Below are 49,500 nucleotides of genomic sequence, written 5' to 3'. Positions count from 1 at the left end.
CATTAGTGGACGCGGTAAGTCAGTGTATTGTATTACCGACTATAACAAAAGTGCAGATAATTTCATTGATTAACTTAGCTAAAGCAAATCTAATTATAGAAGTCAGGCATAGAGGCAGTATTAGCCTGCCAGATTAAATCCAGTGATAAGATGCCAGCCAAACACTAACTGGCATACCTCACTAACCCTTAACCAACCAAATACGTCAGCACCTGCTGCTGCGGCATCAACACAAAACTTCCATGAAATTGCGAGCCAGCCTGATATTCATCAGATAACGTTTTCAGCAATTTGATGCTCACTGTGCGATGACTGCAATCAATGGCTGTAATTTCAGCGGCATGAAAATCAAAAAAACGTTTTACATGGGGATAGAGCGCCTTGAAAAGGCTCTCTTTGATGGAAAAGGTAAGAGTAAATGCTTGAGCGAAAGAGAGTGTACATTCTTTCAGTAATTCGGCTTCGGTTTCATTAATGACAGTGCGTGAAACACTATCGATAGTATCCTGTTTAATTTCTTGTTCGATATCCACCCCAATTATCTGATATGTCTCGCGGGAAGCGGCAAAAACAATGGCGCAGTTGGCGGAGTGCGACAGGGAGCCGCAAATCTTATCAGGCCAGACAGGAGAGCGATCTGGCGCATTTATGACCTGAAATTCAGGATAGTCCATGCTATTTAAGATCTGTTGAGTGCAGTAGCGAGCCGCCAGATATTCAGCTTTCCGCTTGTTTACTGCGTTCTGTAGCCTTGCTGGATAGGTAATACCGTACTTATCAAATAAAATATCCTGATAGCAAGCCTGATCATAATAAGTTTGCATTACCTGAATATCAGGGTATTTGGGTAAGTTGCCTCTCTGAATGACGGTGAAGAAGGGATCATCGATGGCAGTGGTTTTAACTGGGGTAAAAGTAATTTCTTTCATGATCAATAGAATATTATGGGTGAGTTATTATCTATTAATTTTGCCATACTTTAGCGCTTGTTCACTAACTTACTGACTCTTTTTATACTCTTTCTTGTTATCATTTTTATTGTGTGAAACAGTGACACTAACAGAAACTGGCACGCGGAAGAATGTGATATCGTGTTTATTGGATCTTTGTATGAGTCAATCAGATTGAAAAAGAGGTTAATGTGGAAATATTAGTGACAGGTGGAATGGGATATATCGGCAGTCATACTTGTGTTCAGATGATGGAAGCGGGAATGACGCCGATCATTATCGATAACCTGTGCAATGCCAATCGCGAAGTATTGGCGCGCATTGCGGCATTGACGGGTGTGATGCCCCTGTTTTATGAAGGGGATATTCGTGATGAATCATTCCTCGATACTATTTTTTCCCGCCATCAAATTCAGTCGGTGATTCATTTTGCAGGTTTGAAGGCGGTTGGGGAATCCGTCGCTAAACCTATTGAATACTATGATAACAATGTCAATGGCACGCTGGTGCTGATGCGCAGCATGCATAAAGCGGGCGTAAAAAGCATTATTTTCAGTTCATCAGCAACGGTGTATGGCGATCCGGAGATCGTTCCAATTACAGAGCAATCCGCCGTAGGGAATACCACTAACCCTTATGGCACCAGCAAGTATATGGTTGAGCGCTGTCTGTCTGATCTTCATCACGCCGAAAGTGATTGGTCGGTAGTATTGTTACGTTACTTTAATCCGGTTGGTGCACATCCTTCTGGCACTATGGGCGAAGATCCGCAGGGCATTCCTAATAATTTGCTGCCATACATTGCTCAAGTGGCAGTAGGCCGCAGAGAAAAGCTGTCCGTTTATGGCAGTGATTACTCAACGCATGACGGTACAGGCGTTCGCGATTATATCCATGTTATGGATTTGGCTGATGGGCATATTGCGGCACTGAATGCCGTTGGCAAGAAATCAGGTCTGCACATCTACAATCTGGGAACCGGAAAAGGGACTAGCGTATTGGAAATGGTCACGGCATTTAGCCACGCTTGTGGCAAACCTGTTCCTTATGAAATTTGTCCGCGTCGTCCGGGTGATATCGCCGAATGTTGGTCAAGCCCAGAAAAAGCGGAACGTGAGCTGGGCTGGAAAGCCAGCCGCACTCTTGTTGAAATGACGGCTGATGCATGGCGCTGGCAATCTCAAAACCCTAATGGTTATACCCAATAGGCTTCAAAAGGGAATCCCTCTCCTGAGTCACGTCAGCGTGAAGGTGGGGGAGGATGGTTAAACAGATACTGTGAATTTCTGCATTATTACCTATTTCTTTACCGACTGTTGTTATCCATCGCAATAAGAGGAGTGTGGTCATGAGTTCTAACCCGCAGCAAGAAACTAACCCGCAGCAGTGGACTGCCGTTGATCATTATCTCAAAAAAAGTTTATTAAAATCGGCACCGCATCTCGAAAAGACACTCGAATATAATGTCAGCCAAGAATTGCCTGCCATTGATGTTTCCCCGCTTATGGGGCAGTTTTTAAGGATGATGGTGCAGATCAGCGGAGCAAAACGTATTCTCGAAATCGGTACGTTGGGCGGTTACAGTTCCCAATGTATGGCTAAGGAATTACCGGATGACGGGCTACTTGTCACATTGGAAAAAGAACCCAGAATGGCTCAAGTTGCGCAGCATAATATCGACCAGGCGCAGCTTGCACACAAAATAAAGATTATTGTGGGAGATGCTCGTGAAACCTTGCCGACGCTGGTCACTGAGCCATTTTTTGATCTGATTTTTATTGATGCGGATAAGCAAAGCAGTGAATTGTATCTCGATTGGGCCATTAAGCTGGGACATCCGGGAAGTATTATCATCATGGACAATGTTGTTCGTGCCGGGGCTATTTTGCATCAGCAGCGTGATGAGCAGGTTGAAGGTATGCGTAAGTCGTTGGATACCATGCTTAACCGTCCTGAAATCACAGTAACGGCTTTACAGACAGTCGGTGAAAAAGGTTGGGATGGCTTTGCGTTATTACGGATAAACACGGAAAATCATTAAGCTGTAATGCCCTCGATTTTTCGGATAGTTATCTGTGCATAAACATTGAAGATGAGTATTAAGGTTTACAAAAAGGATGGCTTATTTAAATCATAAACCATCCTTTAAAATAATAAATGAGCATGGAGTCTTTAATAAGACTGATAATTAATCGATAGTTTCTAAAGAACAACTCATTAAATAAAACGTAATATTATTGTTTTTTGACCGCAATTTTTTCAGATTTTCTAGCTAACTGACAGGCTTTACGTTCATCAGGCTCTCGGTCTTTAATCACTTTTGCTGTTTCATCCACGGTAGGGAGGGCAAAACCCATATCATCATAAGCACCAAAACCAATCAGGCGATAGCCACTTAGTTGGGTATTTACGGGAATGCGGAATTCTTTTTTCTCTCCCGGTGCCAGTGATTCAAATGATTGTACTGTCGGAGCCTGAGGTTCACATTTGGTATTCAGAGGTAAAACCGCCAGATAGCCTCCTGCTACTGGTTTATCGCCTTTATTTTCCAGCATGCCCCCTACAAAGAATTTGCCATTGGCTCCCAACCCCATGTGGAACAACAGGTGCGCTTCGCCTTTCGCCCATAAGGCAGAGCTAAACAGGCTACCCGCCAGTAACATCGCACCGTATGTGTAACTACGCCATTTCATTTTTATTCTCCTATTGAGTGAATTCCTAACATGAAATAGGTATTGCAGTGGTTAGAAAAAAAATCAAGTTAATCTGGCTGATATCAATTTGTATATCGGGTTATTTATTCATATTTACACAATGACGACTAGCTGCGCCATTACCTGTTGTAACTCGTGTGAATTCATCTGGATCTAATATAGCAATGTAGCTGGTTAAATAGTGGTTGCAACCTATGCTGTCAGCTATGCTCAGGGCCTCCGGAGAATTAAGGAGGGTGATCTTAGGTAGTGATTTATATTCGTAGTCCCATTGCTGAGAAATATCAAGTCCCTGAAAATCAGGCGGTAAATTGGGAACGATATCTTTTGCATAGTTGAATACTTCATAGTGGCTAAAATTATTATCAACATATTCAACAAATTCATTATTTCCGGGTCTCGGGCAAGCAAACAAACAGGCAGAATGATTGGGTGCTAAAAAAGCGATATCACACATCAAATAAGAAGCGATGGCGGCTCCAAGACTATGAGCGAGTATTGTGAATTGGCCGTTTATGCCTATGATTTGAGTAATCGCATCGGCCAGTTTTAGTTGGCTATAATCGCAATCACATTCAGAATTAAACGCAATGAGTTTCAGTGAGTCGTAAACGCTATAAAAACCGCGGCTTACTTTCCGTTCTGGGGCACTAGACCAAGGCGATGTAAAAATGGCAATGATATCATGGAGATCCTCCAGAAGGTTTGTGTCATCCGTTCCTCGGAATATAATGACATACTTTCCCGGTGCGTCCTTCTTCTCTGCAATATATCCGTAACAGATACTCTTCGGCAATGTGAACAACATTTTTTTTTCTACTGAGAAAGAGGTGTCATCTCCGGAAATATAAGCGATAAGATTCCATCCATCCTCTTTGATACGTGGATCAGCAGGGGGAGTGGGATTATTGTAATATTTTTCATTCATATCATATGCGTACATGATTAATGATGCCAATTTTGCTGCTTCAGTGTGCGTATACATAACATATCTCCTCTGTATTATAGAAAAAGTCGAAAGATGATATTTCATCTTGAAGAAATTGTAGGGAATTTGGGCGTGTAGTGTAGAATTTTAGAGCGCCATTGATGATCTATTGATGTTAAAGAAATACCCTTTTCATCGGGTTGGCCAGGTATTTAGTAAAAATAACGACCTATCTATTAATATAGAATTAATCACATTTTGTTATATATAGTTTTTATTTGTTCTTTTAAATTCATTGCCATGCAGCGTTATTCTTTACCAATCTGAAAGTTTTAGTTTGCAAATATCACTGATTATCAAGAGGCTAATATGGCTGTACCACGTTCGGTTCTTGAACTGATTGGGAATACTCCGCTACTGGAGCTGACCCATCTGGATACTGGCCTATGCCAGTTGTTTATCAAGTTGGAGAACCAAAATCCGGGTGGCTCTATTAAAGACCGAGTAGCTCTTTCAATGATTGAAAAGGCTGAAAAGCAGGGATTGTTGCAGCCAGGTGGAACCATCATTGAAGCGACAGCCGGTAATACCGGTATCGGGCTGGCGCTGGTCGCTGCCATGAAAGGCTATAAACTGATTCTGGTTGTGCCTGATAAGATGAGCCGAGAAAAAATTTATCACTTGCGGGCATTGGGAACGGATGTGCGTCTGACCCGTTCTGATGTTGGCAAGGGGCATCCTGAGTATTATCAGGACTACGCGCTGCGTTTGTCGAAGCAAATCAGTGGCGCCTATTATATCGATCAGTTCAACAATTCCTCGAATTCACTGGCTCATGCGACGACGACAGGCCCCGAAATCTGGCAACAGATGGAGCATAACGTGGATGCTGTGGTGGTTGGTGTGGGTTCTGGCGGTACGCTTGGCGGTTTGAGCCAATACTTCAGGGAAGTCTCCCCCGATACGGAATTTGTTCTCGCTGATCCGAAAGGGTCAATTCTGGCAGATTATGTTGAGCACGGCCGTTACGATGAAGCCGGAAGTTGGTTTGTTGAAGGTATTGGCGAAGATTTTATCCCGCCGCTCGGGGATTTTTCTCAAGTTCAGAATGCCTATCGGATTACTGATTCAGAAGCCTTTTCCAGCGCCAGAGATTTGCTCCTGCAAGAGGGCATTCTGGCGGGTTCATCTTCAGGAACTTTACTGGCCGCCGCTCTACGTTATTGCCGCGCCCAGAAGACGCCAAAACGGGTGGTGACGTTAGCCTGTGACAGCGGTAACAAATATCTGTCGAAGATGTTTAATGATTACTGGTTATTGGAGCAAGGGTTACGTTCACAGCCACAAGAGAACGATTTGACTGATTACGTCACTTATCGTTATCGGGATGGTGCAACAGTTTCAGTTTCGCCGCAGGATACTCTGCAAATCGCTCATGGCCGAATGCGCCTGTATGACATTTCGCAGTTACCTGTGCTCGAAAATGAACAGGTTGTGGGCATCATTGATGAATGGGATTTAATGCATGCCATTCACTCAGATTCTAATAATTTCTCTTTGCCAGTCAGCAAGGCAATGACGGGTCAAGTTAATACCCTCAATAAAAAGGCTCCACTGGAGCAGTTGACTGCAACTTTTGATGCGGGTCATGTGGCTTTGATTGTGGATGATAACAATCGTTTTCTGGGTCTGGTTACCCGTACTGACGTGCTGAATGCATGGCGCCAACAACTCAATTGATTTCTCAGGAATAATTTAATGACTACAACTAAGTTTGATACAAAAAGCGTTCATGCAGGCTATGTCCCCGATCATACCGGCGCCGTCATGCCCGCTATTTATGCCACTTCCACTTATGCACAACCTGCTCCCGGCCAGCATACAGGCTATGAGTACTCTCGCAGTGGTAACCCAACCCGCGATGCTCTGGAACGTGCAATTGCTGAATTGGAGAACGGTACTCGTGGCTATGCTTTTGGTTCAGGGCTGGCCGCCAGTTCTACCATTTTGGAGCTACTGGATAAAGACAGTCACATTATTGCCGTAGATGATCTGTATGGCGGGACTTACCGATTATTGGAAAAAGTCCGTCGCCGGACGGCTGGCCTGCGTGTTACGTATGTTGAAGCGGGGAATACCGCAGCGCTGGAAGCCGCCATTGAGCCTGATACAAAAATGATTTGGGTGGAGACACCAACCAATCCACTGCTGAAACTGGCTGATCTGGCTGCCATTGCCCAGATCGCCCAGCGCCATAAGATTATCAGCGTGGCGGATAATACTTTTGCATCTCCCTATATCCAGCGTCCTCTTGATTTAGGTTTTGACATTGTTGTTCATTCAGCAACCAAATACCTGAATGGCCATTCCGATGTTGTCGCGGGTCTTGCCGTGGTGGGGAACAATGCTGAACTGGCGGAACAGGTTGCTTTTCTGCAAAATTCCATTGGTGGCATTCTCGATCCTTTCAGCAGTTTCCTTGTCCTGCGTGGAATACGGACGCTGGCGCTGCGTATGGAGCGGCATATCGATAATGCAGAGAAGATGGCACATTGGCTGGAGCAGCAACCTCAAATAGAGAAAGTGTTTTATCCGGGTCTGGCTTCCCATCCTCAGCATGAATTGGCGAAACGTCAGATGCAGGGTTTTGGTGGCATGATTTCCGTGGTGTTGAAAGGCGATGATGACTATATACGCCGAGTGATTAAGGAACTGAAATTATTTACGTTGGCAGAAAGTCTGGGTGGAGTAGAAAGTTTGATTGGCCAGCCATTTACGATGACCCATGCCTCGATTCCACTGGAAAAGCGTCTGGCATCAGGTATCACACCCAGATTGATCCGTATTTCAGTCGGTATTGAAAATTCAGAAGATTTGATTGCTGATTTTGCTCAGGCGTTAGAAAAAGCCAGCCTGTAACAAAAATAAGATAATGAAAAACAGAATGCCAGCCGTTCTTCCTCGGTTGGCATTTTTGTGCTGCTCTTTTTTAGCGATTGTCTTATTGCCTTCTGCTGTAAATTATCCCTAAATATCTACTTGAGGATAAGGTATTATTCCTGCTGAATAAGGCAAAAAACTGACGTCAGATACCCAGTGAAAAGAGGATGATGTGTTATGGCAATTTTAAATATACTCACGATCCCTGATGAAAGATTGAGACAAAAATGTGTTGATGTCACGCATGTTGATGAAATACAAACATTGATTGATGACATGCTGGATACAATGTATGACACAGATAATGGCATTGGTTTGGCTGCACCGCAGGTTGGCCGAAAAGAAGCGGTTCTGATCATTGATATCTCACCCAATCGGGATCAGCCGATGGTGTTAGTCAATCCCAAGATTGTTGAAAAAGAGCGTCGGGTCGTGAATCAAGAAGGATGTCTGTCTATACCGGGATATTACGCGGATGTAGAAAGATTTGAAAAAGTGAAAGTGGAAGCACTGGATCGTCATGGCAAGTCTATTACGGTGGAAAGTGAAGATTTTCTATCGATTGTTATGCAACATGAAATTGATCATTTGAATGGCATTATTTTTATTGATTATTTGTCACCCTTGAAAAGGCAGATGGCGCTGAAAAAAGTAAAGAAATTTTTGAGTAATAAGGCAAGTTAGCTATATAACGGGAAAGAAAAATATCACCATTCGTTTCATGGTAATATTATTCCTTCACTCAATATTTTAATTTTATATATCAGAGTTATTTAAATTATTAATGATAAATAAAAATAAAAAAGATACAAATTTATTTATAAATAATAATTATGCGGATTTAAGTACGGAATTTTGTGCTGTTTTAAATTATAGTGGGCAATGTTTATCTACCTGAATTTTAATAAAATTATAGTTAATGATATAAAAGAGGGAATGATTGTGGCTGGAAAAAATGATATTACATTTTATCAACAACCCAATTTTACTATCAGCTTGAGTTTGATAGATACAACTGATGCTAAGATTGGCGCCTATTTGATGATACTTGATGCTGAAGGAATCAATAACGCGCAGGTTTTCTCGATTAAAAGTGGAAGTGAAATGGAATATGTTCACATTCCATCAACAGCCAGCAGTAACCAACTTACATGCTCCATTTATATCAAAAAAGTGGACAATGGCAGTTATCCGCTGGTTGGCACTTTCTATCTTCGCTATCATCCAGCATCTGGGATTGTTGATATTACCGAAGTGAAAATATCGCCGGGAGCCCTGTTGAATTTGGAAGTAGACAAAGTCGATAACACTAAATTTCACTTTAAACTGCAAGCGAAGCAATGCAATCAGGCTATTACGTCAATATAATGAATTAGGCAATGGATGAATGTCCATCAAAAACGGACGCGATATACGCATTGTTTTCATAAGAAAAAATAACGAGCCAGCAAGGGGGCTGTGAAGTTTTTTTTCAAATAAAAACCGCGGGGAAGTGTCATGATGGGTTGACCAAATTCTCCAATCGCTTCTGTCAACGCTCGGCTATTGGCGGCTTTTGGACGTAATTGCAACACTTCTCCGTGACGTGCGGTGATATTCTCAACTTTGCCCAATACGATCAAATCCATTAATTCTTCCCAATCACGTCGCAATAGCTCTTCTTCAATCGGATCGGGGCTCCAGAGCAGTGGTGAACCGACACGGCGTTCGGCAAGTGGGATTTCCCTTTCCCCTTCAACAGGTATCCACAGGACACGCGATAATTTACGCTTGACGTGGCAATTTTCCCATCTAATGCCACTATTGCCCGTTAAAGGTGCAACGCAGACAAAGGTTGTTTCCAGTGGTGAACCTTTCTTATCTACAGGGATGGTTTTTAGTTCAATGCCAATATGTTCGAAATCTTGTTCTGGTTTACTGCCTGCACTTGCGCCCAAATAATACTCAAGCAACATGCCAACCCAACCTTTATCCCGTTTTAGATCGGGAGGAATGGGCAGATTGGCCTGCGCAGCTAGCTCACCCATTGACAAACCCGCCAGAGAATTAGCTCGTTCGAGTAGTTGTTGTTCATTTTCAGGTGGACTGGGCGGTGTAAAGTACATGTTTATCGCATATATTTTTGATGGTTAAAAAATGTTCAGTATGATTATGGGAAATCATTATGAACTTATCATTATGATGATTGCCTTGATAATAGCATGATATGCAAGATTTTTTAATTGGTGTTCACCGTATTAAAAATAGTCTTGTTATGATTGTTCACCTATTCCCAGCGATAATAAACAGGATCTTACACTATGTTATCCACAGATTTCTGGGATAAGTGATAAAAATTGAGATCACTGGTTTGATTTACAGCTCTGTTAACCCTTGTTTTCTACAAAAATAGACGATTTTTGCTTAACTAAAAGGCATATCCTGTGGATAAAATCATCATTGATTGATATTTGCTCAGTGTGAACAGAATAGGAAATTATGATGACTGATATCGCTTGTGAAAAAGAGAATAAAATGCATTAAGATAATGAAAAATAATAAATATTTATTTAAGTTTATGACGCGTTATAAAATATGAAAGAAAAATATACCCGTCTTACCCCTGTCTTTTTCACATACATATCCACAGAAAAAGTGAATAAAATAGTGGCCGTCAGACTAAAAATGTTTATAACTTTAGCTTTTTCTGTGAATTATCCTTGCGGCGGTGTAAACCACGCAGATTTAAAGTCAAACCATCCGAACGTGTTCATTTTTACTCCCCTCATGCTACGCTGCACCTGAATTTTTTTAACAAAGGTATTTTATAGTAGGATGAAATGATGGCACCTCATCCTACTCGATATAGGTAGGTAGTGTCTGCTTTCAACGCAGAAATGCAGGTTGATGCTGTAATGCCTGTCCGATGTTATCGAATCTATTTACCATGCAGTGGCGCAAAGTGTTGGCACCTTAAATTTCTTCTGCAATATAACGTGCAATGATATCGCCCATTTCATCGGTACTGACTGCTTTGTCATTACCTGCTAAATCTGTTGTGCGATAACCTTGCTCCAGTGCATGGTTAATGGCTTGCTCAATGGCGTCTGCGGCATCATCACGCTCAAAACTGTAACGCAGTAACAGCGCGATAGATAAAATCTGAGCGATGGGGTTGGCAATGTTTTTGCCTGCAATGTCAGGTGCTGATCCGCCCGCTGGCTCATATAAGCCAAACCCTTTTTCATTCAGGCTGGCGGAAGGTAGCATCCCCATTGAACCCGTGATCATGGCGCATTCGTCGGATAAAATATCACCAAAAATATTGGAGCATAGCAGAACATCGAACTGAGCCGGATTTTTGATCAATTGCATGGTGGCGTTGTCGATATACATGTGCTGGATTTCAACATCAGGGTAAGCTTTCGCGACTTCGCTGACGACTTCACGCCACAGTATAGAACTCTGCAAAACGTTCGCTTTATCAATGGATGTAACTTTATGACGACGTTTGCGGGCGGATTCAAAAGCGATACGGGCGATCCGTTCTATCTCGAAACGATGGTAGATTTCGGTATCAAAAGCCCGCTCATATTTTCCTTTTCCTTCCCGTCCCTTGGGTTGACCAAAATAGATGCCACCCGTCAGTTCACGAACACATAAAATGTCAAAACCTCTCTCCGCGATATCTTGGCGAAGTGGGCAAAAAGATTCCAAACCCGCATATAAGCGCGCCGGGCGTAAATTGCTGAACAGTTTGAAGTGCTTGCGCAGTGGCAGCAACGCACCACGCTCCGGCTGTTCTGCGGGGGGCAAATGTTCCCATTTGGGGCCGCCAACGGAACCAAATAGAAGTGCGTCGGCTTTTTCGCAACCGGCGATGGTTGTTTCAGGCAACGGGCAACCATGATGATCAATCGCAATGCCCCCTATGTCATATTCGCTGGTTGTAATGTGGAGGTTAAAGCGCCGGCGGATTGCATCCAACACTTTATAGGCTTGTTTCATGACTTCGGGGCCAATACCGTCACCAGGCAAAACCGCAATGTGATAACTGCCAGACTTTTGTTTGTGTGTAGTAGGGTGGTTTGACATTGTTATGCAGTTTCCTTTGTATTGTTATTGGGGAAATTGTTTTGGGAGGTATTGCTTTGTATGCGCTGTTTTTCTTTTTCGACTTGTTCTGCCTGCCAGATGCTATTCAGAATGGGGATCATGGCTTTGGCGGAGGATTCAATGATATCTGTTTCCAATCCCATGCCGTGGAAACGGCGCCCAGAATGTTCCACGATAATATTGACCTGACCGAGAGCATCTTTCCCATGTCCTTTGCCAGTCAACTGGTAGGAGATAAGTTCGAGTGAATATCCGGTAATGCGGTTGATGGCTTGATAGATCGCATCAACAGTCCCATTGCCTGTAGCGGCTTCAGATTTGATTTCATCCCCGCAGGCCAGACGCACGGTCGCCGTTGGAACGATGTTGGTGCCGGACTGGGTGCTGAAATAATCCAGACGGTAATGTTCATTCTCTTGTTGTTGTTGATTGATGAACACCAGTGCTTCCAGATCGTAATCAAACACCTGGCCTTTTTTGTCTGCCAGACGCAGGAAAGCTTTATACAGGGTATCCAGATTATAATCCTGCTCCTGATAGCCCATTTCAGACATCCGGTGTTTCACGGCGGCACGGCCAGAGCGGGAAGTCAGGTTCAATTGGGTATCTTTCAGCCCGATGGATTCCGGCGTCATGATTTCGTAGGTTTCGCGGTTTTTCAGGACGCCATCCTGATGAATGCCTGATGAGTGAGCAAAGGCATTACTGCCGACAATCGCTTTATTGGCCGGAATCGGGGTATTACAGATTTGGCTGACCAATTGGCTGGTGCGGTAAATTTCTTTGTGGTTGATATTAGTGTGAACACCTAATATTTGTTGGCGAGTTTTGATTGCCATGATCACTTCTTCCAGCGAACAGTTCCCCGCGCGTTCTCCTAAGCCGTTGATGGTGCCTTCAATCTGACGGGCTCCGGCCTGAACCGCTGTAATCGAGTTCGCCACGGACATGCCTAAATCATCATGGCAATGGACAGAAATAATCGCTTTATCAATATTGGGTACTCGATCAAATAAATTTTGGATAATGCCGCCAAATTGATAAGGCGTGGTATAGCCAACGGTATCGGGAATATTAATTGTGGTTGCGCCCGCTTTGATTGCCTGTTCAACAATGTGACATAAGTTGTCGATATTCGAACGGCCGGCATCTTCGCAGGAAAATTCAATATCGTCGGTGTACTTGCGAGCACGCTTGATGGAACGAACGGCCATTTCGACAACATCGTCAAATTCTTTTTTCAATTTATGTTCGACGTGCAGGCTGGAGGTCGCCAAAAACAGGTGCAGGCGGAAGGCTTCCGCGACTTTCAGGGCTTCGGCGGCAACATCAATATCATTATCAACACAACGGGATAATGCACAGATACGGCTGTTCTTGATCTCACGGGCGATGGTTTGAACCGACTCAAAATCTCCTGGGGAAGAAACGGGGAACCCCGCCTCAATAATATCCACCCCGAGTCTTTCCAGTGCATAAGCGATTTGCAGCTTTTCTTTTACACTCAGGCTGGCCTGTAATGCCTGCTCGCCATCGCGCAGTGTGGTATCGAAGATAATAACTTGCTGGCTCATGTTGTGCTCCTATCAATAGATTATTGTGTTTGATTCTTGAGCGCCGAGCCGGTATAAAAAAACCGCGCTCGGCGCGGTTTTTTCACATCTGATGGAGGTTAACTCTGTCTTTCCCCTACCAGCATACCGCGCACATTAAAGGCGATGAGTAGTAGGCTTAGTAGGCGAATAGTGTGAATCATGTAAGCTAACCTTTATAAATCTGTTAATCGAGTATGATGACCTAAGGACTTTTATTGATACGTTATCTTCAAAACAATGTCAAGCGACACAAATATGAGTCAAGAGTGAATGATACTCACCTTTGGTCATTTACTGAGCTACTTTTAGTTTTGGTGACTATTTTTTACATTTTTAGCAATGTTTTTATCTATTATTTGTATCTATATATGAAGTAAAATTCGGCTCTAATGGATAATAAATAGGGTATCTGTTATTTTATACAGTTGTTTTGTGCAAATGTTCACTGATGGATTAACAGACAGGGATGAGATGGATGTTCACCGCAGTGTTTCTAGGCTAAGAAAACATAACCATATAGAATATTAATAAGATGTACCTCAATATATTGGAAGAACTGATTTTTGGTTAATATAGCCTGATAATTTTTCTGATAGATAGAAGGAACACCATTATTTTATTATGAATTGTTTCTACTCGTCATTCTGACATTATTGGTTGCGCATTTTTACGCGTAAGTGACTAATGTAATTCGAGTTATTTCTATTCATACATAAAGTATTAATATTCATGCTTATAAGAATATTATCGTCGTATAAATAAGAATGCATTGGTTATGCATATTTATTTTTGTACAAGGAAGGATCTCAATTTAATTTCTAACAAATTGGGGTGATTGATCTTATTAATTGGTATGGCGGTTTACTGTGTCAAAATGTTGCATTGGGACACTGCCAATATTCCGTTATTTAATGAGGTCGCTGCAATAAATTTAGTGGAGTGAAATAATGACTGGATATAATTCAGTAACGACAAGAAGAAAAGAATCATGTGAAGTGCAATTGCGCAGTGTGGATCTCAATTTGCTTACTGTGTTTGATGCTGTAATGCAAATGCAGAACATTACACGTGCGGCTCAGGCACTGGGAATGTCACAACCGGCTGTCAGTAATGCGGTAGCTCGCTTAAAAACTATGTTTGATGATGAGTTGTTTGTGCGCTATGGCCGTGGCATTCAACCAACGGCAAGAGCAAAACAGCTCTTTGGGCCACTCAGACAGGCACTTCAAATTGTCCATAATGAGTTGCCTGGCGTGGGGTTTGAGCCCGATAATAGTGCGAGGGTATTTAACCTCTCTATTTGCAGCCCGCTTGATATTCGTTTAGCTGCCCAAATTGTTGGGGAAATAAAAAAACATTCGCCAAATATTGAAGTTGTCATTAAAACACAAATCAATGGCAATATTGAGAAACAATTAAAATATCAGGAAATAGAATTCGTTATCAGTTATATACAATTAGATCAGCCTGATTTTCATAATTCTCCATTGTTTAATGATGAATTGGTTTTGGCCGTTTCCAAAACGCATCCTCGAATCGGTAAACGCATTAATCAGCAGCAATTGCAGGAAGAGAGGCATGCAATTGTGGCATTGGATAATGTGGATTCATTCAGTAAACCTTACTATGAAAGTAATGAATTGTTGCGTTCTGTTTCTTATCAGGGTACGGATTTAAATAGTGTTCTCAATATCGTGTCTCAGACGTATTTAGTCGCTATTGCACCGAAATGGATGGTTGAGCATTATTCTGAACAGTTAAATATACGTGCGATACCTTTGCCCAACGGTCGAATCTCCCGCCCCTGCTATTTGATATGGCACGGTTCGACAAACAGAGATAAAGGTCATCAGTGGATGAAATCGTTACTGAGCAATCTTGGTGAACAGGAATAGAACAAAATGCACGACGCTGCCAGAATTTGTTTCATCAGGTGTCATTTTGTCTGACGTCATGGTAACAAGCATTATTATTGCAAATAATTAAGATTATCTAATGTAACTGATTGTCGGAGAGCGTGTGCGGTCTTACTGTTCTGCCTTTATGACGATATTTATCTCTATTTATCCCTAGCTATCCGATAAATCCTGTAAAACTTCCCCCCTTAGGGGGGAGAAGAGAGTAAAAATACGCTTTCCCCTTCTACCAGGAATAGGTAGACTGCGCGAAAATAGCGAACACCTGTAAGCTGAAAAGCAGTCAGTGTGCTTGCTGAGTATGATAAACCTAAGACTTATACAGGAATATATCGTGATAACAGATTCCCTGCATTCCTATCACCTGATCAACCGGTTGCAGCAGCAAACCATTGAATATCCCGAAAAAATTGCATTCAGGCAATGGTCACCATCAGAGCAGCTTGAAATGAGTTGGCAAGACGTTACTTATAGAACGGAATCCATCGCAAAAGCTTTGTTGTCACTGGGTATAGAAATTCAGGAGAAAGTCGCTATTTTTGCACATAACTGTATTGCATGGTCATTGGCTGATTTGGCCGTTCTTCAGTTACGTGCGGTTACAGTCCCTCTTTATGCGACCAGCAGCCGTGATCAGGCTACCTTCATTCTTAAGGATGCCGGTGTGCGGGTACTGTTTGTTGGTGAGCAAGAACAATATAATGTTGCGATGACATTGCTGGAATTGTGCCCTCAACTCAATCATCTTATTGTGCTGGACGAGTCCGTTGACTTGAAGGGCTGTCCGCAGGCGCAGCATTTATCTGCCTTCATTGCCAATGACCATACACAATATCAGCCAGAGCTTGATAACCGCATTGCAGGGCAGGATTTAAATGATCTTTTCACCTTGATCTACACCTCCGGTACAACGGGAGAGCCAAAAGGAGTGATGTTGGATTACCGCAATATCGCTTCGCAGCTTTACTTGCATGATCAGCGTCTGACACTGACCAGAGAGGATGTATCACTTAGTTTTTTACCGTTGTCCCATATCTTCGAGCGCGCATGGAGTTACTATGTCATGCATACAGGAGCGCTTAATGTCTATTTAACTGACACCAATTCTGTGCGTGAGGCGATGGCTGAAGTACGCCCAACTGTGATGTGCGCTGTTCCCCGTTTTTATGAAAAAGTGCATAGTGCAATTCTTGAGAAAGTTTCCCGTGCGCCATTTTTGCGCAGGATGATTTTCCGCTGGGCGATAAAGCGGGGAGAAAGCCGCTGGATGCGTCAGCTACAGAATAAAAAAGCGTGTCTCTTCTCTCTCTGTAGTGATCAACTGGCCGACAAACTGGTGTTGAGCAAGCTCCGTAACATATTGGGAGGACGCGTGCGTTTTTTACCCGTGGCAGGAGCACGCCTTGACGATGCTATTGCCCGGTTTTTCCTGTCTGCCGGCATTAATATCAAATATGGTTACGGCATGACAGAAACTTGTGCCACGGTGTCTTGCTGGGAAGAGAAAAACTATCTTCCAGGCTCGATTGGCACACCATTGCCGAGCATTGATGTGCGCATCAGTGCCGAAGATGAAATTCAGGTACGTGGCCCTATTGTGATGAAAGGCTATTTCAACCGGCCGGAAGAAACGGTTCATACTTTTACCGAAGATGGCTGGCTGCGTACGGGGGATGCAGGGGGGTTGGATGAAACAGGCAATTTGTTCATCACTGAGCGCCTGAAAGATTTGATGAAAACCTCGACGGGAAAATACATTGCTCCGCAAATGCTTGAGGGGACTTTGGGACAGGATCGTTTCATTGAATATATTGCGGTTATTGCCGATTCCCGTAATTTTGTTTCTGCGTTGATTGTCCCCAGTTATGATGCATTAGAAGATTACGCAAAATCCATCCATCTTCATTATCGCGATCGTATCGAGTTGCTGAACAATCGTCAGATCATCGAACTGTTTGAACAACGTTTGGTGGAACTGCAAAAAAATATTGCCAAATACCATCAGGTAAAACGCTTTATCCTGCTGCCAGAAGCCTTCTCCATGGAAAAAGGCGAATTGACTCCTACACTGAAACTGCGCCGTAAGGTGATTTCGCAACATTATCACGATGAAATCGAATCCATGTATCGAGATTAATGTTCTCAGTATGTGAATTGATGTTTGCTAACGTTGGTGTCTAACGTTATGTTAATTAATCTAGTGTTATCGAATGAGCTAACACTGGATTGACTTTATATAAATAAAAAGTGGAATAAATAAGGTTGTTTTTAATGGCGATTTTATGAAGTTCCGACGATTAACTTGCAAACAGAGTCTGGAGGCAAACTCAATGGAGATGTTGTCAGGAGCCGAAATGGTCGTCAGATCGTTAATCGATCAAGGCGTTAAACATGTATTCGGTTATCCGGGTGGGGCAGTACTGGATATTTACGATGCCCTGCATACGGTGGGAGGAATTGAACATATTCTCGTTCGTCATGAACAGGGTGCTGTTCATATGGCGGATGGGTATTCCCGTTCAACGGGAAAAGCCGGGGTTGTTCTGGTGACATCCGGGCCAGGAGCAACCAATGCTATCACGGGAATTGCAACGGCTTACATGGATTCAATCCCAATGGTGGTTTTGTCTGGTCAAGTTGCCAGCTCTTTGATAGGTAATGACGCGTTTCAGGAATGCGATATGGTGGGAATTTCCCGTCCTATCGTTAAACATAGTTTTCTGGTGAAAAAAGCAGAAGATATTCCAAATACGATTAAGAAAGCCTTCTATTTGGCGACAACTGGCCGTCCTGGTCCGGTTGTTATCGATTTTCCCAAAGATACCGTCAATCCGGCACTGAAGTTTCCGTATGTTTATCCGGAAAAAATCAGCATGCGTTCTTACAACCCCACCGTTCAGGGGCATAAAGGGCAGATTAAACGGGCGTTGAAAACCCTGTTGGATGCGAAAAAGCCGGTGATCTACGTAGGTGGCGGCGCCATCAATTCGGCATGCTCATCAGAGTTGCTGAAATTGGCTGAACGTTTGCACATTCCGGTCGTCAGTTCGTTGATGGGGCTGGGCGCTTTTCCTGCCACCCATCGTCAAAGTCTGGGAATGCTGGGAATGCATGGCACGTTCGAAGCCAATAAAGCGATGCACAATTCTGATTTGATTTTTGCAGTGGGTGTGCGTTTTGATGATCGCACAACCAATAATCTGGAAAAATATTGTCCAGAAGCCATTGTACTGCACATTGATATCGATCCGGCCTCTATTTCAAAAACTGTGTCGGCGGATATTCCCATCGTTGGGGATGCCAAACAGATACTCGGCCAAATGCTGGAATTGATGAATACTCTGGAAGACACTCAGGACCCGGATGCATTGAAAGACTGGTGGCTTTCCATCGAACAATGGCGTAGCCGCAAATGCCTTGGTTACGATCGCACCACCGCGAAAATCAAGCCACAGGCCGTGATTGAAACGCTTTACCGTCTGACTAAAGGCAAGGCGTATCTCTCGTCAGATGTAGGCCAGCATCAGATGTTTGCCGCACTGTATTATCCCTTTGATGAGCCGAGGCGTTGGATCAACTCTGGTGGTTTGGGTACGATGGGATTTGGCTTGCCAGCCGCGCTTGGGGTGAAGCTGGCAAAACCTGATGCGACAGTCGTGTGCGTGACAGGAGATGGCAGTATCCAGATGAATATTCAGGAATTATCCACTGCATTGCAGTATGGCTTGCCTGTTCTGGTGCTGAATTTGAACAACCGTTTTCTGGGTATGGTGAAACAGTGGCAGGACATGATTTACGCGGGTCGTCATTCTCAATCCTATATGGAATCGCTGCCTGATTTTGTCAAATTGGCAGAGGCTTATGGTCATATTGGTGTTTCCATCCAAACCTACGAAGAGCTGGAAAATAAACTGGCTCAGGCTCTGCATGAAGTCACTGAAAACCAGCGGCTGGTTTTCGTTGATGTCACCGTTGATGAAACAGAACACGTTTATCCAATGCAGATCCGGGGTGGAGCAATGGATGAAATGTGGTTAAGCAAAACAGAGAGGACCTGATCATGCGCCGGATTTTGTCTGTATTACTTGAAAACGAATCGGGAGCGTTATCCCGCGTAGTTGGCCTGTTTTCTCAACGTGGCTATAACATTGAAAGCCTGACCGTCGCCCCTACGGAAGATCCAACGCTGTCACGCATGACTATCCAGACCAAGGGTGATGCTAAGGTATTAGAGCAAATTGAGAAACAACTGCATAAGCTGGTGGATGTTCTGCGGGTCAGTGAATTGACCGCAGGTGCTCATGTTGAACGTGAGATCATGCTGGTGAAATTGCAGGCCAGTGGCTATGGTCGGGAAGAAATCAAGCGCAGTACGGATATATTCCGTGGGCAGATCGTTGATGTGACGTCAACACTTTACACCGTCCAATTGGCAGGAACGAGTGAAAAACTGGATGCGTTTCTTGATGCCGTGCGCGATGTGGCTGAGATCCTGGAAGTAGCACGATCAGGTATTGTTGGCATCGCTCGTGGGGATAAAATTATGCGATGAAAAATTGCAATCTGCGGGTTAATATACAGATACTTAACGAGCCCTACTGTAAAGTAGGGCTTTTTCATCATCTTACTGAGGGGTTAATGTGAAACTGGATGAGATCGCCCGCTTAGCAGGGGTTTCACGTACTACGGCCAGTTATGTGATCAATGGTAAAGCCAAGCAGTATCGGGTCAGCGATAAAACAGTAGAAAAAGTGATGGCGGTGGTCAAAGAGCACAATTACCATCCTAATGCTGTTGCCGCCGGTCTTCGGGCGGGGCGTACTCGTTCAATTGGCTTAGTGATACCGGATTTGGAAAACACGAGCTATACCCGAATTGCTAACTATCTTGAGCGTCAGGCACGGCAACGTGGATACCAGCTATTGATCGCATGTTCTGAAGATCAGCCAGATAACGAAATGCGCTGTGTTGAGCATCTTCTGCAACGGCAGGTTGATGCCATTATTGTTTCCACTGCTTTGCCTCCTGAACATCCTTTCTATCAGCGTTGGACAAACCGTTCACTGCCAATTATTGCGCTTGATCGTGCATTGGACAGCGAACACTTTATCAGCGTTGTGGGGGATGACTTCGAAGATGCGAAAATGCTGGCACAGGAGCTGCGTCAATTTCCGTCAGAATCTGTTCTTTATCTGGGAGCATTGCCTGAATTATCGGTCAGTTTCTTACGTGAACAGGGGTTTCGTGAAGCATGGGAAAGTGATCAGCGTGAAGTGAACTACCTGTATGCGAACAGTTATGAACGTGACGCAGCGGCTGAAGTCTTTGCTTCATGGCTGGAAAACCATCCTGTACCTCAAGTACTCTACACAACCTCATTTGCCTTGCTGCAAGGCGTTATGGATACCCTCCTTAAGCGCAGTGGCCGGTTACCTGAGCAGTTGGTCATTGCCACGTTTGGTGATCATGAATTACTTGATTTCCTTGAATGTCCGGTGCTGTCCGTCGCACAACGCCACCGTGACGTGGCTGAATGTGCCCTTGAACTGGTATTGGCTAGTTTGGATGAAAAAAAGAGGCCAGAGCCAGGAATAACTCGAATGCGTCGTCATTTATGCCGTCGTGGAAGTCTGAGTAGAAAAGCTTGATTGAGTACCCTCATTGAACATGAGGGTGCCTTATTAATACGATCAAACTCTTTGAAATACGTTTGCTAACGTAACTTTAAGACTATTCTGACTAAAATTCTTTTGAACAGAGTTTTATGACCTGAAAATCCGATAACTTGTTACTAAAAATGGCAAGGTGAATGATCTACACGTAAAGTCAGACGATTTACATCGTTTACTTCTGTGACGGAGAGATTTTTTTATTGATTTGATATTTAATGACTTTTTATTCCCAATAGTCATTAAAGTTCAATTTGTTATTATTTTTTGTTGTGTTATAACTTAAATGTATTTTTATTACTAATAGGTTTCATTTGGGTAACAATTAGGCTGCAATGAAACTTTAGTTACATAAATTAATTTAAGTGGTAATTATTTAACCTAAATTTTTTTTCTAAGAATATACTCTCTATCGTGGTTAATTTATTTAAAATTATCATAGTGTTATCTATTATTAATATTGCCAAATCTGAAAAATCTCTCTTCTTCTCTCTGAAATCTTTCTGTAAATCTAGCTAAAGCACATGGGCTCTGGCTTGACAAGGTTTTCATACCATCCGTAAACTCTTAATTGTGGTGATTTGTGGGATAATGTGGAGATTTTTACCATCAAGGGGTAACCTGAGTATGTTTCGTGGAGCAACACTGGTTAATCTCGATAGTAAAGGGCGACTCACTGTACCTGCCCGATATAGGGAAATGCTGAATGAGGAATCTAAAGGTCAAATGGTTTGTACCATTGATCTCCATCAGCTGTGCCTGTTGCTTTACACATTACCCGAATGGGAAATCATCGAAGAAAAGTTATCTCGCCTATCCAGCATGAATCTAGCCGAACGTCGCGTTCAACGTTTGTTATTGGGGCACGCCAGTGAATGCCAAATAGACAGTGCAGGGCGCCTTTTGTTAGCCAATACACTGCGGCAGCACGCAGGGTTAACAAAAGAGGTCATGCTGGTTGGGCAATTTAATAAATTTGAATTGTGGGATGAGCAAGCCTGGTATCAGCAAGTACAGAATGATATTGAGGCTGAACAATCCACACAAGAACCTTTATCAGCAAGGCTACAGGATTTATCACTATAAATATGGCAAATAGTCATTATAAGCATACCAGTGTATTACTGGACGAAGCTGTCAATGGACTGAATATCCGAGAAAATGGAATTTATATTGACGGAACATTCGGGCGAGGAGGGCATTCTCGCCTGATTTTGTCTCAATTAGGGGCAGATGGGCGTTTAATTGCGATTGATCGCGATCCGCAGGCAATTGAAGCGTCGAAAGCCATTACTGACCCGCGTTTTTCCATTACTCATGGGCCATTTTCCGAATTGGCTACCTATATAGAAGAAGCGGGACTGGTTGGAAAAATTGATGGTGTGTTGCTGGATTTAGGGGTTTCCTCCCCACAACTGGATGATCCTGAACGTGGCTTTTCATTTATGCGTGACGGGCCGCTGGATATGCGAATGGATCCTACCCGAGGGCAATCGGCCGCAGAGTGGCTGATGAAGGCCGAAGCCGATGATATTGCATGGGTACTGAAAACCTTTGGTGAAGAACGTTTTGCCAAACGTATCGCGAGAGCCATCGTAGCTCGCAATCAGGAAGGGTCAATCACGCGAACCAGAGAACTGGCGGAATTGATTGCTCAGGCAAGCCCGGTTAAGGAAAAGCACAAGCATCCGGCGACGCGCAGTTTTCAGGCTATCAGGATCTACATTAACAGTGAACTGGAAGAAATAGAACGCGCATTGAATGGTGCATTGCAGGTTCTGGCACCGCAGGGGCGATTATCAGTCATCAGTTTCCACTCGTTGGAAGATCGCATCGTGAAGCGTTTTATCCGGCAGCATAGCCGGGGGCCACAGGTTCCAGCCGGTTTACCTCTCACTGAAGCGCAGTTAAAAGCTCAGGGGGGACGCAGCCTGAAATCAATTGGCAAACTGAAACCTTCAGAGGACGAAGTGGCAATAAACCCAAGAGCGAGAAGCTCTGTGTTGCGATTTGCTGAAAAGGCAGGTGAGTAAATGGCAGGTGAGCGTCATGGATTAGTGGGGGTCATTGGCAGGGATTTAATCCGCAATGCCAAGATCCCACTGATTTTGCTGGTAGCGGTAATCATTTCAGCTGTCAGCGTTGTGACGGTTGCCCATAAAACCCGCTTATTGATAGCGGAAAAAGAGCGCTCGGCGATTGATTTTGATTCTCTGGATATTGAGTGGCGTAACCTGCTCCTTGAAGAGAATGCCCTAGGTGATCACAGTCGTGTTGAAAATATAGCGACTGAAACATTGCATATGCAACATGTTGATCCAGCGCAAGAAAATATTGTGATAACTCAATAAGTTCAGTTGACAACTAAAAGGTAGGCGATGAAAGCTGCACGCTCTTTAAAGTTGAAAAAGCAAGAAGATAAAGCCAGTTTTGTAAGCTGGCGCTTTGCTTTGCTGTGTGGGGGCATTTCGTTTGCTTTGTTCGGGCTTTTGATTCGTGTTGCTTACTTACAGATTATCAATCCTGACCGTTTGCTAAAAGAAGGTGACTCCCGTTCCTTACGCGTCCAGTCCATCCCGACCACTCGCGGTATGATAACCGATCGGAATGGGCGCCCTTTGGCTGTCAGCGTACCAGTTGATGCAGTTTGGGCTGATCCCAAAGAAGTCTTTGAAAAAGGTGACATAACGGATGATACGCGCTGGCAAGCGTTGGCTGACACGCTCTCCATACCACTTAATCAACTGACCCGTAAAATTCAGGATTATCCACAGGGGCGTTTTGTCTATCTTGCCCGTCAGGTCAATACCTCCATTGGTGATTATGTCGAAAAATTAAGATTGCCTGGCATCTATTTGCGCCAAGAGTCCCGCCGTTATTATCCCGCAGGGCAAGTGACCGCGCACATTATTGGCGTGACCAATATTGACGACAAAGGCATTGAGGGAGTGGAAAAGAGCTTCGACAACTGGCTGACGGGTAAGCCGGGGAGCCGAATTGTCCGCAAGGATCGCAATGGACGGGTCATTGAAGATGTTTCGTTCACTGACAGTCAGGCTGCCCACAATCTGGCTCTCAGCATTGATGAGCGTCTCCAGACTTTGGTCTACCGTGAACTGACCAAGGCAGTGATACTTAATAAGGCTGAATCTGGTACGGCCATATTGATTGACGTAAAAACCGGCGAAGTTCTGGCGATGGCAAACAACCCATCCTATAACCCGAATAATCTGGCAGGAACGCCGCAAGATACGATGCGTAACCGTGCCATCACGGATATTTTTGAACCCGGTTCTACCGTAAAACCGCTAGTGGTGATGAGTGCGTTGAATCTTGGCATTGTTAAAGAAAATTCGGTGCTGGATACCAAACCTTATCGATTGTCGTATGGCGCACGTTCGCATCAAATCAAAGACGTTGCCCCGCGTGCTGAATTAACCATCACTGGGATTTTACAGAAGTCGAGTAACGTGGGTGTTTCTAAACTGGCGTTAGCGATGCCTGCCTCGGAGCTGGTAAATGTTTATTCCCGCTTTGGGATGGGAAAACCGACCAATTTGGGGCTGGTAGGAGAAAGTAGTGGCATATATCCAAAAAGAGAACGGTGGTCAGATCTTGAGAGGGCCACCTTTTCTTTCGGCTACGGGCTGATGGTAACACCGTTACAGTTAGCGCGAGTCTATGCAACGATAGGCAGCTTTGGTATCTATCGCCCGCTGTCAATTACCAAAGTAGACCCTCCTATACCGGGAACCCGCGTGTTTCCTGAACCCATTATGCGTACCGTTGTTCACATGATGGAGAGCGTGGCACTACCCGGCGGCGGCGGGGTGCGCGCCGCGATAAAAGGTTATCGTATCGCAATCAAAACGGGAACAGCGAAAAAGGTGGGGCCGGATGGAAAATACGTTAATAAATATATTTCCTATACCGCAGGGATTGCCCCTGCAAGTAATCCACGGTTTGCATTGGTTGTGATCATCAATGATCCACAAGCCGGTAAATATTATGGCGGTGCGGTTTCAGCGCCCATCTTTGGCACCATCATGAGTGGTGTTTTACGTACGATGAACGTTGAACCCGATGCACTGCCTGCGGATGATAAAAAAGAATTTGTGATTGATAATAAAGAGGATAAAAGTGGCAGATCGTAATTTACGCGATTTACTGGCTCCATGGGGTGTTGATACACCGGATCTTCCGCTGCGCGAAATGACATTAGACAGCCGTAAGGCGGCTGCCGGAGATCTGTTTGTTGCAGTTAAAGGGCACCAGACAGATGGCCGAAAATATATTCCTCAAGCCATCGCTCAAGGTGTTGCCGCGGTGATTGCAGAAGCGAAGGGAAAAACGGATAACGGCACCATTCAAGCAATGCACGGTGTTCCAGTTATTTATCTGGATGATCTCAATAATAAACTGTCAAAATTGGCAGGCGAATTTTACCAGCATCCGGGTAATAAACTGAAACTCGTCGGAGTCACTGGAACCAATGGCAAAACCACGACGACACAATTGCTGGCACAATGGAGTCAGGGTCTTGGGGAAATCAGTGCCGTAATGGGAACGGTAGGAAATGGCCTGCTGGGAATGATAGTTCCAAGTGAAAATACCACGGGTTCCGCCGTTGACATCCAGCTCGATTTACAGCAGCTCGTTAATCAAAAAGCCACTTTTGCCGCGATGGAAGTTTCTTCACACGGTCTAGTGCAGGGACGAGTGGCAGCCCTGCCATTTCAAGCCGCCGTTTTTACCAATTTAAGCCGTGATCATCTTGATTATCATGGTGATATGGAAAATTACGAAGAGGCCAAATGGTTGTTGTTCAGCAGCCATGATGTAAAACAGAAAATCATTAATGCCGATGATGACGTGGGGCAAAAATGGCTTGCCCGCTTACCAGAAGCGGTGGCCGTCACGATGAAAAACCGTCTGCCGGAAAATTGGTCAGGGCGCTGGTTATCCGCCAGTGACACCCACTATCACGACAAAGGTGCATCCATTACGTTTACCTCCTCTTGGGGGCAGGGAACTCTCCATAGTCCCCTGATGGGCGCGTTCAATGTCAGTAATCTGCTGCTGGCACTCGCTACCTTACTGTCACTGGAATATCCACTGCAAAAACTATTGGAAACCGCTTCCTGTCTGGAGCCTGTCTGTGGGCGCATGGAAGTTTTTGCTGCGCGAGGTCGTCCGACGGTCGTGGTGGATTATGCCCATACACCTGATGCTCTGGAAAAAGCCCTGTCTGCGGCACGATTGCACTGCAAAGGCCAACTTTGGTGTGTATTCGGCTGTGGTGGTGATCGCGATAAAGGTAAGCGTTCATTGATGGGCGGTATCGCCGAGCAGGGAGCTGATCGGGTGGTAGTGACTGATGACAATCCCCGCAGTGAAGAACCCCATTCTATTGTTGAAGATATTTTGACCGGTTTCATCGATCCGGGTCGGGCGATGGCGATTCACGGGCGTGTTGAGGCGGTGACCAGTGCCATTATGCAGGCTGCTGAAGAGGATGTCGTACTGGTGGCGGGTAAAGGCCATGAAGATTATCAATTGGTAGGCAATCGCCGTTTGGATTATTCAGATCGTCTGACTGTTGCGCGTCTGCTGGGGGTAATTGCATGATCCCGCTGACACTCAAGCAATTGACACGGCTGACAGGCGGCGTGCTATATCACATTTCCGAACAGCAGGCGGCTACTTGCCAAATCAATACTGTGGAAACTGATAGCCGCAAAATGGTGCGTGGAGGACTGTTCATTGCCTTAAAAGGGGAAAAGTTCGACGCTCATGATTTCGTGGCGGATGTCGCGAAACTGGGAGCCGGTGCTTTGTTGGTCAACAGCCGCCTTGAAATTGACTGCCCTCAGGTGGTAGTGGAAGACACTCGTTTGGCGATGGGCAAACTGGCGGCTTGGGTTCGCCAGCAAAGTAAAGCACGGATAGTGGCACTGACTGGCTCATCGGGCAAAACGTCGGTCAAAGAGATGACGGCGGCGATTCTGCGTCAACGCGGTCATACCCTTTATACCGCAGGCAACTTCAATAACGATATTGGCGTGCCATTGACACTGTTCAGGCTGACTGAAGAACACCAATTTGCCGTGATTGAGCTAGGTGCCAATCACATTGGCGAAATCGCCTATACCGCTGAAATGACCCGTCCTGAAAGTGCGCTGGTGAATAACCTGTTTGCCGCTCATCTGGAAGGCTTCGGCTCTTTGGCGGGGGTTACCAAGGCAAAAGGCGAAATTTTTGCGGGGCTTTCATCAGCAGGAACCGCCATCATCAATCTCGATAGCAATGATTGGGCGCATTGGCAGCAGGGGATCAGCGAACCGCAGACTGTATGGCGGTTTGCTGTTTCACCTGTGCCAGAAGCTGACTTTTACGCCACTGACATTCAGGAGCAACCGCTGGCAACGAGCTTCTGTCTGCATACACCGATTGGAAATATCGAAGTAACACTGCCACTGCCGGGGAAACACAATATTGCCAATGCATTGGCCGCCAGTGCGCTGGCGATCTCTGTGGGTGCTTCTCTCAGTGATATTCGTGCCGGATTATTAGAACTGAAGGCTGTTTCAGGACGCTTATTCCCGATTCAACTTGCAGAGGGAAAAATCGTGCTGGACGACACGTATAACGCCAATATCGGTTCCATGATTGCGGCCGCTGATACCTTGTCACAGATGCCCGGTTATCACGTGATGGTCGTCGGCGACATGGGGGAATTGGGAGATCAGACTGTTGAGTGTCACCGTCAGGTTGGTGAAGCCGTGGCATCGACAAAAATAGACAAAATAATGAGCGTCGGTGAGTTCAGTTCTCATATCAGTGAGACAAGCGGCCGGGGGCAGCATTTCGCAAACAAGGCGGAATTAGTTGCAGCGCTGTTTCCTTTACTGGAACAACACGAAATGATTTCCATATTAATTAAAGGTTCACGCAGTGCCGCAATGGAAGAGGTAGTGAACACACTGAAGGAGAACTTCCAATGTTAGTTTGGTTAGCTGATTACTTGGTTAAATATCACACAGTCTTTCACGTCTTCTCCTATCTGACGTTCAGGGCCATTGTCGGCTTACTGACTGCATTATTTATCGCATTGTGGGTGGGACCAACTTTAATCGGCTACCTGCAAAAATTGCAGATTGGTCAAGTTGTGCGTGACAACGGCCCAGAATCCCATTTCAGTAAGCGCGGTACACCGACAATGGGTGGGTTACTGATTCTATTCTCTATCACCATGTCCATATTACTGTGGACGCGTCTGGATAACCCTTATGTCTGGTGTGTGCTGGCCGTTCTGCTGGGTTACGGCGTGGTGGGATTTGTCGATGATTATCGCAAAGTTGTCCGTAAAGATACCAAAGGGCTGATTGCTCGCTGGAAATATTTCTGGCAGTCAGTCATAGCATTGGGTGTGGCGTTTGCCATGTACAGTATGGGTAAAGATACTGCCGCGACACAACTGATCGTGCCATTTTTCAAAGAAGTCATGCCACAACTGGGGCTGCTTTACATCCTGTTGGCGTATTTCGTGATTGTGGGAACCAGTAATGCCGTTAATCTGACCGATGGGCTTGATGGTCTGGCTATCATGCCAACTGTGTTCGTCGCAGCGGGTTTCGCCATCGTGGCATGGGCGATGAGTAACGTGAAGTTTGCCCTTTATTTGCACATCCCTCATTTAGTCCATGCGAGTGAGCTGGTGATTGTTTGTACCGCGATTGTTGGGGCTGGATTGGGCTTCCTGTGGTTCAACACCTATCCGGCGCAAGTTTTCATGGGTGATGTCGGTTCACTGGCTTTGGGCGGCGCGTTGGGAACTATTGCGGTTTTGCTGCGTCAGGAATTCCTGCTGATTATCATGGGCGGGGTATTTGTCGTAGAAACACTATCCGTCATTTTGCAGGTGGGATCGTTCAAGCTTCGGGGGCAGCGTATTTTCCGCATGGCTCCGATTCACCATCACTATGAATTGAAAGGCTGGCCGGAGCCACGCGTTATTGTGCGGTTCTGGATTATTTCCCTGGTGCTGGTACTGATTGGTCTGGCAACGTTGAAGGTACGTTAATCATGGCTGAATATTTGGGTAAAAAAGTCGTTATTGTTGGATTGGGGCTGACGGGCCTCTCCTGCGTTGACTTTTTCATAGCACATGGTGTGACTCCGCGTGTGATGGATACCCGCCTAGTGCCACCGGGCAGCGATAAGCTGCCTGATGACGTTGAGTGTCACAGGGGTAGCCTGAATACACAATGGTTGATGGACGCAGATTTAATCGTTGCCAGTCCGGGTATCGCACTGGCAACACCTGAGTTACAGGCAGCGGCCGACGCCGACATTGAAATTGTCGGTGATATTGAATTGTTTTGCCGTGAGGCGACAGCACCGATTGTCGCCATTACGGGTTCAAATGGTAAAAGCACCGTCACGACTCTTGTCGGGGAGATGGCAAAAGAAGCCGGATGGCAGGTTGGTGTGGGAGGAAATATTGGTGTTCCTGCTCTGGAACTGCTGAAACAGCCTTGCCAGTTGTATGTATTGGAACTTTCCAGCTTTCAGCTTGAAACTACTTACAGTCTGAAAGCTGCCGCAGCGACTGTTTTGAATGTCACTGAAGACCATATGGTTCGTTATCCGGACGGGTTGTCGCAGTATCGTGCAGCAAAACTGCGTATCTATGATCAGGCAAAAGTGTGCGTGGTGAATGAACAGGATGCATTGACATTGCCGGAAGCAGGTAAAGATAGCCGCTGTATCAGTTTTGGTGTGGATAGTGGTGTTTATCAGCTTGAGAGTGGACGTCAACAACTGGTGGTTAACCATCAATCTTTATTGGAAACCCGTCAGATTCGGTTGACAGGGCAACATAACTACATCAACGGCCTGGCAGCATTGGCGTTGGCTGATGCCGTAGGTATCCCTCGCGAAGCCAGTCTTCAGGCATTGCAGACTTATCCGGGGTTGGCACACCGTTTTCAAGTCGTGCATATGAGAAATGGCGTTCGTTGGGTAAATGATTCCAAGGCAACAAACGTCGGCAGTACCCAGGCAGCACTCAGTGGACTGACATTGGAAGGTACGCTCTATCTTTTACTCGGCGGGGATGGAAAAGCTGCTGACTTTACTCCACTGCAACCTTATGTATCGGGAAATAACATTCGCCTTTATTGTTTTGGTTGTGATGGAAATCAGCTGGCGCAATTGCGTCCTGAAATTTCCACGTTGACAGAAACGATGGAACAGGCAATGAGAGAAATTGCACCGAAGCTGATGACTGGCGACATGGTGCTGCTGTCACCCGCTTGTGCGAGCTTTGACCAGTTCAATGGTTTTGAACATCGCGGCCATGAATTTGCCCGTTTGGCAGAGGAGTTAGGCTAATGACTATTCCAGGCCTCGGTAAATTTAAAAATTGGCTGACGGGGAACGTGGAGACCGATGCCACGGATATCGTCATGTATGATCGTACCCTGGTCTGGATGATATTGGGATTGGCTGTGATAGGTTTTGTGATGGTGACATCGGCCTCAATGCCAGTGGGTCAGCGTCTCGCACAAGATCCGTTTATTTTTGCGCAGCGTGATGCAATTTACTTGGTGCTGGCGTTTATATTATCACTCATCACCTTGCGCATCCCAATGGAGTTTTGGCAGCGTTACAGCAACATTATATTGCTGGGCACGATCATCATGCTTGTTGTGGTGCTGCTGGTTGGCAGCTCTGTCAATGGTGCATCTCGCTGGGTGGCGATTGGCCCATTGCGTATTCAGCCAGCGGAATTATCGAAGTTGTCACTTTTCTGTTACCTATCGAGCTACCTGGTGAGAAAAGTAGAGGAAGTGAGAAACAACTTTTGGGGTTTCTGCAAGCCTATGGGCGTAATGATTGCGCTGGCTATTCTGCTATTGGCGCAGCCCGATTTGGGAACCGTTATTGTTTTGTTTGTGACAACGCTGGCACTGTTGTTTCTGGCCGGTGCCAAATTGTGGCAGTTCCTTGCCATCATTGGCTGTGGAATATTTGCCGTCTGCGTGTTGATTGTCGCTGAACCTTATCGTATGCGTCGAGTAACCTCTTTCCTTAATCCGTGGGATGATCCCTTCGGCAGCGGTTACCAGTTAACACAATCGCTAATGGCATTTGGTCGTGGGGACTTTTTCGGGCAGGGGTTAGGAAATTCAATCCAGAAAATGGAATACCTGCCCGAAGCGCATACTGACTTTATTTTCTCCATTCTGGCCGAAGAATTAGGTTATTTGGGTGTGGTTTTAGTGTTGTCAATGGTATTCTTCGTCGCCTTTCGCGCAATGATGATTGGTCGCCGAGCATTACAGCTTAATCAGCGCTTTGCTGGTTTTTTGGCTTGTGCAATCGGCATCTGGTTCAGCTTTCAGGCATTCATCAATGTCGGTGCAGCGTCAGGTATGTTGCCAACGAAAGGTTTGACATTACCTCTTGTGAGTTACGGTGGTTCGAGTTTGATCGTGATGTCAACGGCTATCGTCTTATTATTGCGAATTGATTATGAAGTGCGTCTGGCAAAAGCACAGGCGTTTGTAAGGAGCCCCAAATGAGCGGCAGAAACCGGCGTTTAATGGTAATGGCAGGCGGTACGGGAGGCCATGTTTTCCCGGGGCTGGCGGTTGCCCAACATTTAAAAGAACAAGGCTGGGAAATTCGCTGGTTGGGAACCGCTGATCGTATGGAAGCAGATTTGGTTCCTAAACAGGGTATTGATATTGAATTTATCCAAATTTCAGGATTGCGTGGCAAAGGAATAAAAGCACTCTTTGCGGCTCCTGTCAGAATTTTTAAGGCGATCCGGCAGGCAAAAACGATCATGCGCCGCTATCAGCCGGACGTTGTTCTGGGTATGGGCGGCTATGTCTCAGGGCCTGGCGGAATTGCTGCATGGCTGTGTGGCATTCCGGTTGTTCTGCATGAACAGAATGGTATTGCCGGATTGACCAACCGCTGGCTGGCCAAAATTGCGAAAACGGTCTTGCAGGCATTTCCCGGCGCATTTTCTGATGCACCTGTTGTCGGCAATCCTGTGCGTGAAGATGTACTGGCGCTGCCAGTGCCTGCACAGCGTCTGGCAGGAAGAGAAGGATCTATCCGTGTACTGGTCGTTGGAGGTAGTCAGGGTGCAAGAATTCTGAATCAAATCATGCCAGAAGTGGCTGACCGTATGGGTGATCACATCACTGTATGGCATCAGGCAGGAAAAGGCGCGCAGGAAGAAACACACAAAAAATATGAAAATTCAGCTAAATCTGAATTTAAAGTGACTGAATTTATTGATGATATGGCGCAGGCTTATGCGTGGGCTGATATCGTGGTGTGTCGTTCGGGTGCATTGACGGTCAGCGAAGTTTCTGCGGCAGGATTACCTGCGATCTTTGTGCCATTTCAACATAAAGATCGCCAGCAATATTGGAATGCTTTGCCGCTGGAAAAAGCGGGGGCGGCAAAAATACTTGAACAGCCTCAATTTACGGCCGAGGCCGTAGTGGATCTGCTCACGCAGTGGCAGCGTCCACAATTGTTGGAAATGGCAGAAAAGGCGCGTTCAGTTGCCATCGTCAATGCAACTGAGCGTGTGGCAGCAGCGTTGATCGATGCTGTTAAAAATCATTCAGGCCGTTCCAAGTAGAACGGCGACGTAAACATAACTAGTGAAGATTAAAACGTGAATACACAACAGTTGGCGAAATTAAGAGTTTCCGTGCCTGAAATGAGAAAAGTCAGGCATATCCACTTTGTCGGCATTGGTGGTGCTGGCATGGGTGGGATCGCCGAGGTGTTGGCTAATGAAGGTTATCAGATAAGTGGTTCTGATTTGGCACCCAATCCCGTCACACAACAGCTGATTGCACTGGGTGCAACCATTTATTTCAATCACCGTTCGGAAAACGTACGAGATGCCAGTGTGGTCGTTGCATCCACGGCAATCTCTGCGGACAACCCAGAAATTATTGCTGCCCGTGAAGCACGTATTCCGGTTATTCGCCGGGCGGAAATGCTGGCAGAGCTGATGCGTTATCGGCATGGCATCGCTATCGCGGGAACGCATGGAAAAACGACGACGACAGCGATGATTGCTGGCATTTATGCTCAGGCTGGCCTTGACCCTACATTCGTCAATGGGGGGCTGGTTAAGGCCGCAGGCACACATGCCCGTCTTGGAACCAGCCGTTACCTGATTGCTGAAGCGGATGAAAGCGATGCTTCTTTCCTGCACTTGCAGCCTATGATGGCGGTTGTCACCAATATTGAAGCTGACCACATGGATACCTATCAGGGGGATTTCGAAAATCTGAAACAGACATTCGTTAATTTCCTGCATAACTTGCCGTTTTATGGTCGTGCCGTGATGTGCATTGATGATCCTGTCGTGAAAGAGTTAATTCCCCGCATTGGGCGTTATATCACGACCTATGGTTTCAGCGAAGAAGCAGACATCCGCATTACGCATTACGAGCAGAAGGGAGCTCAGGGTTTTTTCACCATCAGCCGTGATGACTTGCCAGAACTGCATGTTGTATTGAATGCACCGGGGCGTCATAACGCGCTGAATGCGACGGCCGCTGTCGCTGTAGCGACAGAAGAAGGGATCAATGATGCTGCTATTCTGGCTTCACTGGCTGAATTTCAGGGAACGGGGCGCCGCTTTGATTTTCTGGGTGAATTCTCCCTCAAACATATTAATGGCAAAGAAGGTAGCGTGATGCTGGTGGATGATTATGGTCATCATCCAACCGAAGTCGATGCCACGATTAAGGCTGCGAGGGCGGGTTGGCCAGATAAGCGTATTGTGATGCTGTTCCAGCCGCATCGCTATACGAGAACTCGTGATTTATATGATGATTTTGCCAATATTCTGAGTCAGGTGGATGTTCTGTTGATGCTGGATGTGTATTCGGCAGGTGAAACCCCAATTCCGGGTGCTGATAGCCGCTCTTTGTGCCGTACCATTCGTAATCGTGGGAAATTGGACCCGATTTTTGTGTCAGATCCAGAGCAAATTTCAGCCATGCTGTCACAGGTAATGGAAAACAATGATTTAGTGTTGATTCAGGGTGCCGGTAATATCGGTAAAATAGCGCGCAATCTGGCTGAAACAAAATTACAGCCGTCTTTTAATGAGGGAGAGCATCATGGTTGAGAAGGTCGCTGTTCTATTGGGCGGAACATCCGCTGAGCGGGAAGTTTCACTGCAATCAGGACAATCTGTTGTGGCTGGGCTGAAAGAAGCAGGCATTAATGCGTATTCAGTCGATACAAAAGACTTTGATGTGACTAAACTCAAAGGAGAAGGGTTCAGCAAAGCCTTCATCGCTCTGCATGGGCGTGGTGGTGAAGATGGTACGCTGCAAGGGGTATTGGAGTTTTTGCAGATCCCTTATACCGGCAGTGGTGTTATGGCATCAGCTTTGTCAATGGACAAATTGCGTACAAAACAGTTATGGCAGGGAGCAAAGTTGCCGGTTTCTCCGTATGCCGTAATTAATGCTCAAAAATTTGAACAAGTTAATGATTTTCAACTCCAAGAATATGTTCGAGAATTAGAGCTTCCATTAATGGTGAAGCCGAATCTGGAAGGCTCCAGTGTTGGCATGACTAAAGTGAATGATTATTCCGAACTGCGCGGGGCATTGGAACTGGCGTTCCAGTACGACACGGATGTGCTGGTTGAAAAATGGTTGTTTGGTCCTGAATATACCGTGGCATTCTTGGGCGATGAGATTTTACCCTCTATCCGTATCCAAGCGCCGGAAGTGTTTTATGATTACGATGCGAAATATCTTTCCAATGAAACGAAATATTTCTGCCCAAGTGGCTTGAGCGCGGAAAAAGAACAGGAACTGGCAGAGATTGCATCAAGAGCGTATAAGGCGCTGGGGTGCAGTGGCTGGGGTCGGGTTGATATCATGGATGATGGCAATGGTAATTTCTATCTGCTGGAAGTGAATACATCTCCAGGTATGACCAGCCATAGTCTAGTACCGATGGCCGCACGTCAGTCCGGACTCAGTTTTTCACAACTCGTGGTGAAAATTCTGGAGTTGGCCGATTGATATGTCACAGGCAGCCCGGAATACCCGGGAGCGAGAAAGTGAAACGCAAAGCTCCCGCCCCAGTAATGGCTATCATCTAGCAGGGATTGTTTTCTTCCTGATGGTGATTGGCACCATCGTATGGGGAGGCTGGATGACATTGGACTGGATGAAGGATTCAAACAGATTAGCGCTCTCAAAACTGGTGTTGACTGGTGAACGCCATTACACCACGAATGATGATGTCAGGCGAGCAATAATGGCATTTGGCGCGATCGGGACATTTATGACACAGGATGTCAATATTATTCAGGGGCAGATAGAACGGCTACCGTGGATTCGGCAAGTCACTGTGCGTAAACAATGGCCTGATGAACTAAAAATTCATCTGGTAGAATACGTGCCTTATGTGCGTTGGAATGATACGCACATGCTGGATGTAGAAGGAAATGTATTTAGTTTGCCGATAGAGCGTAGTGTCAAAAGGCATTACGCCATGCTTTCTGGCCCTGAAGGTAAAGAGAAAGAGGTATTGGCAGAATATAACAAAGTAGCGCCCTTGTTTACTGAACATAAAATGAAATTGAAAACGGTGATCATGACGGAGCGTAATGCTTGGCAATTAATTCTGGATAACGACATTCGGCTGGAACTGGGAAATAAAAATGATGTGAAGCGGATTAAACGTTTTATTGAACTTTATCCTGTGTTGCAGAAAAACACGGAGAAACGCGTGGCTTATGTAGACTTACGTTATGACAGCGGCGCTGCGGTAGGTTGGGCTCCTTTATTAATTGATGCGCCGGTTTCAATCAACGGGCAGAAAAATAACAGTGACTGGCAATAATACAGAGACAGGCAGAATAACAATGATCAAATCAACGGACAGAAAATTGGTAGTTGGCCTTGAAATCGGGACAGCAAAGGTATCTGCCCTGGTTGGTGAAATTCTGCCCGATGGTATGGTTAATATTATCGGAGTGGGAAGTTGTCCATCCCGCGGTATGGATAAAGGTGGTGTCAACGACCTTGAATCGGTCGTTAAATGCGTACAGCGTGCGATTGATCAGGCTGAATTAATGGCGGACTGCCAGATATCTTCAGTTTATCTGGGACTTTCCGGTAAGCATATCAGTTGCCAGAACGAAATTGGCATGGTGCCGATTTCGGAAGAAGAAGTGACACAGGACGATGTGGACAGTGTTGTCCACACGGCCAAATCGGTTCGTGTTCGTGATGAACACCGTATTTTGCATGTGATCCCACAGGAATACGCTATCGATTATCAGGAAGGGATCAAAAATCCGGTCGGGCTTTCTGGCGTGCGTATGCAGGCAAAAGTCCACTTGATTACCTGCCATAACGACATGGCAAAAAATATTGTAAAAGCTGTTGAACGTTGTGGACTGAAAGTTGATCAACTTATTTTTGCGGGTCTGGCGGCAAGTTATGCTGTTCTGACCGAGGATGAACGTGAATTGGGCGTTTGTGTCGTTGATATCGGCGGCGGCACAATGGATATCGCTGTATACACTGGCGGCGCATTGCGCCATACCAAGGTGATCCCTTATGCAGGAAATGTCGTCACCAGTGATATCGCCTATGCGTTTGGAACGCCTCCAAGTGATGCTGAAACCATCAAGGTTCGGCACGGTTGCGCATTGGGTTCGATAGTCAGCAAGGATGAAAGTGTAGAGGTTCCAAGCGTGGGAGGACGTCCTCCCCGTAGCCTGCAACGCCAGACGCTGGCTGAGGTGATCGAACCTCGTTATACCGAACTGCTGAATTTAGTGAATGATGAAATTCTGCGATTGCAGGAACAATTACGTCAGCAGGGAGTAAAACACCATCTGGCAGCAGGGATTGTCTTGACCGGGGGAGGAGCTCAAATAGATGGCGTGGCTGAATGTGCTCAGCGGGTATTCCATACCCAAGTACGTATTGGCCGTCCCCTGAACATTACTGGTCTGACGGATTATGTGCAGGAGCCTTGCTACTCAACGGCAGTCGGGCTTCTGCATTACGGCAAAGAATCTCACCTTGGTGGCGATTCTGATGCCGATAAAAGAACGTCAGTGAGCGGCTGGTTCAAAAAAGTCAGCAGCTGGCTGAGAAAAGAATTTTGATTTTTTATACAGAGGCCGCGACAATGACGCCGGCCTCGACATAAAGGCACAAAACGGAGAGAAATTATGTTTGAACCACTGGAATTAACCAACGACGCGGTGATTAAAGTCATCGGCGTCGGCGGCGGCGGCGGTAATGCTGTTGAGCACATGGTGCGTGAACGTATTGAAGGTGTAGACTTCTTTGCGATTAACACCGATGCTCAGGCGCTGCGCAAAACAGCTGTCGGTCAGACTATCCAGATTGGCAACGGCATTACAAAAGGATTGGGCGCTGGTGCAAACCCTGAAGTCGGCCGTACTGCGGCAGAAGAAGATCGCGAAGCATTGCGTACTGCCCTGGAAGGTGCCGACATGGTATTCATCGCTGCCGGCATGGGCGGTGGTACGGGAACTGGCGCAGCCCCCGTTGTGGCTGAAATTGCCAAAGAGCTTGGTATTCTGACCGTTGCTGTCGTTACCAAGCCATTCAATTTCGAAGGCAAGAAGCGAATGGCCTTCGCGGAACAGGGGATCACTGAACTGTCCAAACATGTGGACTCACTGATCACTATTCCAAATGACAAATTATTGAAAGTGCTGGGTCGCGGCATTTCCCTGCTGGATGCATTCGGTGCAGCCAATGACGTCCTAAAAGGGGCGGTTCAAGGTATCGCTGAACTGATTACTCGCCCAGGACTGATGAACGTTGACTTCGCTGACGTTCGTACCGTGATGTCTGAAATGGGATACGCCATGATGGGATCAGGTATTTCACAAGGTGAAGACCGTGCAGAAGAAGCGGCTGAAATGGCTATTTCCAGCCCGTTACTGGAAGATATTGATCTTTCTGGTGCACGTGGCGTACTGGTTAACATTACTGCTGGCTTTGATTTGCGTCTGGATGAGTTTGAAACGGTGGGTAACACAATTCGTGCATTTGCCTCTGACAATGCGACGGTGGTTATCGGTACGTCACTGGATCCAGACATGAACGATGAGCTGCGTGTAACGGTTGTGGCAACGGGTATTGGGATGGACAAGCGTCCTGAAATTACGCTGGTGACCAACAACAAAGTATCTCAGTCAAATACACTGGATCGCCGTTACCCGCAGATGTCTGGTGGAATCCCGTCATTGTCTGAAGAGAAAAAAACCGCTGCAAAAGTGGTCAATGATCAAAATGCGCAGACAAGCAAAGAGCCTGATTATCTAGATATTCCAGCGTTTTTGCGCAAACAGGCTGATTAATAGCTAAAAGATAGGATTCTCCGCTTTTTGTGCTAAACTGTCCTGCCAATTATGTTTTATAGTAATTGGCAGGATGGGTAACATTGCGAGATATAATGATGATCAAACAAAGGACATTAAAACGGACTGTTCAAGCGACCGGCGTTGGTTTGCACACCGGTAAAAAAGTCACGCTGACAATGCGTCCAGCGCCGGCTAATACCGGGGTCATCTATCGTCGTACTGATTTGAATCCACCGGTAGATTTTCCGGCGAATGCTAAATCCGTGCGTGATACCATGCTCTGTACTTGTCTGGTAAATGAACACAATGTGCGAATTTCAACCGTTGAGCACTTGAACGCGGCGTTGGCAGGTCTGGGTATCGATAACATTGTTATTGACGTCGATGCACCAGAAATCCCGATTATGGATGGTAGTGCCAGCCCGTTCGTTTTTCTGCTGTTAGATGCAGGCATTGAAGAGCTGAATGTCGCGAAGAAATTCGTACGCATGAAAGACGCAGTTCGCGTAGAAGATGGTGATAAATGGGCTGAATTAGCGCCATATCACGGTTTTAGTCTGGACTTTACCATTGACTTCAACCATCCGGCTATTGATTCCAGCTCACAACGTTATAGTTTGGATTTCTCTGCGGATTCGTTTGTCCGCCAGATTAGCCGTGCACGTACTTTTGGATTTATGCGCGATATTGAGTACCTGCAATCCCAAGGCCTGTGCCTCGGTGGCAGTTTCGATTGCGCCATTGTGGTAGATGACTACCGCGTACTCAATGAAGATGGTCTGCGTTTTGAAGATGAGTTCGTCCGTCATAAAATGCTGGATGCCATCGGTGATCTGTTCATGTGCGGCTATAACATCATTGGCGCGTTTACTGCGTTCAAATCAGGCCATGCATTGAATAACAAGCTGCTGCAAGCAGTCTTGGCGCATGAAAGTGCTTGGGAATTTGTCACGTTTGAAGATGAAGCTGAAATGCCGCTGGCTTTCCGTGCTCCATCGACAGTGATGGCATAGTAGCCAAAAAGTGTACTGAGAACATTCCTGTGATGAATCAATGAGTTATGTTATCTATCACGCTTTTTTCGCTGATGTTTTTTATTCAGCGCTAGCGCTTCTTTTTGGCTGTACTGGTACCCTCTCCGGCCAGCGCAGCCAATCTCTCTAATTTCCTTTTCAATTTCTCAGGGCTGCGTTCAGCCAATACCATTAATGTTTCTGCGCTTTCATGGCTCAATTGGCGCTTTGGTAAATTCTGATTATCATTATTAGGTGCTGTTGTTGACGATCTTGCGAAGTCTTGCGCATTATTACTACGTTTGACCATTAATGATGGATTAATCCTGATGTCGATAGAGGATAAAGATGGTAGAATTTCGCTTCTCAGTGTCGAAAGCAAAACGGGCACTTCATAGCGAAGTCTGGTCATCCAACTGGCATTTCCTGCTTCCAGTACCAGAATATGTTTGCGATAATTGGCGACCCTGCACCATGGATGCAGTTGTGCGGGCAATAAACTGAGAATGGCACGGTTGAGTTTCAAAAGTGCAATAGCATGTTGTTGAATGATTTGAAGAGGGCTTTTACCGACAGCTGCCTCGTCTTCAAACAGCGTATCCAGTGATTGTGGTCGGCTATCTCGCATAATAAAGGCAGTTCCAGTATTTATTAATGAAGGGTGAATGAGTATTTTAAATCTTTGGCGACAATTTGGTAGGCGTTATTTTTGGTCTCACCTTTTACTGGGCATGGTCGCCACAGGAATTGGTGTTCCTGCTGTTTTAGCTGGAACGACAGAAAGCCTTCCCCATAGTAATACTTCTTCCAGCCAAAGGAACCAAAATCAGGCATTTTCCTCGTTCGATCACTTATTTCAATTACAAAGTGTCCAGCGTCAACCTTCGAATCACTTGAATTACTGGCAGCAACATGCTGTTCGCAACGTTATTCGTCGGCTTTCTTTTGCTTTTTCTATTACTGGCTCTATTCAACACGAAGTAGCAAAAGAAAGCATTCGAGTTTCTTCTCCATGCATGCAACAGCTTATGCTGGATACGTTGCATGCTATGCTGATACAAGCACCGTCACAATTTGAATCCATCCTTGATATTGAAATTACGGCGACTATTCTTCCTGATTCCCACACACCGGCACTCTGGGTAGCTAAAACTCAGGGAATTCGCGCGGGGCCAACAGCTAACCATTTATCTTTGCTTTAACTCGCCTGTCTTACTTTTTGTTTTTTGATGAGACAGTTTTGCTTGGACAGTCTAGAAGACACAATTGGTTGGCCGCAACTTTGGCCTTATCTGAGATGTATTAATTATGCTGATTAAATTACTCACTAAGATTTTTGGTAGCCGTAATGACCGTACCTTACGCCGTTTGCGTAAATCGGTTGAGATTATCAACCGTATGGAGCCTGATCTTGAGAAGCTCTCCGATGAAGAACTAAAAGCAAAAACAGAACAATTCCGTGCACGCCTGAAAGCAGGTGAATCACTGGAGAAAATTTTGCCTGAAGCCTTTGCTACCGTACGCGAAGCCAGTAAGCGTGTATTTGGCATGCGTCACTTTGATGTGCAGTTGCTGGGTGGGATGGTACTGAACGAACGCTGTATTGCGGAGATGCGTACAGGTGAAGGTAAAACTCTGACGGCAACACTGCCAGCTTACCTCAATGCCTTGAGTGGACGTGGTGTCCATGTCGTGACCGTGAACGACTATCTGGCACAGCGTGACGCTGAAAACAACCGGCCGTTGTTTGAATACCTCGGTCTGACCGTCGGTATTAACCTGCCAAACATGCCAGCCCCTGCAAAACGCGAAGCCTATGCCGCAGATATTACTTACGGCACCAACAATGAATACGGTTTCGACTACCTGCGAGACAACATGGCGTTTAGCCCAGAAGAGCGAGTGCAACGCAAACTGCACTATGCGCTGGTGGATGAGGTGGATTCGATCCTGATCGATGAAGCCCGTACCCCATTGATTATTTCTGGACCAGCGGAAGACAGTTCTGAACTTTACATCAAAGTGGACAAACTGATTCCTAAACTGATCCGCCAAGAAAAAGAGGATTCAGAGGCATTCCAGGGAGAAGGTCACTTCTCGGTTGATGAAAAAACACGTCAGGTTAACCTCACTGAGCGTGGTCTGGTTCTGGTTGAAGAACTGCTGGTTGGTGCCAAATTGATGGATGAAGGCGAATCACTGTATTCACCGACCAACATCATGCTGATGCACCATGTAACAGCAGCGCTGCGTGCCCACGTTTTGTTTACTCGCGATGTAGATTACATCGTCAAAGATGGTGAAGTCATCATTGTCGATGAGCACACCGGGCGTACCATGCAGGGACGTCGCTGGTCTGATGGGTTGCATCAGGCAGTTGAGGCGAAAGAAGGTGTTAAAATTCAGAATGAAAACCAGACACTGGCCTCTATTACATTCCAGAACTACTTCCGGATATATGAAAAACTGGCGGGTATGACGGGAACCGCCGATACAGAAGCCTTTGAATTCAGTTCTATTTATAAACTGGATACTATCGTTGTTCCGACAAACCGCCCGATGATCCGTAAAGATTTGCCGGATCTGGTCTACATGACCGAAGCGGAAAAAATCGATGCGATCATTGAAGACATTAAAGAGCGCACCAATAATGGTCAGCCTATACTGGTAGGGACAATTTCGATTGAGAAATCGGAAGTCATTGCCAAAGCATTAACCAAAGCAGGCATTGAACATAACGTCCTGAATGCCAAATTCCATGCAATGGAAGCGGATATTATCGCACAGGCCGGACAGGCTGGCACGGTTACTATCGCGACTAACATGGCTGGACGTGGTACGGATATTGTGTTGGGCGGAAGCTGGCAGTCTGAAATCGCCAAACTGGAAGAACCAACCCAAGAGAAAATCGAGCAAATCAAAGCTGCATGGCAAGAACGTCATGATGAAGTACTTGCAGCGGGCGGTTTGCATATCATTGGTACAGAGCGTCATGAATCACGCCGTATCGATAACCAGTTACGTGGCCGTGCGGGACGTCAGGGGGATGCAGGTTCTTCGCGCTTCTATCTCTCAATGGAAGACTCCTTGATGCGTATTTTTGCTTCCGATCGTGTCACTGGCATGATGCGTAAACTTGGCATGCAGCCGGGTGAAGCGATTGAACACCCATGGGTCACCAAAGCGATTGCCAATGCCCAGCGTAAGGTAGAAAGCCGTAACTTCGATATTCGTAAGCAACTGCTGGAATATGATGATGTTGCTAACGATCAGCGCCGTGCGATTTATGCCCAACGCAACGATCTGCTTGATGTGAGTGATGTCAGCGAAACCATTGCCAGCATTCGTGAAGATGTCTTCAAGGTAACTATTGATGCCTATATTCCGCCACAATCTCTGGAAGAAATGTGGGATATAGAAGGTTTGCATGAACGTCTGGTAAACGACTTTGATCTGGATATGCCGATCAAAGAGTGGCTGGACAAAGAACCTGAATTGCACGAAGAAACGCTGCGCGAACGTATTCTTGAAAAGGCGATTGAAGTTTACAAACAGAAAGAAGAAATCGTCAGTACAGAAATGATGCGTAACTTTGAAAAAGGCATCATGTTGCAAACCTTGGATACGCTGTGGAAAGAGCACTTGGCTGCGATGGACTACCTGCGCCAAGGTATTCACCTGCGTGGCTATGCACAGAAAGATCCAAAGCAGGAATATAAACGCGAATCTTTCGCTATGTTTGCTAATATGCTGGAATCGCTGAAATATGAAGTGATTAGCACATTGAGTAAAGTTCAGGTCAGAATACCGGAAGAAGTGGAAGCGCTTGAACATCAGCGCCGTGAAGAAGCGGAGCGTTTGGCAAGGAAACAGCATTTGAGCCATGAAGTTGAGCAAGGCGCTTTGATGTCAGAAACAGAAGCACAGATGGCGAGTGGCGCACGTAAAGTGGGACGCAACGATCCTTGCCCATGTGGCTCAGGCAAAAAATTTAAGCATTGCCACGGCAGTTTATAATAAAAACCAGTAATAAAGAGCCAGCGATTCATTGTCGTTGGCTGATTGGATCAAACCCTCAAAATTCATCTCTCAGAGAATGATTTGAGGGTTTTTTATGAAGAGAATCCTCGCCGCCACCCAATAGTAATTCCTGCATATTGCCAATATTTGCAATAAACTGAGCATCGTGGGAAATCAGCACCATCGCACCAGTATAACCATGCAGCGCTTTCTGGAGTAATTCGCGTGATTCAATGTCCAAATGATTGTCAGGTTCATCCAGCAGCAGCAGGGCGGGAGCATAAGGCCCACAAAACAAGCAGGCAAGAGCGACCTTGAGTTGCTCTCCTCCACTCAGATAGCCTACCGGTTTCAAGACTTCTTCACCACGAATGCGCAGTTGTGCCAGCCGGGTACGATAGCGATCTTCAGGCCAACCGGGTGACTGTAACTGAAAGTTATGCAGCGCGGATTGGTTCTTATCAAGAAATGAAAAGTGTTGATCCATCAGACGGAAGGAAGGTGTTATTCGGCAAGTGCCTTGTTTGGCAGGAAATAAACCTGCCATTACTTTTAGCAAGGTAGATTTTCCGCTGCCATTTTTTCCCGTGATAGCGAGGCGATCCCTATGATTCATCGTTAAACTGATGGAAGAGCTTGAGCCGAAAGGCAAAATGACATTTTGCAGATAAAGTAACGGAGCAGTAGCTGCTTGCGGCGCAGCAACCACGATTGACTGAGGAGCGATAATTTCCAGTTTTGTTCTGGCATCTGTGGCCAGAGAAGCGCTTCTCTGTAATCGTTCCTCATGTTGCTTAGCCTGTCGTGACAGCGTGGCTTCTGAGCGCCCTAATTCCCGATCAAGAATGATTTTACTTTGATTGGCATTTTCCCGTCGTTGTTTACCTTGGCTTTGTCTTTTACTGGCTTTTTCTCGATCTTTTTGCTTATCAAGCAAGGCTTGTTTGAGGTTTTTACGAGTCTGATCAACCTCGCGCTGTACACCTAACCGTAGCTGTTCCTTACTTTCTAACCACGTTTCCCATCCACCTGTGCTGCGGCATAGCCCTAACCCACTGAGTTCGTAGACAACTGACACATGTTGTAATAATTGTGGGTCATGAGTAATCAGTAAAATACCGCCACTGAAAGTTGTCAGCCATTGAGCCAACCAGAGACGCCCTTGTCGATCAAGGTGATTGCTGGGTTCATCCAAAATCATAAACTCCGCTCCCTGATGTTTTAGTGCCAGCAGTCTGAGACGAGTCTGTTCTCCACCACTGAGAGAACTAAAAGGCTGGTTTAATACTTCAGAGCGCAATTCTCCTTCTGCCAGTAGGGATTCAACTTGAAATTGCCAATCCCAATGATTTTCCATGACATCAAAATCTGTCATATCACCGACGCCCGCTAGAATGCGTTCATTGGCCTTCATGATCTCAGTTAGTCCTAACATCTCAGCCGCATTACCTGAAAAGGATGTTAGACCTTGTGACAAATAGCCAACATCGCAGAAATGGTTCACACTGCCTTCTGTCGGTGGTATTTGCCGAGCCAATATTGATGCTAGCCAAGATTTACCAATACCGTTACGACCTACCAAAGCGTGTTGTTCCGCGTTCAAAACCATATCAATACCAGAAAACAGAGGAATGATTTCACCAGAAAATTGATAGGCGATTTGCTTTGCTTCGATCAATGGTTGACCTTCATAATGCATGAATGATGCTTCCTTGATTTTTAAAGTATGGTTTTATGCTTTCTAAGTTGGATTTTATTTGTCGGCTAATCTCAGATACCGTTTACCAGAATGTGTCCACATAATAGGCTTTTATTCGGGTGAAGCTTGGCAAAAAGTGATAAGACGTGATTACGGCTCTCGTGAGATTAATCCTGTTTCTTTCTCATATGACTGTTTATTATAGTCTGCAAGAAATAATCACATTGATTAAATAATCAACTGCAAGAAAAATTATTATGGAAAAAAAACATCTGCATATTGCGGCCGGCATCATTAAAAATACCAATGATGAGATTTTTATCACCCAGCGTCATGCTGACTCACATATGGGCGGCTTTTGGGAATTTCCGGGAGGAAAACTTGAACAGGGAGAAATTCCGGAGCAGGCACTCATTCGGGAATTGAAGGAAGAAGTGGGGATCACGGTAACCCATTGTGAATTGGTGGAAACCATCACTCATGAATTTTCTGACAGAAACATCACACTCTATTTTTACCTTGTGGATCAATGGAAAAATGAGCCATTTGGTAAAGAGGGGCAACCTTCCCGTTGGGTTTTGCAAACCGAATTGATCGCTGATGAGTTTCCGCCGGCAAACCGCAGCATAGTGGCTTTGCTGAACAAAAGCGGATCTCATTAAAAAAAACAAATAATTAACGGTAGCGCCGAATACAATCGGCGCTACTTTGATGGTTATTACCGATCTGGTTCTTCGCTCCAGCTATCGTTTTCTGAACTGTCGTCCTGGCTGGCGATTTTCTTTTCTTCACTGGCCCATTCGCCTAAGTCGATTAGTTGGCAACGTTTACTGCAAAATGGGCGATATGGGTTGATTTCTCCCCATATTACCGTTTTAGCGCAAGTCGGGCATGCGACGGTTAATACTTCAGACATCTTTATTTTCTCCTGCTTGATTTGAAGGCTATGTTAACAGCAGGCTAATTCAAAAGACAAATGTGCAGGTACAACACCGTGCTCGCTATCCATCGGCAGAAAGCGGATGGCAAAACGGGTTTTGTGGCCGGATATTTGCGGATAGACCAGCGCATCCAGTACGACATCTAACTTTAATCTCAATAAGTCAGATTCATCAGCATTTCCCTGATAGAAACCGTTATGGCTGATTTTTGGGGAAAATATGGCAGATTGGCGTATTAGCCCCAGGATGCTTTCCAGTGCTTGCTGTAATGGACGCAGGCCGTCCAGCCAAGAGTTGACGGTTTTATCTCTGACAGACTGTGGTAAATGCAGCCACAGGTGTAAAGTGGGCAAGTCAAAACTGCAACATCCTCCCGGGATGCTAAGCCGTTGACGCACGATGCTGATGATACGATCTTCTTTAATGTGCTGGCTGAGACGTGGAGCCTTATTCAAGGCGATGCTCCGTTCCTTGAGTTGCTCTATCAGTATGTGGATCATTGCCGTGTCAACGTCGGGCGAACCGAGCCATTGCTTTAGTTTTGCCTGTTGGCGATCCAGCTCTTTCAATAATTCAGAGCGAACTTCACCGCGTTCCAGTATTTCGATTAATTCGGCAATCGTGCGGAAAAACGCGAGGCAACTCGCCGATGAATCTAGATGCCGCTGTTTTTCCAGTTGTTGCAGTGAAGAATCAATCCTCAACCATGAACGCATTTTTTCATTAAGTGGGTGTTCAAAGATAATAGTGGAGGTTGCATCACTCATTACGATTTTCCTGTCTGACTGATTCTGCTTGTTTCAAATACTGTTGGTGTAATTCGACCACACGGGAGATGATATCCTGCTCATTGTGATGGTTGAATATGACATCGTCCGCTTTTTCCAGCCTTTCATGACGGTTGGCCTGCGCAGCCAGAATGTTCTCGACTTGCTCACGACTCACTCCGTCACGTGTCATTGTTCGGCTGATCTGTACTTCAGGGGGAACATCAACAACTAAAATACGATCTGCCAAATGCATTAAATTATTTTCAATTAACAGAGGAACGACCCAAATGGCATAAGGGGCAGTGACTTGGCTTAGTTGCTGTTGGGTTTCTGTGTGTATCAACGGGTGGAGAAGTGCATTGATCCACTGTTTTTCTGTTGGAACTGCAAAAATTTTTTGGCGCAGAAGGACGCGATTTAGACTGCCATCCGGCAGCAATATGTCAGCACCAAAGTGCTCTGCGATTGTCTGCAATGCGGGGGAGCCCGGAGCAACAACTTCTCTGGCGATAATATCTGCATCAATAAGTGGGACACCAAGGGATGAAAATACATTAGAGATAGTCGTTTTACCGCTACCAATTCCACCTGTGAGTGCAATAATATAACTCATTCTATCCCTTAAAATATTTCTGATAGCATATTTAAATTGTAACTCAAGGGAGTCAGATGGGCTATAAACAAACGGGTATAATTCCTGCTTTTACGATCCCCGAAGAGAGGTAGTGGAACATGTAAATGAACTGTTACGTTAGTATTGTACCTAACTGAAAAACAGGCAGGTACATAGCCAGCAATAATAAACCAACAATCACTGCCATTATCAGCATTAGTACGGGCTCAAGTAATTGAACTAGACTATCAGCAAGGCTGATTGATTGTTCTTGATACCATGCCGCTAGATTCCCCAAAAATAATTCTAATTCTCCTGATTCTTCACCTATCATGACAAACTGCTGACATAATGGTGGAAAGTACATTTCTTTTTTTAAAGCATCACTCATGGGTATGCCTTGCTGAATTTGCCTGTACAGATTTTTTACCCCTGCCATGAATACAGGGTGGTGAGTCGCGTTCAGAGCACATTCCAGCCCTGTCGTCAGTGTTAGACCTGCTTTTTGTGTCATAAACAGAATATGAAATATCTGGTTGGTTTGTTGATAAATCGTGAGTTGCTTAAAAAGAGGGAGTTTCAGAAGGAACATCTTTTCCCTTGTTTGCAGTGTGGGAAATTGATGGCGCAGCCATAGGTAGCTGATTATCAATAGAGAGGTTATTGCCAAAAGCAATACACCGTGATTAATCAGGAAATCAGAGGCTGATAAAACCCACTGCGTTAAGAGAGGCAGTGAGGCATCAAACGAAGAATAAACTTGCTTGAATTCCGGTAGAACAAAAATCAGCATCAGTAAAATGACAAGAATAGTTACAAAGGCTACGATTAAGGGATAACGGTAAGCTTTCTGGATTTTTTTACGTAATATATTTTGTTGTTCCAATCGGTTAATAATCAATTGACAGCAGGTTTCAAGTTGGCCGGTTTCTTCGCCTACCGCGATAAGCTGGCGGAACAGGGGCGAAAATAACCGGGGATAGTGTCCCAGTGTCGTGGAAAATGACTCACCTTGGCTGATTCTTTGAATAATATCCGTTAATACACATCGCCAAAGCATTTGTTTGCATTCCTGCAATAAGAGAGTAAGCCCCTTTAATAGGGTCTTATTTCTGATGTTATGTATTGATTTAAAATGGAAATTTTAATCATGCATCCACATCATATCCACTTTATAACCAAACCTTTAGCAAAAGCCCTTCGATTTTCGAGGGGCTTTCTCATTTATCATTATCAAACGATCAGACAGGTTTCACATCTATACGGTGCCATCCTTGACCAATGGATATCATCTGTAATATTTGTCCATATTTATTGAATAAGTTAATTCCATTAGTAATGATAACAAAACGAAAGTAGAAGGGAGTTATTCTATGAAGTTAGTGAAATGCAAACAATGCAAGGAAGAAGTTTCAGCAAAAGAAAAAATATGCCCTCACTGTGGAGTAAAAGATCCCGGCATAAAAACACAGGATGTTATAGGAGGCTTCATTGTCTTTATTATCATCTGTGCAGTCATATATTATTTTGTCAGTGGAGATAAGAAAGTCCCTTCCACAGGAGAAATTACCGTTAAAGCCGAGGTCAAAGAAACATCTAAGCCATTCAAATACGCAGATATGACGCTGAAAGAGTATCGGAATGAAGCTAAACATGAGAGAGAAAAAATTGTCTCAAACTATAAATCATATAAAAACCTTTATATAACAAATGCTGAAGTAAACAATTTCTATAATTGCCTAAGCGAGATGTCGTATACAAAATCAGATGAGTTAAAATTAGGTGAAGTTTTGGAATGGTGTTATGCAGATTACAGTAAGAACCCATCTTCCTTCGCAAAATACATTAACTTTGATAATTACAAGTCTAAGTTTAGTTCATGGGATGGCTCATACCGTCCACTGACAAAAATCATCAAAGAAAATATGCATGATGAATCTACCTATAAACATCACGATACAACGACGCGGCGGGTACGGTCATCAGATAACAAGCTCTACGCAATAATCAAAACAACATTCAGTGGGACTAATCTTTACGGGGCAATGGTCAAGCAATCTCTCACTGCCAAAGTAGATATTAAAACGGGGGAAATTATAGAGTTAGTGCCTGAACACTAATCCGCCTAAGAATAAGCCCCAGTTTTCTATCTGGGGCTTATTCGTTTTCAATCAGAATCCAAAACCAATTTGTTCATCACCGT

At 45.3% G+C, this 49,500-nt stretch carries 43 protein-coding genes and 1 pseudogene; 31 read left to right on the top strand and 13 right to left on the bottom strand.

What is annotated here, in order from left to right:
* Window positions 1-188: 188 nt before the first annotated feature.
* The gene (locus NXS07_RS10090; RefSeq protein ID WP_038204866.1) at window positions 189-929 is read right to left on the bottom strand and encodes a 4'-phosphopantetheinyl transferase family protein; all 741 of its coding nucleotides are present in this window, start codon (window positions 927-929) and stop codon (window positions 189-191) included.
* Between the two features lie 212 nt (window positions 930-1,141).
* Here NXS07_RS10090 and galE point away from each other — a divergent pair, with 212 nt between their 5' ends.
* Entirely contained in the window at window positions 1,142-2,158 is a 1,017-nt protein-coding gene (galE, locus tag NXS07_RS10085) for a UDP-glucose 4-epimerase GalE (protein WP_012989845.1), read from the top strand.
* A gap of 140 nt (window positions 2,159-2,298) precedes the next feature.
* Window positions 2,299-2,991: an O-methyltransferase gene (locus NXS07_RS10080; RefSeq protein ID WP_038222751.1), complete on the top strand. Its 693-nt coding sequence runs from the start codon at window positions 2,299-2,301 to the stop codon at window positions 2,989-2,991.
* Window positions 2,992-3,184: 193 nt separating this feature from the next.
* On the opposite strand, the gene NXS07_RS10075 is transcribed toward NXS07_RS10080, so the two are convergent.
* Both NXS07_RS10075 and NXS07_RS10070 read right to left on the bottom strand, forming a co-directional pair.
* Entirely contained in the window at window positions 3,185-3,643 is a 459-nt protein-coding gene (locus tag NXS07_RS10075) for a membrane-associated Zn-dependent protease 1 (protein ID WP_258086676.1), read from the bottom strand.
* A gap of 100 nt (window positions 3,644-3,743) precedes the next feature.
* Window positions 3,744-4,649 carry a lipase family protein gene (locus NXS07_RS10070; RefSeq protein WP_258086675.1) on the bottom strand — a complete coding sequence of 302 codons (906 nt, stop codon included), beginning with the start codon at window positions 4,647-4,649 and terminating at the stop codon, window positions 3,744-3,746.
* Window positions 4,650-4,961: 312 nt separating this feature from the next.
* Here NXS07_RS10070 and NXS07_RS10065 point away from each other — a divergent pair, with 312 nt between their 5' ends.
* The 4 genes from NXS07_RS10065 (at window position 4,962) to NXS07_RS10050 (ending at window position 8,900) form a co-directional block, all read left to right on the top strand.
* Window positions 4,962-6,332 carry a pyridoxal-phosphate dependent enzyme gene (locus tag NXS07_RS10065; protein ID WP_258086674.1) on the top strand — a complete coding sequence of 457 codons (1,371 nt, stop codon included), beginning with the start codon at window positions 4,962-4,964 and terminating at the stop codon, window positions 6,330-6,332.
* Between the two features lie 18 nt (window positions 6,333-6,350).
* A complete protein-coding gene (locus tag NXS07_RS10060; protein WP_258086673.1) occupies window positions 6,351-7,511 on the top strand; it encodes a trans-sulfuration enzyme family protein in 1,161 nt (386 codons plus the stop codon).
* Between the two features lie 198 nt (window positions 7,512-7,709).
* A complete protein-coding gene (gene def, locus NXS07_RS10055; RefSeq protein ID WP_038196992.1) occupies window positions 7,710-8,216 on the top strand; it encodes a peptide deformylase in 507 nt (168 codons plus the stop codon).
* A 252-nt stretch (window positions 8,217-8,468) separates the two neighbouring features.
* The gene (locus tag NXS07_RS10050) at window positions 8,469-8,900 is read left to right on the top strand and encodes a hypothetical protein (RefSeq protein ID WP_038197013.1); all 432 of its coding nucleotides are present in this window, start codon (window positions 8,469-8,471) and stop codon (window positions 8,898-8,900) included.
* Window positions 8,901-8,956: 56 nt separating this feature from the next.
* On the opposite strand, the gene mutH is transcribed toward NXS07_RS10050, so the two are convergent.
* The 4 genes and pseudogenes from mutH to leuA form a co-directional block, all read right to left on the bottom strand.
* The gene (gene mutH / locus NXS07_RS10045; RefSeq protein ID WP_038209060.1) at window positions 8,957-9,637 is read right to left on the bottom strand and encodes a DNA mismatch repair endonuclease MutH; all 681 of its coding nucleotides are present in this window, start codon (window positions 9,635-9,637) and stop codon (window positions 8,957-8,959) included.
* Window positions 9,638-10,225: 588 nt separating this feature from the next.
* Window positions 10,226-10,318: pseudogene (locus tag NXS07_RS10040) on the bottom strand (hypothetical protein); the annotation flags it as partial.
* A 166-nt stretch (window positions 10,319-10,484) separates the two neighbouring features.
* Window positions 10,485-11,606, bottom strand: a complete 1,122-nt coding sequence (gene leuB, locus NXS07_RS10035; protein ID WP_258086672.1) for a 3-isopropylmalate dehydrogenase — start codon at window positions 11,604-11,606, stop codon at window positions 10,485-10,487.
* A 2-nt stretch (window positions 11,607-11,608) separates the two neighbouring features.
* Window positions 11,609-13,201: a 2-isopropylmalate synthase gene (gene leuA, locus NXS07_RS10030; protein ID WP_038209065.1), complete on the bottom strand. Its 1,593-nt coding sequence runs from the start codon at window positions 13,199-13,201 to the stop codon at window positions 11,609-11,611.
* A 968-nt stretch (window positions 13,202-14,169) separates the two neighbouring features.
* Here leuA and leuO point away from each other — a divergent pair.
* The 21 genes from leuO (at window position 14,170) to lpxC (ending at window position 39,254) form a co-directional block, all read left to right on the top strand.
* Window positions 14,170-15,117: a transcriptional regulator LeuO gene (gene leuO / locus NXS07_RS10025; RefSeq protein WP_038196988.1), complete on the top strand. Its 948-nt coding sequence runs from the start codon at window positions 14,170-14,172 to the stop codon at window positions 15,115-15,117.
* A gap of 322 nt (window positions 15,118-15,439) precedes the next feature.
* Entirely contained in the window at window positions 15,440-17,275 is a 1,836-nt protein-coding gene (locus NXS07_RS10020) for an AMP-dependent synthetase/ligase (RefSeq protein ID WP_238125287.1), read from the top strand.
* Between the two features lie 193 nt (window positions 17,276-17,468).
* The gene (gene ilvI, locus NXS07_RS10015) at window positions 17,469-19,196 is read left to right on the top strand and encodes an acetolactate synthase 3 large subunit (protein WP_258086678.1); all 1,728 of its coding nucleotides are present in this window, start codon (window positions 17,469-17,471) and stop codon (window positions 19,194-19,196) included.
* A gap of 2 nt (window positions 19,197-19,198) precedes the next feature.
* Window positions 19,199-19,690, top strand: coding sequence for an acetolactate synthase small subunit (ilvN, locus tag NXS07_RS10010; protein ID WP_038196985.1), 492 nt, complete (start codon window positions 19,199-19,201; stop codon window positions 19,688-19,690).
* 88 nt (window positions 19,691-19,778) lie between these two features.
* Window positions 19,779-20,786, top strand: coding sequence for a catabolite repressor/activator (cra, locus tag NXS07_RS10005; RefSeq protein ID WP_038196984.1), 1,008 nt, complete (start codon window positions 19,779-19,781; stop codon window positions 20,784-20,786).
* A 648-nt stretch (window positions 20,787-21,434) separates the two neighbouring features.
* Window positions 21,435-21,893, top strand: coding sequence for a division/cell wall cluster transcriptional repressor MraZ (gene mraZ, locus NXS07_RS10000; protein ID WP_038213382.1), 459 nt, complete (start codon window positions 21,435-21,437; stop codon window positions 21,891-21,893).
* Window positions 21,894-21,895: 2 nt separating this feature from the next.
* Entirely contained in the window at window positions 21,896-22,840 is a 945-nt protein-coding gene (gene rsmH / locus NXS07_RS09995; protein WP_038257630.1) for a 16S rRNA (cytosine(1402)-N(4))-methyltransferase RsmH, read from the top strand.
* The gene (ftsL, locus tag NXS07_RS09990) at window positions 22,841-23,158 is read left to right on the top strand and encodes a cell division protein FtsL (protein ID WP_038222764.1); all 318 of its coding nucleotides are present in this window, start codon (window positions 22,841-22,843) and stop codon (window positions 23,156-23,158) included. It abuts the gene before it with no gap.
* Between the two features lie 27 nt (window positions 23,159-23,185).
* Window positions 23,186-24,961, top strand: a complete 1,776-nt coding sequence (locus NXS07_RS09985; protein WP_258086671.1) for a peptidoglycan glycosyltransferase FtsI — start codon at window positions 23,186-23,188, stop codon at window positions 24,959-24,961.
* On the top strand, window positions 24,948-26,435 hold the full coding sequence (murE, locus tag NXS07_RS09980) for a UDP-N-acetylmuramoyl-L-alanyl-D-glutamate--2,6-diaminopimelate ligase (RefSeq protein WP_038209084.1): 1,488 nt from the start codon (window positions 24,948-24,950) through the stop codon (window positions 26,433-26,435). The genes NXS07_RS09985 and murE overlap by 14 nt, the downstream gene beginning before the upstream one ends.
* Window positions 26,432-27,814 carry a UDP-N-acetylmuramoyl-tripeptide--D-alanyl-D-alanine ligase gene (gene murF / locus NXS07_RS09975; RefSeq protein WP_258086670.1) on the top strand — a complete coding sequence of 461 codons (1,383 nt, stop codon included), beginning with the start codon at window positions 26,432-26,434 and terminating at the stop codon, window positions 27,812-27,814. Before murE ends, murF begins: the two co-directional genes overlap by 4 nt.
* Window positions 27,808-28,890, top strand: a complete 1,083-nt coding sequence (mraY, locus tag NXS07_RS09970) for a phospho-N-acetylmuramoyl-pentapeptide-transferase (RefSeq protein WP_012989819.1) — start codon at window positions 27,808-27,810, stop codon at window positions 28,888-28,890. The genes murF and mraY overlap by 7 nt, the downstream gene beginning before the upstream one ends.
* 2 nt (window positions 28,891-28,892) lie before the next feature.
* A complete protein-coding gene (gene murD / locus NXS07_RS09965) occupies window positions 28,893-30,203 on the top strand; it encodes a UDP-N-acetylmuramoyl-L-alanine--D-glutamate ligase (protein ID WP_258086669.1) in 1,311 nt (436 codons plus the stop codon).
* A complete protein-coding gene (gene ftsW, locus NXS07_RS09960; protein ID WP_012989817.1) occupies window positions 30,203-31,396 on the top strand; it encodes a cell division protein FtsW in 1,194 nt (397 codons plus the stop codon). The genes murD and ftsW overlap by 1 nt, the downstream gene beginning before the upstream one ends.
* Entirely contained in the window at window positions 31,393-32,478 is a 1,086-nt protein-coding gene (murG, locus tag NXS07_RS09955; RefSeq protein ID WP_238125283.1) for an undecaprenyldiphospho-muramoylpentapeptide beta-N-acetylglucosaminyltransferase, read from the top strand. The genes ftsW and murG overlap by 4 nt, the downstream gene beginning before the upstream one ends.
* Before the next feature lie 36 nt (window positions 32,479-32,514).
* Window positions 32,515-33,990, top strand: coding sequence for a UDP-N-acetylmuramate--L-alanine ligase (murC, locus tag NXS07_RS09950; RefSeq protein ID WP_238125282.1), 1,476 nt, complete (start codon window positions 32,515-32,517; stop codon window positions 33,988-33,990).
* Window positions 33,983-34,903: a D-alanine--D-alanine ligase gene (locus tag NXS07_RS09945; RefSeq protein ID WP_038222774.1), complete on the top strand. Its 921-nt coding sequence runs from the start codon at window positions 33,983-33,985 to the stop codon at window positions 34,901-34,903. The genes murC and NXS07_RS09945 overlap by 8 nt, the downstream gene beginning before the upstream one ends.
* Before the next feature lies 1 nt (window position 34,904).
* Window positions 34,905-35,729: a cell division protein FtsQ gene (ftsQ, locus tag NXS07_RS09940; protein WP_038209101.1), complete on the top strand. Its 825-nt coding sequence runs from the start codon at window positions 34,905-34,907 to the stop codon at window positions 35,727-35,729.
* A 22-nt stretch (window positions 35,730-35,751) separates the two neighbouring features.
* The gene (ftsA, locus tag NXS07_RS09935) at window positions 35,752-37,008 is read left to right on the top strand and encodes a cell division protein FtsA (RefSeq protein WP_038209103.1); all 1,257 of its coding nucleotides are present in this window, start codon (window positions 35,752-35,754) and stop codon (window positions 37,006-37,008) included.
* A 66-nt stretch (window positions 37,009-37,074) separates the two neighbouring features.
* A complete protein-coding gene (gene ftsZ, locus NXS07_RS09930; RefSeq protein ID WP_012989811.1) occupies window positions 37,075-38,238 on the top strand; it encodes a cell division protein FtsZ in 1,164 nt (387 codons plus the stop codon).
* Window positions 38,239-38,336: 98 nt separating this feature from the next.
* Window positions 38,337-39,254, top strand: a complete 918-nt coding sequence (gene lpxC / locus NXS07_RS09925) for a UDP-3-O-acyl-N-acetylglucosamine deacetylase (protein WP_012989810.1) — start codon at window positions 38,337-38,339, stop codon at window positions 39,252-39,254.
* Window positions 39,255-39,345: 91 nt separating this feature from the next.
* Here the strand turns inward: lpxC and NXS07_RS09920 are convergent, their stop codons facing one another.
* A complete protein-coding gene (locus NXS07_RS09920) occupies window positions 39,346-39,882 on the bottom strand; it encodes a DUF721 domain-containing protein (RefSeq protein WP_038196969.1) in 537 nt (178 codons plus the stop codon).
* 37 nt (window positions 39,883-39,919) lie between these two features.
* Between NXS07_RS09920 and secM the strand changes: the two genes are divergently transcribed.
* Together secM and secA are read left to right on the top strand one after the other, a co-directional pair.
* Entirely contained in the window at window positions 39,920-40,456 is a 537-nt protein-coding gene (secM, locus tag NXS07_RS09915) for a secA translation cis-regulator SecM (protein ID WP_254851240.1), read from the top strand.
* A gap of 106 nt (window positions 40,457-40,562) precedes the next feature.
* Window positions 40,563-43,271 carry a preprotein translocase subunit SecA gene (gene secA / locus NXS07_RS09910; RefSeq protein WP_258086668.1) on the top strand — a complete coding sequence of 903 codons (2,709 nt, stop codon included), beginning with the start codon at window positions 40,563-40,565 and terminating at the stop codon, window positions 43,269-43,271.
* A gap of 58 nt (window positions 43,272-43,329) precedes the next feature.
* Here the strand turns inward: secA and NXS07_RS09905 are convergent, their stop codons facing one another.
* On the bottom strand, window positions 43,330-44,973 hold the full coding sequence (locus NXS07_RS09905) for an ATP-binding cassette domain-containing protein (protein ID WP_258086667.1): 1,644 nt from the start codon (window positions 44,971-44,973) through the stop codon (window positions 43,330-43,332).
* A 257-nt stretch (window positions 44,974-45,230) separates the two neighbouring features.
* Between NXS07_RS09905 and mutT the strand changes: the two genes are divergently transcribed.
* Entirely contained in the window at window positions 45,231-45,635 is a 405-nt protein-coding gene (mutT, locus tag NXS07_RS09900; protein WP_038191076.1) for an 8-oxo-dGTP diphosphatase MutT, read from the top strand.
* A gap of 56 nt (window positions 45,636-45,691) precedes the next feature.
* On the opposite strand, the gene yacG is transcribed toward mutT, so the two are convergent.
* The 4 genes from yacG to hofC form a co-directional block, all read right to left on the bottom strand.
* Window positions 45,692-45,889, bottom strand: a complete 198-nt coding sequence (yacG, locus tag NXS07_RS09895; protein ID WP_012989804.1) for a DNA gyrase inhibitor YacG — start codon at window positions 45,887-45,889, stop codon at window positions 45,692-45,694.
* 33 nt (window positions 45,890-45,922) lie between these two features.
* Window positions 45,923-46,681, bottom strand: coding sequence for a cell division protein ZapD (gene zapD, locus NXS07_RS09890; RefSeq protein WP_038209112.1), 759 nt, complete (start codon window positions 46,679-46,681; stop codon window positions 45,923-45,925).
* Window positions 46,674-47,297, bottom strand: a complete 624-nt coding sequence (gene coaE / locus NXS07_RS09885) for a dephospho-CoA kinase (protein WP_038209115.1) — start codon at window positions 47,295-47,297, stop codon at window positions 46,674-46,676. The genes zapD and coaE overlap by 8 nt, the downstream gene beginning before the upstream one ends.
* A 133-nt stretch (window positions 47,298-47,430) precedes the next feature.
* Window positions 47,431-48,414 carry a protein transport protein HofC gene (gene hofC, locus NXS07_RS09880; protein WP_258086677.1) on the bottom strand — a complete coding sequence of 328 codons (984 nt, stop codon included), beginning with the start codon at window positions 48,412-48,414 and terminating at the stop codon, window positions 47,431-47,433.
* A gap of 256 nt (window positions 48,415-48,670) precedes the next feature.
* On the opposite strand from hofC, the gene NXS07_RS09875 reads away from it, so the two are divergent.
* Window positions 48,671-49,417 (top strand): zinc ribbon domain-containing protein, encoded by a 747-nt coding sequence (locus NXS07_RS09875; protein ID WP_258086666.1) that lies wholly within the window; start codon window positions 48,671-48,673, stop codon window positions 49,415-49,417.
* Window positions 49,418-49,500: the final 83 nt, after the last annotated feature.

The sequence above is a fragment of the Xenorhabdus bovienii genome, assembly GCF_024721015.1.
GTDB classification, from domain to species: domain Bacteria; phylum Pseudomonadota; class Gammaproteobacteria; order Enterobacterales; family Enterobacteriaceae; genus Xenorhabdus; species Xenorhabdus bovienii.
Note: the sequence above shows the minus strand (reverse complement) of the source record. Positions and strands in the feature narration are given on the sequence as shown.

Excerpts from the sequence above, each read along its gene's own strand:
- NXS07_RS10090 (WP_038204866.1), bottom strand. The coding sequence starts at position 929 with ATGAAAGAAATTACTTTTACCCCAGTTAAAACCACTGCCATCGATGAT.
- NXS07_RS10080 (WP_038222751.1), top strand. The coding sequence starts at position 2,299 with ATGAGTTCTAACCCGCAGCAAGAAACTAACCCGCAGCAGTGGACTGCC.
- NXS07_RS10075 (WP_258086676.1), bottom strand. The coding sequence starts at position 3,643 with ATGAAATGGCGTAGTTACACATACGGTGCGATGTTACTGGCGGGTAGC.
- NXS07_RS10070 (WP_258086675.1), bottom strand. The coding sequence starts at position 4,649 with ATGTATACGCACACTGAAGCAGCAAAATTGGCATCATTAATCATGTAC.
- NXS07_RS10065 (WP_258086674.1), top strand. The coding sequence starts at position 4,962 with ATGGCTGTACCACGTTCGGTTCTTGAACTGATTGGGAATACTCCGCTA.
- NXS07_RS10060 (WP_258086673.1), top strand. The coding sequence starts at position 6,351 with ATGACTACAACTAAGTTTGATACAAAAAGCGTTCATGCAGGCTATGTC.
- def (WP_038196992.1), top strand. The coding sequence starts at position 7,710 with ATGGCAATTTTAAATATACTCACGATCCCTGATGAAAGATTGAGACAA.
- NXS07_RS10050 (WP_038197013.1), top strand. The coding sequence starts at position 8,469 with ATGATTGTGGCTGGAAAAAATGATATTACATTTTATCAACAACCCAAT.
- mutH (WP_038209060.1), bottom strand. The coding sequence starts at position 9,637 with ATGTACTTTACACCGCCCAGTCCACCTGAAAATGAACAACAACTACTC.
- leuB (WP_258086672.1), bottom strand. The coding sequence starts at position 11,606 with ATGTCAAACCACCCTACTACACACAAACAAAAGTCTGGCAGTTATCAC.
- leuA (WP_038209065.1), bottom strand. The coding sequence starts at position 13,201 with ATGAGCCAGCAAGTTATTATCTTCGATACCACACTGCGCGATGGCGAG.
- leuO (WP_038196988.1), top strand. The coding sequence starts at position 14,170 with ATGACTGGATATAATTCAGTAACGACAAGAAGAAAAGAATCATGTGAA.
- NXS07_RS10020 (WP_238125287.1), top strand. The coding sequence starts at position 15,440 with ATGATAAACCTAAGACTTATACAGGAATATATCGTGATAACAGATTCC.
- ilvI (WP_258086678.1), top strand. The coding sequence starts at position 17,469 with ATGGAGATGTTGTCAGGAGCCGAAATGGTCGTCAGATCGTTAATCGAT.
- ilvN (WP_038196985.1), top strand. The coding sequence starts at position 19,199 with ATGCGCCGGATTTTGTCTGTATTACTTGAAAACGAATCGGGAGCGTTA.
- mraZ (WP_038213382.1), top strand. The coding sequence starts at position 21,435 with ATGTTTCGTGGAGCAACACTGGTTAATCTCGATAGTAAAGGGCGACTC.
- rsmH (WP_038257630.1), top strand. The coding sequence starts at position 21,896 with ATGGCAAATAGTCATTATAAGCATACCAGTGTATTACTGGACGAAGCT.
- ftsL (WP_038222764.1), top strand. The coding sequence starts at position 22,841 with ATGGCAGGTGAGCGTCATGGATTAGTGGGGGTCATTGGCAGGGATTTA.
- NXS07_RS09985 (WP_258086671.1), top strand. The coding sequence starts at position 23,186 with ATGAAAGCTGCACGCTCTTTAAAGTTGAAAAAGCAAGAAGATAAAGCC.
- murF (WP_258086670.1), top strand. The coding sequence starts at position 26,432 with ATGATCCCGCTGACACTCAAGCAATTGACACGGCTGACAGGCGGCGTG.
- mraY (WP_012989819.1), top strand. The coding sequence starts at position 27,808 with ATGTTAGTTTGGTTAGCTGATTACTTGGTTAAATATCACACAGTCTTT.
- murD (WP_258086669.1), top strand. The coding sequence starts at position 28,893 with ATGGCTGAATATTTGGGTAAAAAAGTCGTTATTGTTGGATTGGGGCTG.
- ftsW (WP_012989817.1), top strand. The coding sequence starts at position 30,203 with ATGACTATTCCAGGCCTCGGTAAATTTAAAAATTGGCTGACGGGGAAC.
- murG (WP_238125283.1), top strand. The coding sequence starts at position 31,393 with ATGAGCGGCAGAAACCGGCGTTTAATGGTAATGGCAGGCGGTACGGGA.
- NXS07_RS09945 (WP_038222774.1), top strand. The coding sequence starts at position 33,983 with ATGGTTGAGAAGGTCGCTGTTCTATTGGGCGGAACATCCGCTGAGCGG.
- ftsQ (WP_038209101.1), top strand. The coding sequence starts at position 34,905 with ATGTCACAGGCAGCCCGGAATACCCGGGAGCGAGAAAGTGAAACGCAA.
- ftsA (WP_038209103.1), top strand. The coding sequence starts at position 35,752 with ATGATCAAATCAACGGACAGAAAATTGGTAGTTGGCCTTGAAATCGGG.
- ftsZ (WP_012989811.1), top strand. The coding sequence starts at position 37,075 with ATGTTTGAACCACTGGAATTAACCAACGACGCGGTGATTAAAGTCATC.
- lpxC (WP_012989810.1), top strand. The coding sequence starts at position 38,337 with ATGATCAAACAAAGGACATTAAAACGGACTGTTCAAGCGACCGGCGTT.
- NXS07_RS09920 (WP_038196969.1), bottom strand. The coding sequence starts at position 39,882 with ATGCGAGATAGCCGACCACAATCACTGGATACGCTGTTTGAAGACGAG.
- secM (WP_254851240.1), top strand. The coding sequence starts at position 39,920 with ATGAGTATTTTAAATCTTTGGCGACAATTTGGTAGGCGTTATTTTTGG.
- secA (WP_258086668.1), top strand. The coding sequence starts at position 40,563 with ATGCTGATTAAATTACTCACTAAGATTTTTGGTAGCCGTAATGACCGT.
- NXS07_RS09905 (WP_258086667.1), bottom strand. The coding sequence starts at position 44,973 with ATGCATTATGAAGGTCAACCATTGATCGAAGCAAAGCAAATCGCCTAT.
- mutT (WP_038191076.1), top strand. The coding sequence starts at position 45,231 with ATGGAAAAAAAACATCTGCATATTGCGGCCGGCATCATTAAAAATACC.
- yacG (WP_012989804.1), bottom strand. The coding sequence starts at position 45,889 with ATGTCTGAAGTATTAACCGTCGCATGCCCGACTTGCGCTAAAACGGTA.
- zapD (WP_038209112.1), bottom strand. The coding sequence starts at position 46,681 with ATGAGTGATGCAACCTCCACTATTATCTTTGAACACCCACTTAATGAA.
- coaE (WP_038209115.1), bottom strand. The coding sequence starts at position 47,297 with ATGAGTTATATTATTGCACTCACAGGTGGAATTGGTAGCGGTAAAACG.
- NXS07_RS09875 (WP_258086666.1), top strand. The coding sequence starts at position 48,671 with ATGAAGTTAGTGAAATGCAAACAATGCAAGGAAGAAGTTTCAGCAAAA.